The organism is Pseudomonas gozinkensis (assembly GCF_014863585.1).
In the GTDB taxonomy this organism is placed as follows: domain Bacteria; phylum Pseudomonadota; class Gammaproteobacteria; order Pseudomonadales; family Pseudomonadaceae; genus Aquipseudomonas; species Aquipseudomonas gozinkensis.
Window position 1 is genome coordinate 5,096,348 of sequence record NZ_CP062253.1, and the last position, 57,671, is coordinate 5,154,018.

General features: G+C 59.9%; 38 protein-coding genes and 1 pseudogene (2 of these 39 running past the window's edge). 22 read left to right on the top strand and 17 right to left on the bottom strand.

The genetic code is table 11. From position 1 onward, the window contains the following. The 3 genes in view from IHQ43_RS22685 to IHQ43_RS22695 are tightly spaced (at most 45 nt apart) and all read left to right on the top strand, a layout consistent with a single transcriptional unit that may run on beyond the window. Positions 1-39, top strand: the end of a protein-coding gene (locus IHQ43_RS22685; protein ID WP_192562179.1) for a putative 2-dehydropantoate 2-reductase. It extends 879 nt beyond the left edge of the window; the window shows 39 of its 918 coding nt (coding positions 880-918); the start codon falls outside the window, past its left edge; it ends in the stop codon at positions 37-39. Between the two features lie 45 nt (positions 40-84). Further along, positions 85-2,121: a sensor histidine kinase gene (locus IHQ43_RS22690; protein WP_192562180.1), complete on the top strand. Its 2,037-nt coding sequence runs from the start codon at positions 85-87 to the stop codon at positions 2,119-2,121. A gap of 3 nt (positions 2,122-2,124) precedes the next feature. Continuing rightward, complete coding sequence (locus tag IHQ43_RS22695) at positions 2,125-2,709, top strand: cob(I)yrinic acid a,c-diamide adenosyltransferase (RefSeq protein WP_192562181.1); 585 nt, start codon at positions 2,125-2,127, stop codon at positions 2,707-2,709. 130 nt (positions 2,710-2,839) lie between these two features. On the opposite strand, the gene IHQ43_RS22700 is transcribed toward IHQ43_RS22695, so the two are convergent. From IHQ43_RS22700 to secA, 4 genes are all read right to left on the bottom strand, one after another. Beyond that, on the bottom strand, positions 2,840-3,784 hold the full coding sequence (locus tag IHQ43_RS22700; RefSeq protein WP_192562182.1) for a Nudix family hydrolase: 945 nt from the start codon (positions 3,782-3,784) through the stop codon (positions 2,840-2,842). Next, positions 3,781-4,413: a glutathione S-transferase family protein gene (locus IHQ43_RS22705; protein WP_192562183.1), complete on the bottom strand. Its 633-nt coding sequence runs from the start codon at positions 4,411-4,413 to the stop codon at positions 3,781-3,783. Before IHQ43_RS22705 ends, IHQ43_RS22700 begins: the two co-directional genes overlap by 4 nt. Positions 4,414-4,593: 180 nt before the next feature. Continuing rightward, positions 4,594-5,811, bottom strand: a complete 1,218-nt coding sequence (argJ, locus tag IHQ43_RS22710) for a bifunctional glutamate N-acetyltransferase/amino-acid acetyltransferase ArgJ (protein WP_192562184.1) — start codon at positions 5,809-5,811, stop codon at positions 4,594-4,596. Positions 5,812-5,933: 122 nt separating this feature from the next. Continuing rightward, complete coding sequence (secA, locus tag IHQ43_RS22715; protein WP_192562185.1) at positions 5,934-8,672, bottom strand: preprotein translocase subunit SecA; 2,739 nt, start codon at positions 8,670-8,672, stop codon at positions 5,934-5,936. Between the two features lie 309 nt (positions 8,673-8,981). Here secA and IHQ43_RS22720 point away from each other — a divergent pair, with 309 nt between their 5' ends. Next, a complete protein-coding gene (locus tag IHQ43_RS22720) occupies positions 8,982-9,437 on the top strand; it encodes a DUF721 domain-containing protein (protein WP_192562186.1) in 456 nt (151 codons plus the stop codon). Between the two features lie 11 nt (positions 9,438-9,448). On the opposite strand, the gene IHQ43_RS22725 is transcribed toward IHQ43_RS22720, so the two are convergent. Beyond that, positions 9,449-10,936 (bottom strand): helicase HerA-like domain-containing protein, encoded by a 1,488-nt coding sequence (locus IHQ43_RS22725; protein WP_192562187.1) that lies wholly within the window; start codon positions 10,934-10,936, stop codon positions 9,449-9,451. Between the two features lie 188 nt (positions 10,937-11,124). Here IHQ43_RS22725 and IHQ43_RS29880 point away from each other — a divergent pair. The 5 genes and pseudogenes from IHQ43_RS29880 to gpgF form a co-directional block, all read left to right on the top strand. Then, positions 11,125-12,156: pseudogene (locus IHQ43_RS29880) on the top strand (HAMP domain-containing protein); the annotation flags it as partial. A 93-nt stretch (positions 12,157-12,249) separates the two neighbouring features. Then, positions 12,250-13,014, top strand: a complete 765-nt coding sequence (locus tag IHQ43_RS29885; RefSeq protein ID WP_425220312.1) for a methyl-accepting chemotaxis protein — start codon at positions 12,250-12,252, stop codon at positions 13,012-13,014. A gap of 157 nt (positions 13,015-13,171) precedes the next feature. After that, the gene (gpgS, locus tag IHQ43_RS22735) at positions 13,172-14,284 is read left to right on the top strand and encodes an N-acetylglucosaminyl phosphatidylglycerol synthase (protein WP_192562189.1); all 1,113 of its coding nucleotides are present in this window, start codon (positions 13,172-13,174) and stop codon (positions 14,282-14,284) included. Beyond that, positions 14,277-15,053 carry an N-acetylglucosaminyl phosphatidylglycerol deacetylase gene (gene gpgD / locus IHQ43_RS22740; RefSeq protein WP_192562190.1) on the top strand — a complete coding sequence of 259 codons (777 nt, stop codon included), beginning with the start codon at positions 14,277-14,279 and terminating at the stop codon, positions 15,051-15,053. The genes gpgS and gpgD overlap by 8 nt, the downstream gene beginning before the upstream one ends. Then, the gene (gpgF, locus tag IHQ43_RS22745) at positions 15,050-16,048 is read left to right on the top strand and encodes a glucosaminyl phosphatidylglycerol flippase (protein ID WP_192562191.1); all 999 of its coding nucleotides are present in this window, start codon (positions 15,050-15,052) and stop codon (positions 16,046-16,048) included. Before gpgD ends, gpgF begins: the two co-directional genes overlap by 4 nt. On the opposite strand, the gene IHQ43_RS22750 is transcribed toward gpgF, so the two are convergent. Together IHQ43_RS22750 and purU are read right to left on the bottom strand one after the other, a co-directional pair. Then, on the bottom strand, positions 16,032-16,208 hold the full coding sequence (locus IHQ43_RS22750; RefSeq protein ID WP_007951232.1) for a hypothetical protein: 177 nt from the start codon (positions 16,206-16,208) through the stop codon (positions 16,032-16,034). The genes gpgF and IHQ43_RS22750 overlap by 17 nt on opposite strands. Positions 16,209-16,341: 133 nt before the next feature. After that, entirely contained in the window at positions 16,342-17,190 is an 849-nt protein-coding gene (gene purU, locus IHQ43_RS22755; RefSeq protein ID WP_192562192.1) for a formyltetrahydrofolate deformylase, read from the bottom strand. 339 nt (positions 17,191-17,529) lie between these two features. Between purU and mvaT the strand changes: the two genes are divergently transcribed. Then, on the top strand, positions 17,530-17,907 hold the full coding sequence (mvaT, locus tag IHQ43_RS22760; RefSeq protein ID WP_007951234.1) for a histone-like nucleoid-structuring protein MvaT: 378 nt from the start codon (positions 17,530-17,532) through the stop codon (positions 17,905-17,907). A 100-nt stretch (positions 17,908-18,007) separates the two neighbouring features. On the opposite strand, the gene sbcB is transcribed toward mvaT, so the two are convergent. Then, on the bottom strand, positions 18,008-19,438 hold the full coding sequence (sbcB, locus tag IHQ43_RS22765) for an exodeoxyribonuclease I (RefSeq protein WP_192562193.1): 1,431 nt from the start codon (positions 19,436-19,438) through the stop codon (positions 18,008-18,010). A gap of 180 nt (positions 19,439-19,618) precedes the next feature. Here sbcB and IHQ43_RS22770 point away from each other — a divergent pair, with 180 nt between their 5' ends. Genes IHQ43_RS22770 through IHQ43_RS22795 form a run of 6 tightly spaced genes read left to right on the top strand, consistent with a single transcriptional unit; the run spans position 19,619 to position 26,338 of the window. Then, on the top strand, positions 19,619-20,344 hold the full coding sequence (locus IHQ43_RS22770) for an RDD family protein (RefSeq protein ID WP_192562194.1): 726 nt from the start codon (positions 19,619-19,621) through the stop codon (positions 20,342-20,344). Continuing rightward, a complete protein-coding gene (locus tag IHQ43_RS22775) occupies positions 20,341-21,318 on the top strand; it encodes a stage II sporulation protein M (protein WP_192562195.1) in 978 nt (325 codons plus the stop codon). Before IHQ43_RS22770 ends, IHQ43_RS22775 begins: the two co-directional genes overlap by 4 nt. After that, a complete protein-coding gene (locus IHQ43_RS22780; RefSeq protein WP_192562196.1) occupies positions 21,305-22,849 on the top strand; it encodes a DUF4129 domain-containing protein in 1,545 nt (514 codons plus the stop codon). Before IHQ43_RS22775 ends, IHQ43_RS22780 begins: the two co-directional genes overlap by 14 nt. Continuing rightward, on the top strand, positions 22,846-24,009 hold the full coding sequence (locus IHQ43_RS22785; RefSeq protein WP_192562197.1) for a DUF4350 domain-containing protein: 1,164 nt from the start codon (positions 22,846-22,848) through the stop codon (positions 24,007-24,009). Before IHQ43_RS22780 ends, IHQ43_RS22785 begins: the two co-directional genes overlap by 4 nt. Continuing rightward, positions 24,006-25,007, top strand: coding sequence for an AAA family ATPase (locus tag IHQ43_RS22790; protein ID WP_192562198.1), 1,002 nt, complete (start codon positions 24,006-24,008; stop codon positions 25,005-25,007). The genes IHQ43_RS22785 and IHQ43_RS22790 overlap by 4 nt, the downstream gene beginning before the upstream one ends. Continuing rightward, positions 25,004-26,338, top strand: a complete 1,335-nt coding sequence (locus tag IHQ43_RS22795; RefSeq protein ID WP_192562199.1) for a DUF58 domain-containing protein — start codon at positions 25,004-25,006, stop codon at positions 26,336-26,338. Before IHQ43_RS22790 ends, IHQ43_RS22795 begins: the two co-directional genes overlap by 4 nt. A 30-nt stretch (positions 26,339-26,368) precedes the next feature. On the opposite strand, the gene IHQ43_RS22800 is transcribed toward IHQ43_RS22795, so the two are convergent. The 4 genes from IHQ43_RS22800 to IHQ43_RS22815 all read right to left on the bottom strand — a co-directional run bounded on the left by IHQ43_RS22800 (position 26,369) and on the right by IHQ43_RS22815 (position 41,822). Next, entirely contained in the window at positions 26,369-30,664 is a 4,296-nt protein-coding gene (locus IHQ43_RS22800; protein WP_192562200.1) for a hypothetical protein, read from the bottom strand. Next, positions 30,657-34,742, bottom strand: coding sequence for a Tc toxin subunit A-related protein (locus tag IHQ43_RS22805; RefSeq protein WP_192562201.1), 4,086 nt, complete (start codon positions 34,740-34,742; stop codon positions 30,657-30,659). Before IHQ43_RS22805 ends, IHQ43_RS22800 begins: the two co-directional genes overlap by 8 nt. A gap of 53 nt (positions 34,743-34,795) precedes the next feature. Continuing rightward, the gene (locus IHQ43_RS22810; RefSeq protein ID WP_192562202.1) at positions 34,796-38,425 is read right to left on the bottom strand and encodes a Tc toxin subunit A; all 3,630 of its coding nucleotides are present in this window, start codon (positions 38,423-38,425) and stop codon (positions 34,796-34,798) included. Positions 38,426-38,543: 118 nt separating this feature from the next. Then, positions 38,544-41,822, bottom strand: coding sequence for a hypothetical protein (locus IHQ43_RS22815; protein WP_192562203.1), 3,279 nt, complete (start codon positions 41,820-41,822; stop codon positions 38,544-38,546). A gap of 474 nt (positions 41,823-42,296) precedes the next feature. Here IHQ43_RS22815 and IHQ43_RS22820 point away from each other — a divergent pair, with 474 nt between their 5' ends. After that, positions 42,297-42,698 carry a DUF6124 family protein gene (locus IHQ43_RS22820; RefSeq protein WP_192562204.1) on the top strand — a complete coding sequence of 134 codons (402 nt, stop codon included), beginning with the start codon at positions 42,297-42,299 and terminating at the stop codon, positions 42,696-42,698. A gap of 138 nt (positions 42,699-42,836) precedes the next feature. On the opposite strand, the gene IHQ43_RS22825 is transcribed toward IHQ43_RS22820, so the two are convergent. Both IHQ43_RS22825 and IHQ43_RS22830 read right to left on the bottom strand, forming a co-directional pair. After that, on the bottom strand, positions 42,837-43,196 hold the full coding sequence (locus IHQ43_RS22825) for a PilZ domain-containing protein (RefSeq protein WP_192562205.1): 360 nt from the start codon (positions 43,194-43,196) through the stop codon (positions 42,837-42,839). Positions 43,197-43,412: 216 nt separating this feature from the next. After that, positions 43,413-43,799 (bottom strand): tetratricopeptide repeat protein, encoded by a 387-nt coding sequence (locus IHQ43_RS22830; protein ID WP_007951249.1) that lies wholly within the window; start codon positions 43,797-43,799, stop codon positions 43,413-43,415. Positions 43,800-43,972: 173 nt separating this feature from the next. On the opposite strand from IHQ43_RS22830, the gene pyk reads away from it, so the two are divergent. Together pyk and IHQ43_RS22840 are read left to right on the top strand one after the other, a co-directional pair. After that, complete coding sequence (gene pyk / locus IHQ43_RS22835; RefSeq protein ID WP_085697206.1) at positions 43,973-45,424, top strand: pyruvate kinase; 1,452 nt, start codon at positions 43,973-43,975, stop codon at positions 45,422-45,424. 214 nt (positions 45,425-45,638) lie between these two features. Then, a complete protein-coding gene (locus IHQ43_RS22840; RefSeq protein WP_192562206.1) occupies positions 45,639-46,958 on the top strand; it encodes an NHL repeat-containing protein in 1,320 nt (439 codons plus the stop codon). 73 nt (positions 46,959-47,031) lie between these two features. On the opposite strand, the gene IHQ43_RS22845 is transcribed toward IHQ43_RS22840, so the two are convergent. Genes IHQ43_RS22845 through IHQ43_RS22855 form a run of 3 tightly spaced genes read right to left on the bottom strand, consistent with a single transcriptional unit; the run spans position 47,032 to position 49,845 of the window. Next, positions 47,032-47,781 carry an enoyl-CoA hydratase-related protein gene (locus tag IHQ43_RS22845; RefSeq protein WP_192562207.1) on the bottom strand — a complete coding sequence of 250 codons (750 nt, stop codon included), beginning with the start codon at positions 47,779-47,781 and terminating at the stop codon, positions 47,032-47,034. Positions 47,782-47,810: 29 nt separating this feature from the next. Further along, complete coding sequence (locus IHQ43_RS22850; protein WP_192562208.1) at positions 47,811-48,746, bottom strand: iron-sulfur-binding ferredoxin reductase; 936 nt, start codon at positions 48,744-48,746, stop codon at positions 47,811-47,813. Next, positions 48,739-49,845 carry a GGDEF domain-containing protein gene (locus IHQ43_RS22855; protein ID WP_192562209.1) on the bottom strand — a complete coding sequence of 369 codons (1,107 nt, stop codon included), beginning with the start codon at positions 49,843-49,845 and terminating at the stop codon, positions 48,739-48,741. Before IHQ43_RS22855 ends, IHQ43_RS22850 begins: the two co-directional genes overlap by 8 nt. A gap of 311 nt (positions 49,846-50,156) precedes the next feature. Here IHQ43_RS22855 and IHQ43_RS22860 point away from each other — a divergent pair, with 311 nt between their 5' ends. From IHQ43_RS22860 to IHQ43_RS22870, 3 genes are all read left to right on the top strand, one after another. After that, the gene (locus IHQ43_RS22860) at positions 50,157-51,680 is read left to right on the top strand and encodes a fumarate hydratase (RefSeq protein ID WP_007960181.1); all 1,524 of its coding nucleotides are present in this window, start codon (positions 50,157-50,159) and stop codon (positions 51,678-51,680) included. 151 nt (positions 51,681-51,831) lie between these two features. Continuing rightward, the gene (locus tag IHQ43_RS22865; RefSeq protein ID WP_192562210.1) at positions 51,832-56,283 is read left to right on the top strand and encodes a SpvB/TcaC N-terminal domain-containing protein; all 4,452 of its coding nucleotides are present in this window, start codon (positions 51,832-51,834) and stop codon (positions 56,281-56,283) included. Next, on the top strand, positions 56,280-57,671 hold the beginning of the coding sequence (locus IHQ43_RS22870; protein WP_192562211.1) for an RHS repeat-associated core domain-containing protein. It continues 1,401 nt past the right edge of the window; 1,392 of the gene's 2,793 nt are visible here — the first part of the coding sequence; the start codon lies at positions 56,280-56,282; the stop codon falls past the right edge of the window. Before IHQ43_RS22865 ends, IHQ43_RS22870 begins: the two co-directional genes overlap by 4 nt.

Consider the following 57,671-nt stretch of genomic DNA (forward strand, 5'->3'; position numbering starts at 1 on the left):
ATCGCTCATCTGAACAGTCTCGGATTGCCCGTCGACTGAGCAGCGGCTACGCTGGCCACTTGTTCCTTTGCTGCGATAAACCTGATGCCATTGCGCCAGCGCCTCGAAAACCTGCCGGTCGGCCAGAAACTGCTGGCCGCCCTGCTGGTGCTGTTGACCACCGTGTTGCTGGTCGCCAACCTGACCTTTATCAGCGCCGCCTATTACATTTCCCAGGAAAGCATGGCACCCCAGGCGTTGCAGACCATCGGGCGACTGGTGTCGAACCCAAGTCTGGTGGCCGAGGCCTTGCAATCGCCGCAAAGCGCCGAGCGCCTGCTCAAGGAACTCGACAGCTATTCGCCGCTGCGCGCCGCTGCTTTATACGACGGCAAAGGCGAACGTCTGGCGCAGTTGCAACACGGCGACAAACTCAACCTGCCGGAACGTTATCGGCACATCGAAGCCTGGCAACTGACCGAGTTTCGCAGCAACCAGCTGATCACCCTGCCCCGCCCCGGCACTGCGCCGGGCCACCTGTTGCTGGTGGCCAGCAGCGAGCTGCCGGTGGCGTTCTACACCGGCACGCTCACGGCCAGCCTGGGGATTCTGATTTTCAGTGTGCTGCTGTGGCTGGTCATCGCCCGGCAGATCAAGCGCCTGATCACCCGGCCGATCCATCAGCTCGAAGAACTGTCCCGCCAGGTGACCCGCGAGGAGAACTACGCCCTGCGCGCCTCCCGGGGCAACCATGACGAAATCGGCAGCCTCGCCGAGGCGTTCAATACCATGCTCTCGCGCATTGAGGCCCGGGAGCAGCAGCTCAAGCGCGCCCGCGACGATTCGCAAGCCGCCTACGATCAGGCGCAGGGTCTGGCCGAAGAAACCCGCCACACCAACCGCAAGCTGGAACTGGAAGTCCAGGTGCGCAGCAAGATCGAGAAGAAGCTCACCGGGTTCCAGAACTACCTCAACAGCATCATCGACTCCATGCCCTCGGCGCTGATCGCCCTCGACGAACAGCTCTATGTCACGCAGTGGAACCAGGAAGCCAGCGCCCTTTCCGGCACACGGCTGGACGAGGCGCTGAACCAGCCGATCTTCCTCGCTTTCGAACCGCTCAAGCCGTTTCTGCCGCAACTCAAGCAGACCGTCGAACAACACACGGTGGCGAAGATCGAGCGGGTGACCTGGTTCAAGGACGACGAGCCCAAGCACTACGCCCTGACCTTCTACCCGCTGATGGGCGGCGCCGGGCGTGGTGTGGTGATCCGGATCGACGACATCACCCAGCGCCTGTCGCTGGAAGAAATGATGGTGCAGTCGGAAAAAATGCTGTCGGTTGGAGGCCTCGCCGCCGGCATGGCTCACGAAATCAACAACCCGCTGGGGGCGATCCTGCACAACGTGCAGAACATTCGCCGACGTCTATCGCCAGACCTGCCGAAGAACCTCGAGCAGGCCGAGCAACTGGGCATCGAACTCGATACCGTGAACCGCTATCTGCAAGGGCGGGAAGTCCCGCAACTGCTCGACGGCATCCAGCAGGCCGGCGCCCGGGCGGCGAAAATCGTTACCCATATGCTCAGCTTCAGCCGCCGCAGCAACCGCCAGATGGCGCCGTGCGACCTGCCAGCACTGATCGATCAAGCGGTGGAAATCGCCGGCAACGACTTCGACCTGGCCATCGGCTTCGACTTCAAGGGCCAGGCGATCGTTCGCCAGTTCGACCCGGCGCTGGGTCCCGTGCCGGGCACCGCCAACGAGCTCGAACAGGTATTGCTCAACCTGCTGAAGAACGCCGCGCAGGCGATCCACCAGCGCGAAGATGACAGCGAGCCGGGGCGAATCACGTTGCGCACACGGCTTAATCCGCCCTGGGCCGAGATTCAGGTCGAGGACAACGGCATCGGCATGAGCGAGAACGTGCGCAAGCGCACCTTCGAGCCGTTCTTCACCACCAAGGAAATCGGCCAGGGCACGGGCCTCGGGCTGTCGGTGTCGTACTTCATCATCACCAACAACCACAAAGGGCAGATGGAAGTGCAGTCGGCGCCGGGGCAAGGCACCTGCTTCACCCTGCGCCTGCCACTGGCGCAACCGGCGCCCATCGCCGCCGAAACCAATCAACTACCGAGGTAAACCATGGGCTTTCGCTTGTCGAAGATCTACACCCGCACCGGCGACAAGGGCGAAACCGGACTGGGCGACGGCCGCCGGGTGCCCAAGGATCACCCGCGCATCGAGGCCATTGGCGAAGTCGATACGTTGAACAGTCAGGTCGGCGTGCTGCTGGCCGGATTGCTCGCTGAACGCGAAAACTGCCCTGGGCTAAATGAGCTGATCGACGTATTGGCGCCCTGCCAACACCGCTTGTTCGACCTTGGCGGTGAGCTGGCGATGCCGGAGTATCAGGCGCTGAACGCAGCAGAAATCGAACGGCTGGAAGCCGCCATCGATGTGTGGAACGAGGAATTGGGGCCGCTGGAGAATTTCATTCTGCCGGGCGGTTCGATGCTGATCGCCCAGGCCCATGTCTGTCGCAGCCTGGCACGCAGTGCCGAACGGCGTTGTCAGCATTTGAATGCGATCGAACCGTTGGCCGGGGTTGGGCTGGCGTATATCAATCGCTTGTCGGATCTGTTGTTTGTGGCGGCGAGGCTGATCGCCCGGCGCCAGGGCATTGCCGAGATTCTGTGGCAACCGGCGGCGAAACCTTCAGAGGTGTAGCGCCTGGAAGTCAGTCATCGCTGGCAAGCCAGCTCCCACAAGGTTCTTGATCGTTCACAAGTATTCTATGAAGCCTTAAACCTGTGGGAGCTGGCTTGCCAGCGATGAGGCCACTGGCCTCACCGCAAACTCAGGCCTGTGGCCAGAACGCCCGAATCCCCGCCACACCCTGAGCCCCGGCATTCCACGCTTTTTCGCGCTCCGCCGGGCCGACGCCACCCAACAGAAACACCGGTTTGCTGAAGCCTTCGATCAACGTCGAAGCCTGCTCCCAGCCCAACGGCTGAGCGTCCGGATGAGTCAGGGTCGGCTGCACCGGCGACAGGGTGACGAAATCCACGCCCATCTGCTCGGCCAGCGCCAATTCCTCAGCATTGTGGCAAGACGCTGCCAACCAGCGCTCCGCCGGTAACGGACGCCCAGCAGCTGCGTACTTGCGCAGCTGCGCCGAAGTGATGTGCCAACCGGCAGCCGGGAAATCCCCCAGCCACTCGAACGGGCCCTTGATCATCAACTGCGCCTTGCCGGCACACAGGCCGACCGCGTCTACCGCAAGGTCGCGGTACTTCGGGTCATAGCCATTGGGCGCACGCAGCTGGATCAGTTTGACGCCGCCGGCAATCGCCTTCTGGATACCGCGCAGCAAGGCCGGGGTTTCCAGGTCTTCCGGCGTGATCAGGTATTCAGCGGGCAAACGCGCCGCCGCCACAATGGGCTGATTCGCTGCCGGGAACTCGTAATTCGTCAGTTCCCTGGCCGAAACCCAGGCCAATGGCTGGCCTTCGGCGCCATGGGGCTCCCCGGTGAAGCTCGAGACTTCCCAGACATCCAGCAACACCTGCTTGTCCGGGTAATCGTGGCGCACCTTGATCAGCGGCCGAGCGGCACCGACGACAATGCCCAACTCTTCTTGCAGCTCGCGGGCCAGCGCGGCTTGCACCGACTCCTCGGCTTCGACCTTGCCACCGGGAAATTCCCAGAGGCCGCCCTGATGCTGGGTATCGGCACGGCGGGCGATCAGAATCCTGCCGCTGTCGTCACGAATGACGGCGGCGGCGACGTGTACACGTTTCACGACTGCAATTCCTCCAGTCCTGCCTTTTGCCAGGCCTTGAAGGCCGGCCATTGGTAGACGGTTTCAACATAGGCTTCATCGACGGCCGGCAGTTTCACCTGATAAGTGCGCAGACGCACGGCAATCGGCGCGAAAAACGCATCGGCCAACGACACACGACCAAACAGGAACGGCCCCGGTTCGGTGGCAACGGCACGGCATTCAGCCCACAGCGCGAGCATGCGCTCGACATCGACCTTCACTTCCGGCGGCACCGGGTTGAGCGGCGCATCGTGGCTCAGGTTGAACGGCATGTGATTGCGCATCGCAAAAAAGCCGCTGTGCATCTGTGCGCAGGCGGATCGGGCCTGAGCACGGGCGGCGATATCGGTCGGCCACAGTTGCTCGGAAGGAAACTGTTCGGCCAGGTATTCGGCAATCGCCAGAGAGTCGGCGACGGTGCCACGGGCGGTTTTCAGCAGCGGCACCTTGGCAGTCGGCGAATGCGCCAGCAGCCGCTCGCGGGTGTCGGGCTTGCCGAGCTTGATCAGTTCTTCGGTGTAGGGCGCGCCGGTCAGTTCAAGCGCCAGTGCCGCGCGCAGGGACCAGGAGGAAAGCAGTTTGTCGCCGATGATCAGGTGAAGGCTCATGATTGAGGTGCCTTTTCGTCAGAGAATCAATTCCAGACTCGTAGCGTCTGATCTGCCGTCTTCGCGGGCAAGCCCGCTCCCACAGGATTCGGCGGCGTGCACAAGCTTTGTGCCCGACAATAATCACTGTGGGAGCGGGCTTGCCCGCGAAGAGGCCAGTCGCCCACTCCCTGTTTCAGATCAGGTGCGGTATTCGGCGTTGATCTTCACGTACTCGTGGGACAGGTCGGTGGTCCAGATGGTTTCGCTGCAATCGCCGCGACCCAGCTCGATACGGATGGTGATTTCTTCCTGCTGCATCACTGCCGAGCCCTGGGCTTCGGTATAGGTAGCAGCACGAGCGCCACGGCTGGCAATGCACACTTCGCCGAGGAACACGTCGATCTTGCTCACGTCCAGATCCGGCACGCCGGCACGGCCGACGGCGGCGAGGATGCGGCCCCAGTTCGGGTCGGAGGCGAACAGTGCGGTCTTGATCAGCGGCGAGTGAGCCACGGTGTAGCCGACGTCCAGACATTCCTGGTGATTGCCGCCGCCGTTGACTTCAACGGTCACGAACTTGGTCGCGCCTTCGCCGTCACGCACGATGGCCTGGGCCACGTCCATGCACACTTCGAACACGGCCTGTTTCAGCTTGGCGAACAGCTCGCCTTCGGTACGGGTGATTTCCGGCAGCGCAGCCTTGCCGGTGGCGATCAGCATGCAGCAGTCGTTGGTCGAAGTGTCACCGTCGATGGTGATGCGGTTGAACGACTTGTTGGCGCCGTCCAGCATCAGGTTGTGCAGCACGTCGCGGGAGACTTTGGCGTCGGTGGCGATGTAACCGAGCATGGTCGCCATGTTCGGACGGATCATGCCCGCGCCCTTGCTGATGCCGGTGACGGTGATGGTCACGCCGTCATGCTGGAACTGGCGGCTGGCGCCCTTTGGCAGCGTGTCGGTGGTCATGATGCCGGTGGCGGCGGCTTCCCAGTTGTTTTCCGACAGATCGTCCAGCGCAGCCTGCAGAGCGCCTTCGATCTTCTCGACTGGCAGTGGCTCGCCGATCACGCCGGTGGAGTACGGCAGGATCTGGCTGGCATCCACGCCGGTCAGCTCGGCGAGCTTGGCGGTGGTGCGCTCGGCGGCGGCCAGTCCCGGCTCGCCGGTGCCGGCGTTGGCATTGCCGGTGTTGGTCAACAGGTAGCGCACAGCGTTCTGCACGCGTTTCTTGGCCAGGATCACCGGCGCTGCACAGAAAGCGTTCAACGTGAACACGCCCGCCACGGTAGAACCTTCGGCGCAACGCATCACGACGACATCCTTGCGCCCTGGGCGCTTGATGCCGGCCGAAGCGATACCGAGTTCAAAACCGGCAACCGGGTGCAACGTTGGCAAAGGACCAAGACCAACAGCCATGAATGCGCTCCTTACTCAATGATGTCAGCACCGCCAAGCGTAGTGACGGTGGTGTAAATGGCAAAACGCCGCGACGGCTGGTGCCGGTCGCGGCGCGGGTATTTCAGCAATTGAAACGGGGTTTACTGGATCTGCCCGTGGCAATGCTTGAATTTCTTGCCCGAGCCGCAGTAGCACAGTTCGTTGCGGCCCAGCTTCTGCTCGTTGCGAACCGGCGCGGTGGCGAGGGCCACATCGACCTCATCACCGACCAGTGCTTCCGGCTGCTCCAGGCCCGGAGCCTCGGCGTGTTCGAACTGCATGCGAGCGGCCAGGGCTTCGGCTTCCTGACGCAGGCGCTGCTCTTCTTCGGCCGGATCTTCGCGGCGAACCTGAACGTGCGACAGCACACGGATCGAGTCGCGCTTGATCGAATCCAGCAGCTCGGCGAACAGCGTGAAGGACTCGCGCTTGTATTCCTGCTTCGGGTTCTTCTGCGCGTAACCACGCAGGTGGATACCGTGACGCAGGTGATCCATGGTCGACAGGTGGTCTTTCCACAGGTCGTCCAGAACGCGCAGCACGATCTGCTTCTCGAAGGAGCGCAGTGCGTCGGCACCGGCCTGGTCTTCTTTCTCGTTGTACGCGGCGATCAGCTCGTTCATCAGCTTCTCGCGCAGGGTTTCTTCGTACAGGTGATCGTCTTCGTCGAGCCATTGCTGGATCGGCAGCTTCACACCGAAGTCGCTGGCAATCGACGCTTCCAGACCGGCCACGTCCCACTGCTCTGGCAGCGATTGCGGCGGGATGTGCGCGCTGACGGTGGCGTTCAGTACGTCCTGACGGAAGTCGGCAATGGTTTCGCCGATGTTGTCCGCAGCCAGCAACGTGTTGCGCATGTGATAGATCACTTTACGCTGTTCGTTGTTGACGTCGTCGAACTCGAGCAGTTGCTTGCGAATGTCGAAGTTGCGGCCTTCAACCTTGCGCTGCGCCTTCTCGATGGCGTTGGTCACCATGCGGTGCTCGATCGCTTCACCGGACTGCATGCCCAGGGCTTTCATGAAGTTCTTCACCCGGTCAGAGGCAAAGATGCGCATCAGGCTGTCTTCCAGCGACAGGTAGAAGCGGCTCGAACCGGCATCGCCCTGACGGCCGGCACGGCCACGCAACTGGTTGTCGATACGACGGGATTCGTGACGCTCGGACGCGATCACCTGCAGACCGCCGGACTCCAGCACTTGCTGGTGACGCTTCTGCCAGTCGGCCTTGATCTGGGCGATCTGCTCAGGGGTCGGGTTTTCCAGCGACGCGACTTCAACTTCCCAGTTGCCGCCCAACAGGATGTCGGTACCACGACCGGCCATGTTGGTAGCGATGGTCAGTGCGCCCGGACGACCGGCCTGTGCAATGATTTCAGCTTCTTTTTCGTGGAACTTGGCGTTCAGAACCTTGTGTTCGATGCCTTCCTTCACGAGCAATGCGGACATGTGCTCGGAGGTTTCGATGGTCGCAGTACCCACCAGCACCGGACGGCCGGCGGCCATGCTTTCCTTGATGTCATTGACGATCGCCGCATATTTCTCTTCGGCGGTCAGGAACACCAGGTCGTTGTAGTCCTTACGGGCCAACGGCTTGTTGGTCGGGATCACGATGACCGGCAGACCATAGATCTGGTGGAATTCGAACGCTTCGGTGTCGGCCGTACCGGTCATGCCGGACAGCTTGTCGTACAGACGGAAGTAGTTCTGGAACGTGGTCGATGCCAGGGTCTGGCTCTCGGCCTGGATGTTCAGGTTTTCCTTGGCCTCGATGGCCTGGTGCAGGCCTTCGGACAGACGACGGCCCGGCATGGTACGACCGGTGTGCTCGTCGACCAGTACGACCTGACCGTCCTGCACGATGTATTCGACGTTGCGGTTGAACAGTTTGTGCGCACGCAGACCGGCGTAAACGTGAGTCAGCAGGCTCAGGTTGTGCGCCGAGTACAGGCTCTCGCCCTCGGCCAGCAGACCGATGCTGGTCAGTTGGTCTTCGATGAACTGGTGGCCAGCTTCGTTGAGTTCGACCTGACGGGTCTTCTCGTCAACGGTGAAATGGCCTTCCTGGGTGACGACACCCTCGACTTCTTCAACGTGCAGCTTGAGTTTCGGGATCAGCTTGTTGATCTCGATGTACAGCTTGGAGCTGTCCTCGGCCTGACCGGAAATGATCAGCGGAGTACGGGCTTCGTCGATGAGGATGGAGTCGACTTCGTCGATCACGGCAAAGTTGAGTTCGCGCTGGAATTTCTCTTCCATGCTGAACGCCATGTTGTCGCGCAGGTAGTCGAAACCGAATTCGTTGTTGGTGCCGTAGGTGATGTCGGCGGCGTAGGCCAGGCGTTTCTCTTCCGGCGGCTGGAACGGCGTCACGATGCCGACGGTCAGGCCGAGGAATTCATACAGCGGGCGCATCCAGTTGGCGTCACGGCGGGCCAGGTAGTCGTTCACGGTCACAACGTGCACGCCCTTGCCGGACAGCGCGTTGAGGTAAACACCCAGGGTACCCACCAGCGTCTTGCCTTCACCGGTACGCATTTCGGCGATCCGGCCCTCATGCAGGGTCATGCCACCGATCAGCTGGACGTCGAAGTGGCGCATGCCCATGACGCGCTTGCCGGCTTCGCGGGCGACCGCAAAGGCTTCCGGCAACAGCTTGTCGAGGGTCTCCCCCTTGGCAATGCGGTCCTTGAACTCTGCGGTCTTGGCGCGCAGTTGATCGTCCGAGAGGGCGACCATCTTCTCTTCGAAGGCATTGACGAGCTGCACCGTCTTGAGCATGCGTTTGACTTCACGCTCGTTCTTGCTTCCAAAAAGTTTCTTTAACAAAGGCGCAAACATATCGGCAGGATCTTCCACACTAAAGGGATGGAGGGCGGCCCCGTGAGCGTCGCCCGTGCAGCCCTCATGGCCGCATGCGAACGAGCATTCTACCCGGAAACGGAAGTGAGGAAAGTGGGGATATTCCACGATGCTGGCACTGCGCTTTGACGGGGCTCACTTAAAATAGGGGCGTTTTGCTCAACTTCAAGCCACACAGGGCAGAAGTTAGTCGTTGATTTAATGGGCAAAGCGCAGGCAAAAGCAATGGGCGGGTGAATAAGGGGCTTTCTGCTACCATGGCGACTCTGTTTCTTCAGGTGTTCGATCATGGCATTTCGCCCTCTCACAGCCAGAGCGCCCGCCGTTCTGCTACGCGAAGCCAGGCCGCTGAAAGCCATCCTCGGTCATGCCCAGCGCCTGGCCCATCTGCAACGTTTGCTCGAAAGCCAGTTGCAACCCGCCGCCCGTGAACACTGCCACGTAGCCAAGTGGCGCGAAGGCGAATTGTTGCTGGTCGTCACTGACGGTCATTGGGCCACACGCCTGCGCTACCAGCAGAAACGCCTGCAACGGCAACTGCAGATGTTCGACGAGTTCGCCAATCTGACGCGGATCAAGTTCGCCGTGCGGCCACCGACCGTCCAGCGCGCGGCGACCGGGCATACGATCGACCTGTCGACGGATGCAGCGGCGACGATCCAGGCCACCGCCGACGGGATCAGCGATCCGAATCTGCGGGCGGCACTGGAACGACTGGCGGCCCACGCCAGACCCAAAACCTGAGCCTTTTTTGTTCAGCGGCGTTTGCTGCCGCCGAGCAATGAGCCCATCAGGCCGCGCACCAACTGTTTACCCAGCGAGTTCGCCGCCTGACGCATCGCGGACTTGAGCGCCTGCCCCGCCGCCGTACCCAGAAACTCCCCAGCCTTGTCCGCGAGGCTCGGCTCTTCAGCCACCGGTTTACCCGGCGCCGTATCAGCCTCCGGCGCCAGCCCCTTGCGGCCCATCAGGATTTCATAGGCCGATTCCCGGTCGATCGGCTTGTCATAACGGCCCTTGAACGGTGAGCCGGCGATCAGCATTGTGCGCTCGGTCTCGGTCAACGGCCCGATCCGCGATTGCGGCGGCGCCACCAACACCCGCTGAACCATTTCCGGTGTGCCCTTCTCTTGCAAGGTGCCGACCAGGGCTTCGCCAATCCCGAGTTCAGTAAGCACCGACAACGTGTCGAACGCCGGATTCGGCCGGAAGCCGTCCGCCACCGCTCGCAGGGATTTCTGCTCCTTGGCGGTGAACGCGCGCAGGCCGTGCTGGATCCGCAGCCCCAGTTGCGCCAGTACATCGTCCGGCAGGTCGCCCGGTGACTGGGTGACGAAATACACACCTACGCCTTTGGAACGGATCAGCCGTACCACTTGCTCCAGCCGCTCCTGCAATGCCTTGGGCGTGTCGCCGAACAACAAATGCGCCTCATCGAAAAACAGCGCCAGCAGCGGTTTGTCGGCATCGCCGCGCTCCGGCAATTGCTCGAACAGCTCGGCCAGCAGCCACAGCAGGAAGGTCGCGTAGACCTTCGGCGCCTCATGCACCAGACGACTGGCGTCGAGCAGATGGATGCGCCCGCGACCGTCGGCGGTCGGTTGCAGAATATCTTCCAGTTGCAGCGCCGGTTCGCCGAACAACGCTTCCGCGCCCTGCTGTTCCAGCGTCGCCAGACGCCGCAACAGCGCCTGACTGGAACCGGTAGTGAACAGCGCGGCGTCTTCGCCCAGCAGCTGCGGATTGTCCTTGAGGTGATTGAGCAGCGCTTTCAGGTCTTTGAGATCCAGCAGCAACAGGCCTTCGCGATCCGCCACCTTGAAGGCTGCATACAGCGCCGATTGCTGGCTGTCGGTCAGCTCCAGCAGGGCGCCGATCAGCAGCGGACCCATTTCACTCAGCGTGGTGCGTAGCGGATGACCGGACTGTCCGTGAATGTCCCACAAAGTTACGGGATACGCCTGAGGCGTGTGTTTGAGCCACGGCATGCCGGCGATGCGCTCGGCGATCTTGCCCTGGGGGTTGCCGGCGGCACCGAGGCCGCACAAGTCTCCCTTGACGTCGGCGGCGAACACCGCGACCCCGGCATCGCTGAACGCCTCGGCCAGACGCTGCAAAGTCACGGTCTTGCCGGTACCGGTGGCCCCGGCCACCAGCCCGTGACGGTTGGCCAGGCGCATGGCCTGGGCAATCGGTTGCCCGGCGAGGTCGGCGCCGATAACGAGTTGCGAAGATTCAGGCATTTGGTCACCCAATGGTTAATCTTTGATCGAACATGGCCGATAGCTAAAGGTGACAGATGCGACTGACATCCGCATCGGAGATTTCCCTAAGGAGAAGCGGAAATACCTGCTTGTACCCATCAAGCCTACCTGGCGAGTATCAATAGAAGCACGCCCTGAATAATAAGACCTTAGCGGAACCCCAGGCCATGAACAAAAATCTGCGTTTCAGCCATAAAATCCTGTTTGCCGCCGCCCTCATCGTCATTGCCGCCTTTGCCTCGTTCACGCTGTACAACGACTGGCTGCAGCGCAATGCGATCCGCGAGGACCTGGACAATTACCTCAACGAGATGGGCGAGGTCACCGCCGACAACATCCAGACCTGGCTCAGCGGGCGCATCCTGCTGATCGAGAACGCGGCCCAGAATATCGCCATCAATCCCGAGCCTTCCGCTGTTGCCAGCCTACTGGAACAGAAAGCCCTGACGTCGACCTTCATGGCGTCCTACCTCGGCGATGCCACCGGGCACTTCACCATCCGCCCGGATGCGAAGATGCCGGACGGTTTCGATCCGCGGGTTCGCCCTTGGTATAAAGGCGCCGAAGGCAGCAGCACCTCGACCCTGACCGAACCGTACATCGACGCCTCCACCGGCCAGACCATCATTTCCATCGCCACCGCCGCGAAAAAGGCCGGTCAGAGCGTCGGCGTGGTGGGCGGCGACCTGAGCCTGCAAACCCTGATCAACACCCTCAGCGCCCGGGACTTCTCCGGTATGGGTTACGCGTTCCTGGTCAGCGCCGACGGCAAGATCCTGGTGCATCCGGACAAGGCTCTGGTGATGAAATCACTGAAGGAAGCCTATCCGCAGGACACCCCGCGCATCAGCAGCGACTTCAGCGAAGTCACCGTCGACGGCAAGACCCGTATCGTCACCTTCACCCCGATCGAGGGCCTGCCGTCGGTGAACTGGTATATCGGCCTGTCGGTGGACAAGGACAAAGCCTTCTCGATGCTCAGCGAATTCCGCACTTCGGCGGTGATCGCGACCGTGATTGCGGTGGCGATCATCATCGCCCTGCTCGGCATGCTGATCCGCATCCTGATCCAGCCGCTGCACGTGATGACCCGCGCCATGGAAGACATCGCCGACGGCGAAGGCGACCTGACCAAGCGCCTGACCATCCAGAACCAGGACGAATTCGGCGTGCTCGGCACCGCGTTCAACCGTTTCGTCGAACGTATTCACGGCTCGATCCGCGAAGTGTCGTCGGCCACCGGGCAAGTCAACGAAGTCGCCCTGCGGGTGGTCGCGGCCTCGAACTCGTCGATGTACAACTCCGACCAGCAAGCGTCGCGCACCAACAGCGTGGCCGCCGCGATCAACCAGCTCGGCGCCGCCGCCCAGGAAATTGCCCGCAACGCTGCACAAGCCTCGACCCAGGCCAGTGACGCCCGTGGTCTGGCCGAAGATGGTCAGCAAGTGGTGGATCGCAGCATCAAGGCGATGAATCAACTGTCGAGCATGCTCAGCGCATCGAGCACCAATATCGAATCGCTGAACAGCAAGACCGTGAACATCGGCCAGATCCTGGAAGTGATCACCAGCATTTCCCAGCAGACCAATCTGCTGGCGCTCAACGCGGCCATCGAAGCGGCCCGTGCCGGTGAAGCCGGTCGCGGTTTTGCGGTTGTAGCGGACGAGGTGCGCAACCTCGCCCACCGCACCCAGGAATCGGCGCAACAGGTGCAGACCATGATCGAGGAACTGCAAGTCGGGGCCCGTGAATCCGTCAGCACCATGAGCGACAGCCAGCGCCACAGCCAGGACAGTGTGGACATCGCCAACCTCGCCGGCGAACGCCTGAACAGCGTGACCCAGCGCATTGGCGAAATCGACGGAATGAACCAGTCGGTCGCCACCGCCACCGAGGAACAGACCGCCGTGGTCGAGTCGATCAACGTGGATATCACCGAGATCAATACGCTGAACCAGGAAGGTGTCGAGAACCTGCAGGCGACATTGCGTGCCTGTTCCGATCTGGAACAGCAGGCTTCGCGATTGAAGCAACTGGTTGGCAGCTTCCGGATTTAAAGCCGCTCTGCCGGTCGTCTTCGTCGTTCACAACTATCCGACGAAGACGACCGACATCCCTCCGAAACCGGCCTTGCACCCCACCGCGAAACCCCGACCGAACATCTATTCTTGATAAAGGTCAACCAAGGGAGATCAACGCGGAGGGACGTTCACCGTGCATATCGCCGACATCACCATGTTCTACGCCCCGGCCAGCGGCGGCGTGCGCACCTATCTGGATGCCAAGCACCGTCGGCTGGGGGTCAAACCCGGTATCCGCCACAGCCTGCTGATTCCCGGCGCGCATTTCGGCGAACGTGATGGCGTCTACACAGTTCCCGCCCCCGCTCTGCCCTTCGGCAAAGGCTATCGTTTTCCCCTGCGCCTGGCCCCTTGGCGAAACGTCCTGCAGGACCTGCAACCCGATCTGATCGAAGTCGGCGATCCGTACCTCACCGCTTGGGCCGCGCTCGATGCGCGGCGACAACTGGACGTGCCGGTGATCGGTTTCTATCACTCGGACCTGCCGCTGTTGGTCGGCAACCGCATGGGCCACTGGGTCACGCCGAATGTCGACGCGTATGTGCGCAAGTTGTACGGCAATTTCGACCGGGTGCTGGCGCCCAGCCAGGTCATGGCCGACAAGCTCAGCGGACTGGGTGTGCGCAATGTCTTCGTACAGCCGCTGGGCGTAGACCTGCACACCTTCCACCCGAATGCCCGTGACGCCGGATTGCGCAGCGAACTGGGGATCGCCGAGGACACGCGCCTGCTGATCTTTGCCGGCCGCGGCTCCAAGGAGAAAAACCTGCCGGTGCTGCTCGATTGCATGAAACGCCTCGGCCCGCGTTATCACTTGTTGCTGGTTGGCTCGTCGATGCCGGCGTCCGTCCCGGACAACGTCAGCGTGATCGACCGGTTCTGCCCGGCCGCGCAGGTCGCGCGGCTGATGGCCAGTGCCGATGCGCTGATTCACGCCGGCGATCAGGAAACCTTCGGTCTGGTCATCCTGGAGGCCATGGCCTGCGGCATTCCGGTGGTGGCGGTGGCGGCCGGGGCGTTCGAGGAAATCGTCAATGAATCCTGCGGCCTGCTCTGCGCGCCGAACAATTCGCAAGCCATGGCCAATGCCGTGCGCGAGCTGTTCAGTCGCGGGACTGACGTACTCGGTCAACAGGCACGGCAACATGTCGAACGGCATTACGCTTGGGACACCGTGGTCGACAGCCTGCTGGGGCATTACCACGCCGTACTTGGCGATTCGGTTCCCCGGGTGGCCAATGGCTGAATCTCACGAGCGCCCGACGCTGATGCTGGTGCTGCATGACGTGGCGCCCTCCACATGGGCCGATTATCGAGAATTCGTCGAAACCGTCGACCGTTTGGGCAACGTCCCGATGACGTGGCTGGTGGTTCCGGACTTCCATCGACACGACGCACTTGAGGCCCATCCGGGGTTTTGTCGAATGCTCGACGAGCGCGTCGCACGCGGCGATGAACTGGCCCTGCACGGTCAATTTCATGAAGACACCGAGCCCGGTCCGCGCACGGTGCGCGACTGGTTCATGCGGCGGGTCTACACCCATGAAGGCGAGTTTTATCAGTTGTCCCGTGAAGCCGCCCTCGCCCGCCTGCGCCCGGGCATCGATCTGTTTCGGCGCCACGACTGGCCGCTGCACGGTTTCGTCGCCCCGGCCTGGTTGATGAGCGCCGGCACCCGCCAGGCACTGCGCGAATTACCGCTGCGCTACACCAGCGATCCGCAGCATCTTTATCACTTACCGGATTTCTCCGCGGTCGAGGCCCCGGGACTGGTCTGGAGCGCGCGCAGCGCCTGGCGTCGAGGGGTGTCGAGGGTCGTCAGCGAACAACGGGAGCAGCGCTGGCGTCAGGCGCCGGTGATTCGTCTAGGCTTGCATCCGGTGGACATGCGCCACCGGTTTTCCCGGGATTACTGGTGGCGCACCCTTGAACGACTGCTGGCGGACGGACGCGTGCCCATGACCAAAATCGACTGGCTGACACGCCAGCGCACTCAAGCCGAGCGTGCCGCTTGAGCCGCGGCATTCTGTTGCTGATCGGCCTGCTGGTGGCCGTGGCGGTCCCTGTCCTGCTCGGGGGCGGCGAGACCTGGGGACGCCTGCAGGCGTTTCCGCTGCGCTGGCTGTTGATCATGTTCGCCATGGTTCTGCTGTGCTGGGGCATCAACACCTTGCGCCTGCGGCTGTTGCTCGGCGATCAACGAGACCGGGTCACGCCCGTCAAAAGCCTTGGGGTGGTGATGGCCGCCGAATTTGCCTGGTGCGCCACGCCCGGTGGCAGCGGAGGGCCGTTGACCATCATGGCCCTGCTGGCCCGCAGCGGCGTGCGCCCGGCCCGGGGCAGCGCCGTGTTTGCTATGGATCAGTTGAGTGATCTGCTGTTTTTTCTCTGCGCCCTGAGCGGGATCCTGATCTACGCGCTGTTCCAGCATCTCAGCGACCGTATGGAATGGCTGCTGATCGTCAGCGCCCTGTCGCTGACCGGCGGCCTGTTCAGTTGCGTGCTGGTCGCGCGCTATCACCGTCGACTGATCTGCCTGAGCGGACGCCTGTTGGCCAGGATGAATGTCGAACCCCGCACCCGACGGCGCTGGGCGCGGCAGTTGCTGCACTTTCTGGCCGCTTTCACCGATGCGCTGAAATTGCCGTGGCAGACATTGATCAAGGTGTTCGTCCTGACCTGCGTGCATTGGTCGTTGCGTTACAGCGTGCTGTATCTGGCGTTGCGTGGGCTGGGGGCGGATGTGCAATGGGCCTGGACGTTTCTGATCCAGATGCTTTCGCTGGGTGCTGGGCAATTCAGCCTGTTGCCGGGCGGTGCCGGTGCGGCGGAATTGACCTCGGCGGCGCTGCTGGCGCCGATGGTCGGCAAATCGACCGCGGCGGCGGCGATCCTGATCTGGCGGGTGGTGACGTATTACTTCTATCTGCTGGTGGGTGGCCCGGTGTTTCTATTGATGCTGGGCCGGCCGCTGCTGAAAAAACTGCTGAGCGTCAGACAGGCTTCTTGAGGTCATCCTCTTCGTCCTTGAGTTGTTCCCACAGTTCGGCAGCGCCGGGAAACTCCGTGCCGTCCTCCGGGCTCAAGTCATCCGGGTCATAGCGGCTCAGGCAGCCCTCGCCCAGGGTGGCGGGTGCTTTGGAAGTGGCTTTGTCCAGTGGATCGCTCATCGGAATTTCCTCAAGGTCCGTGGAACGTTCCCATGCTCTGCGGGGGAACGCAGCCCGGGACGCTGCGCGTCCCAAAGCAGACGCGCAGCGCCTGAAGAGGCGTTCCCACGCGGAGCGTGGGAACGATCCTGAATCAGAACACCACGGTCTTGTTGCCGTGCACCAGCACGCGATCTTCCAGGTGATAGCGCAGGCCACGGGCCAGCACCATCTTCTCGACATCACGGCCGAAACGCACCATGTCTTCGATGCTGTCGCTGTGGCTGACGCGTACCACGTCCTGCTCGATGATCGGGCCGGCATCCAGCTCTTCGGTCACGTAGTGGCAGGTCGCGCCGATCAGCTTCACGCCGCGCATCGAAGCCTGGTGATACGGCTTGGCACCGACGAACGACGGCAGGAAGCTGTGGTGAATATTGATGACCTTGTGCGCGTATTCGCGGCACATGTCCGGCGGCAGGATCTGCATGTAACGCGCCAGCACCACCACTTCGGCGTCGTGCTGCTTGACCAGCCGCGACACTTCATCGAAGGCCGGTTGTTTGTCCTGCGGATTGACCGGCACGTGGTAATAAGGAATGCCGTGCCACTCGACCATGCTGCGCAGGTCGTCGTGGTTGGAAATCACGCAGGAGATCTCGCAATCGAGTTCATCGCTGTGCCAGCGGTGCAGCAAGTCAGCCAGGCAGTGGGATTCACGACTGGCCATCAGCACCACGCGTTTTTTCTGCTCGGTGTCGGTGATGCGCCAGTCCATCGAGAACTCTTCGGCGATCGGTGCAAACTTCTCGCGCAACACCTCGATACCGAAAGGCAGGGAATCGGCACGGATTTCGTGACGCATGAAGAACCAGCCGATCTGGTTATCCGAGTGGTGGCTCGCTTCGGTGATCCAGCCATTGTGGGCCGCCAGAAAGTTACTGACTTTGGCAACGATGCCAACGCGGTCCGGGCAAGAAATCACCAGCCGAAAAGTGCGCATGAGGGGGAAACTCCAGAACTTCGCAAAGGCGGCCATTCTAGCGACTGCGCAGGAAAACTGCAGTATTGATGAGCCTCAAGGCCTTACGGCAGCTCATCGAAGATTTTTTGACGCCCACAAACGCCAGAATGATGGCGCTGTAATGGCCATGATTGAACAGCCCTGTGTGAATATCTGTGAAGACTCCATCACATTATTTAACGGGACATTCAATTCAGGGCTTTTCGACGTAACTAATTCAAATAAAAACCCCGGTTAAATGTTTACTTGATGAAACAGCCTGACTATTATTGCCGCACTGTCCCCTGCCATCGCGCACTCCCACATAAGGTAGTAATCATGTCCTTGATCAACGAATATCGTGCCACCGAAGAAGCTATCAAAGAGCTGCAAGCCCGTTTGAAGAACCTGTCGCAAGACGACAAACTGCAAGCCGAGCTGGAATTCGAAGGCAAACTGCGCACACTGATGGGCGAATATTCCAAATCCCTGCGCGACATCATCGCGCTGCTGGATCCAGAGTCCAAAACCAAAGCACCACGTGGCGGCGCAGCCAAAACTACTGGCACCAAGCGTGCTCGCAAAGTTAAACAATACAAAAACCCGCACAATGGCGAAGTCATCGAAACCAAAGGTGGCAACCACAAAACTCTGAAAGAGTGGAAAGCCAAGTGGGGCGGTGACGTGGTTGAAGGCTGGGCTACCCTGCTGGGCTAAGCCGCAACCCTTGTCGCAGAGCGCTTCTGTGACACAAAAAACGCCAGCGAATGCTGGCGTTTTTTTATGCCCGGCGTTCAAGTGCCGGACATGTTCGATTTCAAAGATTCAAACGTTTGCGTAATGCCTGGACATAGTTCCGCCATTCAACCAGCACCTCGGCCTGCATTGGCGCAGCACTAAGCATCCATTGGTCCATCGCCTCTGAAAAAGATTTCAAGGTATTAGGGGCACCCCGCTCCGGCTCGGACAAGCGTTGACGGCAAAAGATTTTCCAGCGTTCTTGCTCTTCGAAATTCAACGTATCGGGAAAGTTACGTGCTCGATATCGAAACAATAATTCAGGTAGACGTTCGTCATCGAACGGCCATTGCTCTCGCGCCAATTGATCAGGATCGGTTGTCCTCACTTGCTCACATAAACGACGATCACGATCACCGATAAATCCGTCGTACAACTGCTGTTCGGGATCTTCACTCGGGGTGAAATCTTCGCTGGCATAAATCGCCGAGACTTTATCTTTCCAAACTTGTTGTGCGTCACTTAGTCGCAAGGCGCGCGCCTGATACAACGCCATGTCCAGACCCAGACGCTGCTGATCGTCAGCGCGCAGCACCGACAATGGCGCCACCACCGGGCACTTGTTGATGTGGATGAGTTTGAGCGGCACCGGCAACTCGCCTTCGGCCAGGTCGTCACGACGGGTATACAGGCGCTGACGCAAGGTCTCGGCATCCAGGTCGAGCAGGCCCTGCGGATCCAGGTGCAGATCGCAGACGATCAACGCGTTCTTGTTGCGCGGGTGCCAGGCCAGCGGCAGCACCACACCGACATAACTGCGCGCAGCGGAGAAACGGCCGGAAATGTGCACCATCGGCTGCAACAGTCGAATCTGGTCCATGACCTTCTGTTTGCTGCGCAGCTGGAACAGCCAGTCAAACAGCTTCGGCTGCTTCTCGCGGATCAACCGGGCCAGGGCAATGGTGGCGCGCACGTCCGACAAGGCTTCATGGGCATTGCCGTGATCGATATTGTTGGCGGCGGTCAGGCGTTCGAGCTTGAGCGTCACCTTGCCTTCGTCATCGGTCGGCCAGACAAGGCCATCCGGACGTAATGCGTAGGCGGCGCGCACCACATCGATCAGGTCCCAACGACTGTTGCCGCCCTGCCATTCACGGGCATAGGGATCGAAAAAGTTGCGGTACAGGCTGTAGCGGGTCATCTCGTCGTCGAAGCGCAAGGTGTTGTAACCCGCGCCGCAGGTGCCGGGGGCCGCGAGCTGGGCGTGAACACGGGTCATGAAGTCGGCTTCGCTCAACCCTTGCTCGGCGAGGCGACTCGGAGTGATACCGGTGATCGCGCACGCCGCCGGGTGCGGCAGGATGTCTTCGCTGGGCTGGCAGTAGAGATTGACCGGCGCGTCGATTTCGTTGAGTTCGTGATCGGTGCGGATCCCGGCCACCTGCAGCGGGCGGTCGCATCGGGGATTGATGCCGGTGGTTTCGTAGTCGTACCAGAAGATGGAAGTCACGGGCGGTTCCTGAACTGAAGATCGACAAAGTCTAGGCGTTCGACCGACGTCGCGGCCAGCACCGCATCATTCAGTCACCTTTGGTTGAAGGATGTGTATGACATTGTTATGTCGTTTCCCCCCGAGAGACTGCTAGCATCGGACTCACTTGCATCCCGATCCGGCAACATCAGGTAGCCCATGCTCGAGACCACAGCACCGCCAAGGAAAGCACCGCTGGCCCCGCCACTGGACACCCGGCATCAGGTCGAGACGCCGGAAGGCATCGACCTGCCGCTGCGCCCCGCCGGCCTGATGGTGCGTGCCGTGGCGTTCACAATCGATCTGGGATTGCGCGGGCTGATCCTGGGTCTGCTGATCATGTTGCTGGCGCTGCTCGGCAAACTCGGCATCGGCCTGGGCTCACTGCTGCTGTTCGTGGTGAGCTGGTGGTACATGGTGCTGTTCGAAGTACTGCGTCAGGGCCGCTCGCCGGGCAAGCAATGGATGGGCCTGCGAGTGGTGCATGACGATGGCACGCCGGTCGGCTGGTCGGCCTCGCTGCTGCGCAACCTGCTGCGCTTTGTCGACCTGATGCCGTTCGGCTATTTCCTCGGCGCCATCAGTTGCCTGCAACACCCGACCTTCAAACGCCTCGGCGACGTCGCTGCCGGCACCCTGGTGATCTACAGCGAACGCCCGCTAAAGCGCCCGCAATTGCCCGATGCGGAACCACGCCGCTCACCGATACCGCTGACCCAGAATGAACAACGCGCCCTGCTCGCTTTCGCCGAACGTCAGGGCGAACTGTCAACGGCACGGGTCAATGAACTCGCGGCGCTGCTCGCTCAGCCGCTGCACATCAGCGCACCGAAAGCCGTCGGTGAACTCAACGGCATCGCCCGCGGCCTGTTGGGTCCGACATGAAGCAAAGTCTTTTCGAAACCCGCCACAAGGCCGAATGGGAGCGCTTCACCCTCGCCCTCGAACGTCTGGAACGAGGCAAGGACACCTCGCAAGTGACGGATTTTCCCAAGGCTTATCGCCGACTCTGCCAGCATCTGGCCTTGGCGCAGGAGCGCGGCTACAGCAGTTTTCTCGTCGATTCGCTACAACAGCAAGTATTGCGCGGCCATCAACAGCTTTACCGTCACCGCAGCCAGCTCGGCGCGAACGTGCTGGGTTTCATCCTGGCGGGTTTTCCACGACTGGTGCGCGCCGAATGGCGCTTCGTGCTGGCCGCCGCCCTGCTGTTCTTCGGCAGCCTGGCCGGTTTCGGCTTGCTGGTTTTCCTGTTTCCGGAGCTGGTCTACAACCTGATTCCCGCCGATCAGGTCCGCGAGATGCAGAGCATGTACGACCCGGCCGCCGGCCATCTCGGGCGTTCGGCCGAGCGCGCGGCGAGCGAAGACTGGGTGATGTTCGGCTACTACATCATGCACAACATCGGCATCGCCTTTCAGACCTTCGCCAGCGGTTTGCTGCTGGGGGTGGGCAGTGCGTTTTTCCTGCTCTACAACGGGCTGATCATCGGCGCGGTGGCCGGGCATCTCAGCGAGATCGGCTTCGGCCAGACCTTCTGGTCGTTCGTGATCGGGCACGGTGCGTTCGAGCTCAGCGCCATCGCCCTGGCCGGTGCGGCAGGATTGAAACTGGGTTGGGCATTGATCGCACCGGGACGCCTGACGCGAATCGAGGCCCTGCAGATTGCGGCGCGCCAGAGCATCCTGCTGATCTGTGGCGTGATGCTGTTTCTGTTGATCGCAGCATTTATAGAAGCCTACTGGTCGTCGCGCACCGGGGTCACGCCTCAGACCAAATACCTGGTCGGTGCCGGGCTCTGGCTCTGCGTTGCGATCTATCTGCTGTTCGCCGGAAGGACCCGCCATGCGCCTGAGTGATGCCACCGTGGCAATTCGTCCGCGCACCACCTGGGAAGCCATGGACCTGGGCGTGCTCATGAGCCAGCAGCACCGCCGCCTGCTGATGACCAGTTGGGCCATCGTCACCCTGCCGCTGTTCGCCGTGCTCAGCCTGTTGTTGTGGGATTCGCCGTCACTCGCCGTGTTCATCTTCTGGTGGCTGAAACCGGCCTACGAACGCTTGCCGTTGTACATCCTGTCCAAAGCACTGTTCGGCGAAACACCCACCTTGAAACAGGCCTTGTGCCAATGGCCGCGCCTGCTCAAGCCGCAACTGCTCGCCAGCCTGACCTGGCGCCGCCTCAGCCTGAGCCGCAGCTTCCTGTTGCCAGTGCAGCAACTCGAAGGCCTCGACGGCACGGCCCGCCAGCAGCGCTTGCAGGTACTGCTGCAACGCAATGCCGGCGCCGCACAGTGGCTGACCATCATCGGCGTGCATCTGGAAACGGCGCTGTGGATCGGCCTGCTGGTGTTGTTCTACCTGCTTCTGCCGCAACAGGTCGAAACCGACTGGGACTGGCAGAGCCTTATCTTCGCGGCCGATCACGAATGGCGCTGGCTGGAGCATCTGACCAATGCGTTCTACGCGCTCATCCTGGTGATCTGGGAACCGGTGTATGTCGCCTGCGGATTCAGCCTGTATCTGAACCGCCGCACCGTCCTCGAAGCCTGGGACATCGAACTGGTGTTCCGCCGCTTGCGCCAGCGTTTGAACAGCAGCGCGATCGGCCTGCTGCTGGTGGTGTGTCTGCTGTTGCCGGGCGTGCCCTCAGCCTGGGCTGCCGACCCCGCCACTGCTCCGGAGGCACCGCGCCTCTTGAACCAGCCGCTGACCAGCGAGGCGTCCCGCAACAGCATCAAGGCCTTGCTTGAACAAGCGCCGTTCAAGAACAAGGAAACCGTCACCCGTTATCGCTTCGGTGAAGATCCCGCGGCTACCGAAAAACCCAAGGAAGGCGAAGCACCGCAATGGTTGAAAACCCTGCTCGACTGGCTGGACGGCCGACATCTCGACGGCCTCGCCAAGGCGATCGAAGTCGTGCTGTGGGGCGCAGTGATCGCCGGCCTCGGCTACCTGCTCTGGCGTTATCGGGACTTTCTGCAAACGTTCGTCGGCCGCCGTCCGCACTTGCCCGAACGGATCAAAAGGCCCTTGCCGCAACAGGCCTTCGGTCTGGATCTGCAAAAGGAGAGCCTGCCCGATGACATCGCCAGCCACGCGGAACAGCTCTGGCAAACCGAACCGCGCGCGGCACTGGGTCTGCTGTATCGGGCGCTGCTCAGTCATCTGCTGCACGACTTCAACCTGACCCTGAAACCCGCCGACACCGAAAGCGAAGTACTGGCCCGGATCGAACACCTGAAGCGTCCCGACCTGCTCGCCTACAGCCGTCATCTCACCGGCCACTGGCAGAACATGGCCTACGGGCACCGGATACCGGCAGCCCATCTGCAACAGGAATTGTGCGATGGCTGGCGCACCCTGTTCGGCCACGGAGCCGCCCGTTGAACCGGCGCACCTTGTGGCTGGCCGGCGCGCTGATCATCGCCCTGCTCGGTGCGCCGAGCATTTATCTGTACCTCAAGGCCACGCCTTACCAGGCCGAGATCGATCACGGTCCGTCCCCCGCTGCACAAGCCAATCCCTATCTGGCGGCTGAGATGTTTCTGCGCGAGCGCGGGATCGAAGTCACTCATGCCGAGAGCCTCGCCGTGTTGCCCGACATCGATCCTCGCCAGCACACGCTGCTGCTGTTCAACGACCGCTCGAAAATGACTCCGCGTCAGGTCGATCAGGTATTGAACTGGGCCCGGGCCGGCGGACGACTGGTGTTCGTCGCCGAATCGATCTGGGATGAGAAGACCGGCCAGAGCAACGACCTGCTGCTCGACCGCGTGCAACTGCATCAATCTTTCAGCAAGGATCTCAAGGATCCGCCGCCAGATGCCGACGCAGATCCCTGGCCCAATCTGACCAAGCTCTATCTGGAAGACGAAGACGCCCCCGCCTACGCCGGGTTCGACACCGCGTTCCATCTCGACGACCCGAAAAACCTCGCCCAGGCCTGGGCCAACAGCGCCAAAGCCACGCACATGATGCAACTGGCTTTCGGCCTCGGCACGATCACCGTGGTCACCGATGCCGATCTGTGGAAAACCCCGGCCATTGCGCAGCACGACAATGCCTGGCTGCTGTGGTACCTCAGCGCCGACACCGCCGTGACCTTGCTGTACAACACCGAGCACGACGGTCTGCCAACCCTGCTATGGCGCTACTTCCCGCAAGCCATCATCGCCCTGCTCGCATTGATTGGTTTGTGGCTGTGGCATATCGGCGTGCGTCACGGCCCGGTACAGGCTCCGGCACCGAGTGGTCGTCGACAGTTGATGGAACACCTGCGCGCCAGCGCCGATTTCATCCTGCGTCACAACGGCCAGCAGACCTTGCTGCAAGCGTTGCAGCAGGACGTCCTGCGCCGCGCCCGTCACCGTCATCCCGGTTTCGACCAACTGAACGTCGCCGAACAATGGCTGGTGCTGTCGCGCCTGACCCGCCAACCGACCCGTGCCATCAGCCAGGCCCTGAGCCCGGCACCGAAGCGGCGGATGTCCAGCGCCGAATTCTGCCGTCAGGTCGCCCACCTGCAAGCCTTGAGGAACACGCTATGACTGAACACATCGAACCCGGCTCGCCCAGCCACGCGGCCCAGCAACGCCAGCGCGCCAGCCAGTTGGCCCAAGCGGTGCGCGGCGAATTGCAGAAGGCGCTGATCGGCCAGAACCCGGTGATCGACGACGTGCTGACCGCGCTGATCGCTGGCGGTCACGTGCTGCTCGAAGGCGTTCCCGGCCTCGGCAAAACCTTGCTGGTACGTGCCCTGGCCAAATGCTTTGGCGGCGAGTTCGCGCGCATTCAGTTCACCCCGGACCTGATGCCCAGCGACGTCACCGGCCACGCGGTCTACGACCTGCAGACCGAGCAGTTCAAACTGCGCAAAGGCCCGTTGTTCACCAATCTGTTGCTGGCCGACGAGATCAACCGCGCCCCGGCCAAGACTCAAGCTGCGTTGCTCGAAGCGATGCAGGAACGTCAGGTCACCCTGGAAGGCCGGGCCCTGCCGATTGCCCAGCCGTTCATGGTGCTCGCCACCCAGAACCCGATCGAACAGGAAGGCACTTATCCGCTGCCCGAGGCCGAACTCGATCGCTTCATGCTCAAGGTGCGCATGGATTACCCCGACGCCGATCAGGAGCTGGACATGGTGCGTCAGGTCAGCCGCTCGACCCGCGCCGACATGCTCGACGTACAACCGCTGCGCACGGTGTTGCAGGCCAAGGACGTGCAAGCCCTGCAACGCATCGCCAGCGATCTGCCGCTGGACGATCAGGTGCTCGACTACGCCGTACGCCTTGCCCGCAGCACCCGCACCTGGCCCGGTCTGACCCTCGGCGCCGGGCCACGCGCCTCCATCGCACTGGTCCGTTGCGCCCGCGCCCGGGCCTTGTTGCGCGGCGGCGAATTCGTGATCCCGGACGACATCAAGGGCTGCGCCCTGGCGGTGCTGCGCCATCGCGTGCGCCTTGCACCGGAGCTGGACATCGAAGGGCTGCAAGTCGATCAAGTCCTTCAGCAACTGCTCGACCAAATACCGGCGCCGCGCCTTTGAAGCCCTCGCGCCTGCTGTTGGGCTGGCTGGCGACTCTGCTGGTGCTCGCCATTGTGCTCGGCACTTTGCAGGCGCTGGACCTCGAAGTACCCGCCAGCCTGCTCTCGATCAACTGGGGATTGTTGCTGGCGCTGTTTGCGCTGAGTCTGCTGGACGCCTTGCGTCTCAAGCGCCTGCCCTCGCCGCGCGTACACCGGCAGATGCCCGGTAGTCTTGCCCTCGGCCGCTGGCACGAAGTACGGCTGGAGGTCGAACACGACTTTGCGCAACCGTTGACCCTACAGCTCTTCGACCATGTACCCGACGGCCTGAACTTCGAAAACCTGCCGCTAGCCGTCGAACTGCACCCCGACCAACGCAGCCAGATCGGCTATCGCCTGCGCCCGCTCAAGCGCGGTCACTTCACCTTCAATGTCTGCGAGCTCAACCTGCCAAGCCCCTTCGGTTTGTGGACCGGCAAACGCCTGCTGGGCATCACCGACCACACCCGCGTCTACCCTGACTTCGCCCGTCTCTACGGCGGCCAGTTGCTGGCAGTGGACAACTGGCTCAGCCAGCTCGGCGTACGCCAGCGCCAGCGTCGTGGCCAGGGGATGGAGTTTCATCAGCTCAGGGAATTTCGCGAAGGCGACAGCCTGCGCCAGATCGACTGGAAAGCCACTGCCCGCCATCGCACGCCGATTGCCCGGGAATACGAAGACGAACGTGATCAGCAGATTGTTTTCATGCTCGATTGCGGGCGGCAGATGCGCAGTCAGGATGGGGAGCTGTCGCATTTTGATCATGCGTTGAATGCGTGTCTGCTGTTGAGTTATGTGGCGTTGCGGCAGGGGGATGCGGTGGGGCTGAGTACGTTTGCCGGTGATCAACCGCGTTACCTTGCGCCGGGCAAAGGAGCCGGGCAGTTGAATGTGCTGCTCAACGGCGTCTACGACCTCGACTGTACGCAACGGCCTGCGGATTATCCGGCGGCGGTGAATCAGTTGCTGGCGCGGCAGAAGCGTCGGGCGTTGGTGGTATTGGTGACCAATGCAAGGGATGAGGATGAAGATGAGTTGGTCATTGCCCTCAAGCGCTTGAGTCAACACCATCAAGTGCTCATGGCCAATCTGCGCGAAAATGCCTCTGACCTTCTTCGCCATTCACCCGTGCAAACCTTGCAAGAGGCACTGAGCTACTGCGCCATGGTGAACTACCTCAATGCCAGAGCCGTAACCCATGAGCACTTGAGCGCTCATGGGTTTGCTGTATTGGATGCGCGCACGGGGGAACTGGGCCCGGAGCTTGTGTCACGTTATCTGAACTGGAAAAGAGCAGGTGTTCTGTTGTGATCTCGTCCGCTATCAAAAAGCCCTCCTTGCTCAGCTCGAAGCCGGTGTGACGGTCACAAGCACCGAAGCCACTTCCGTGTTGCTCTGGTTGAACACATAGGCCCAAATCGTTACGGCTCCGGATAGATCAGCGACCCAGGGCGTTTGGGCTTTGCCCGATTGATCTGTATAGGTAACGGCAAACTCTTTGCCATTGACTTCCCAGTGAACCTTTCGCCCCTCCAACGGCTGCTGGGTAATCACATGCCGCATTGTTACAGTTAGTTCCGAAGCCTCCCCGATACGCAAGGTGCCCGGGTAAGCGGACATTGCGTAAAGCCTTGCAGGCTGCAGTGCCTTGACCTCGATTGGTTGAGTCTTTGACCCTGGAACGCCTGATGCCAGAGTAACCACCAGATCGTGCGTTCCCACATCCTGGACAATGAAGTTCGACCTGGCGATCCCGTTGCTCTGCGAGGTGGAGTCGGGCAGTGCCTGTTGCGCATAGCGCCAATGGAGCGTGACGTCAGGCAAGGGCTGATCGGTCGAGGCATCCATGACCAATGCCTGGGCATTGACTTCATATCCGGTATAGGTCGAAGGTCGATCACACATCAGCGAATGGATGGTTGGATTTTTCCCGTCAGAAATGACCTTGAACTCAAGGTATTTCTGGTCCCAACCCGCAAGTCCACCACTCACGGTCGCTTCAAGAAGCGCCCGGCTCATGTCAGGCAGGTTGAACTTCACCTGCGCTGTTCCGTACGCATCGGTTGTCGAGGGGGGAAGGACAAGATCCAGGAACTTCCATTGGACCTCGACATTCTGCAGAGGCTGGCCGGTCAGCGATGACACCACCAGGATATCCGCTGAAACCTGCGTTCCCACCGGGCCCGAAGTATTAGGGCTGGTCAGCGAGGCAATTTTCCGAGGCGGGAGCAATTCATACGGCAACCTGACCGACTGCGAAATCGCATTTGTTCCCACAGTGGCCTTCACCGCCGACGCGCCTGTGATTTTCGGCACGAACCGCAACTGCGCAATCCCGTAGTAGTCGGTCTTTCCGGTTACGGTCTGTCCGTTTTCTACCGACCAATTGACCTCCACACCGACCATCGCCTTGCCGCTTATGGACGACAGAACCTTCACCACGCCACTGAACGCCTCTCCCCAATGCAGGATCGGATCAGCACGACTGACTGCCCTGATTGCCATCACCTGTTCACCCGCCCCCACCGACATTGGCATCGGTGGCGATAATCGCGCCAGCCGCTCCGCCGCCAGCCGCAGCAAGCAACTGCCGTCCTTCAAATCCCCGACGCTGAACGGGTAAAGTAACTTCCCCGAAAAAAGCTGTGGCAATCCAAGTGTATTGGTCGGATTGAATTTGATGCCGAGGCCCGCACGCCCGGTTCCGGACATGCCCAGTCTCAAAGTCTGACCGTTCAAAGGACTGCCAGCGTCCGCCGAAATCATCAGTTCATGATTGCCTTTACGGCGCGGAAAGTAGGTTTTCGATCCTGCAAGATGAAGGGCGCGACCATCGAAGCTGGCCGATAGCGTATCCCATGGATCACTCCCCAACGCCGTGGCTGTTGTCGAGTACGACGTCCTGTAGCCGTCGTAAGGGCTGACGACTTGTGCGCTCACCTGATGAGTGCCTTCTGTCCTTGGGTCAAAACCGAAAGCGCTTTGGCCATCTGCATCGGTTTTGACTTCCGTGACGCTCCCCTCGGCTGCCCATGTCACCGGCACATCGGCAACAGGCCTCGCGGTGTAATAGGAAACCAGAAAAGCCCGGATCCACACCTTGTCCACCCCAACGACCGGGTCTATCTTCGGAGCACGCAGTGGCTGCAACGTGAGCCTGTTATTGTCCAGCGTCATGGGTGTCCCGAGAGCAACTGCATCGAGCTGAGGCAGTTCCACTGTCAGCGTAAACTGGCCGGGCCGTTGACTGTCAGTACAATTGAGCATCCATTCTGCACCACCTGCGCTCAGCGCCTGAGGCTGACCCGATGGAGGCTGCAGCGTCGCGTCCAATTGATCGCCGGGAGTCCCCGACCACGTCAACAATACCCGCAGGCCCACCAGTGGACTGAGTGCTCCAGGGACTACCTTGAGGGTATGGAGTGCACCCAGGCAGGGATACAACCCTTGACCATCGAGCGACGTGTGAACCTGATCGAGCAGCAGACTCAGCTCCTGCGACAGATTCGCGGACATCAACCGGCCGGGCAGCTCATGAACAATTGACTCACCCGCCACACGCAGTTCCAGCTCAAAAGGACTGCTTCTGCTGGAAGACGCCACGGAAGACAACCGCCATTGCACACCTGCTGCCGTCAGAGTCTTCGGCACTCCCGCATCGCTGAGCGTCAGGCCGATCTGCGGATCTGCATTGCGCCAGTGCGCGCTGATGTCTTTGCCAATCCACGAGCTGCCGGCAAGCGGCACGACCTTCAATGTATGTGCCTCCCCAAGGAGACAAGCCACGCCCAGTGACTGGCGATCAACCTCCTTGTCATCGAGCAGGATTCTGGCCTGGCGATACCAGGGACTGCTCGCTATCGCTTCCACGGAAAAGGTTCGCTCAATCGGCACTGCGTCTGGATGGGCCTTGATGCGGGCCGTGACAAGGTGATTTCCGGCGCTGGCGGGCTGACACCGGAAACTGGCCCATCCCCCTTTACCTGTGAAGGCTTGAGTATTGGTGCCGACTGGAAACTCAAAGTCGACCAAGGCGCCGATGACGGGATCACCTGTGCCGCTTGCAACCCGATGCAAGACTTGCACCCAGACCCACGCCCCGTCCTGCTGATCCACAATGCAAGTCCGGTCGGCTTCACGCACTTCACCCAGCACGACTTCGTTGCGGGCCAGCCGCATGGCTTTTTCAGGCGACGGCTTGAGCAGTTTCGAACAACTCAGCCACAGGCTGAAGGTGCCATCCAGGACGTCAGCGTTTATCAGATCCCAAAGCACCTCCAGAGAACCCGACACCGCAACCGGGTCTTCAAGCGCCGGATGAACCTCGACGCCCAACTGTTCAGGTGAATCGCCTTTCCAGTGAAGCGATACGTCTGCTCCGTCAAAAACCTGTGGAAACCGTACCCACAGGGGATACGTCGAGCCCCGATTGGGCCACCCTGTCCGCTCTGCCCAAGGCGTTGCCTGACCGGCGACAACCGCCAGGACGTCCTTCCAAGGCGACGTCGCCAATACCTCCACCGAAAACGTCCGGGCAACGAAGCCTTCAACGTAATAAAGACTGACGACGGATGCCTTGAGGGTAAACCTTCCCGGAGCGACCGGTTCGAATTCGAAATAATCCCAGCCATTGGCATCAGTGGTACCGGACTGGATAGCTCGCCCATCGACCGTCCAGTTGACAGCCTGCCCTTCGAGCGCCTGTCCGGTGTAGAACGATCCGACCTGCACGCCTACCCGGACCGATTCTTTTTCATCAAGTACTGGAAAGAAGCGAGGTTCCTCCACGTTGAGAAACTCCAACCGGTGATGCCACAACGACGCTTCGATCGGATACGACGCGGCGTTGTACTGGTTCGATACTGTGATCGTCAGTGGGTGTGGTGCCGCAAGGTCAAGTGCCGGGCAACTGAGCTGCCAGCACTGATCAAGCGGATGATCAACTTGCCAGTCCGGCTGGGCGACAATCGCACCCTGCGGGTTATCTCCAATCGCCAGGGAACCCTGTGTGCCCTCCCAGATATTGCCCGGCACGATATTGAATCCAAGCTGGTGCTCAGCCCCCAGGCATAAATATAGCGGCTGGCTCGGTGGGTACGTTTCCTCATCGATCAACAAAGTCTGCAATGCCAGCGCTGCCAGCTGCAATTCGATAACGATATGGGTGAAATACAGCAAATGATCGTAGTCATCCGCTCCACTCGACGCGCTTTGGAACGTGATAGTCAGCTCAGACTGGCTTGCAAAATCCGTCTTCAGCGGGACGACATACTCCTGCGGCTCGAAATTCAGTGGATCTGCTGTAGCACGCGAAGAAACGGGAGGGATCTCGACTTCCTGCAGGAGCACATCCTCGCTGTATATGCGCACCCACCCTGTTGCGGGATGGCGTGATTCACCCAAGAACTTCAAGACATAGACTGCGTCCGGGCCAGGGTTCACGGGGGCCTTGAAGCTCTGGCTGATTGATGCCGCATTACCGATTGACACCGCTCTGATCGGCAAGCCGTTCATGCTCAACCCCACCACACGAACCCAGGTGGAACCTCGGGGGATCACTTCCCAATCCGTCAGGTTTTTGCTGAAGTCACCATTGCTCATCAGGCTCTGATTGGCCCGAACACTCTGGTTACCCATGATTGCCAGCTCCCTTGCGCTTTGTGGTTTTTTCGGGGGACTCGGCGAGGGTCACCAGATCCACGACTTGACGTATGAAGGTCGGGTCACCAGGCCTGGCGGTATAACAGATCTCCAGAATGATGTCCGTCAGCGATCCCAGCACCGCTGCCTGCGGTTGTTTAAGCGGCCACGGAAACTTCAACTGCCAACAGGAAACCGCCCCGGAATTTTCGAACGGGTTGAGCAAACCTTCGTCAGGTTTCTGCGCGGTCAAGCCGTTGTCCGACACGCCAGTCGACAGGACAATCGACTGCCCGGCGAGCAAGTTGAACTGTATGTCGGAAGGGGCCACGTCCCTCTGATCGCCGTGCAGGTACGCCACCGATTGCCCGGTTGGTTTCGTCGCGATCACGCTGCCGATCTGGGTCAGGGTTGCATGCACATCTTGATAGGCAGATTTCACCACTGGCAGATGGACTGCGACCGTACTGATCTGCCGGCAGTAATGTCCCGGATGATCCTGATCAAACAGCAACTGGTGCAGACAGAACTCCAGTGTTCCTGTTGCCTTCAACTGCGCCAATGCCTCCGGCCAGCTATAGATGCCGGACTGAGGCTTGACTGTGTCATCGAACAACTTTCGCAACGAGATGGTCTTGCGCAATTCCAGCCGTCGCTGATAACGCTGGATATAGTTGCGCTCCAGGTGTAACAGCCAGAGTCGCAGATGCTCACTCGATGTCTGCCCCAAGCGGTTATCCAGCCAGGCCTGAGGCAGTGGGTTTGGCGAATCGAACTCGCCCAGTTCGGCATCTAACGAAGCCCGGGCATTGAGGCACAGACTGCAAACCGCATCGTTTGCCTGACGTTGCAAAGCTTTGAGCTGACCCACCATCCATCTGAAGAGCTCAGCATTGGTGGCGCGCTTTTTGAGGAAGTTATACATCACCTGCGCCTGGCTGCTGGCCAGTGCAGCTTGCTCCAGGCCTGTCTGTGCCGCCACCAGTGCCTGTGACTGCGCGTTGATCTGGGCGGTGATTGCGCTGACTTCTGCCAGAGCCTGATCACGCTGCATACCCCAATCATGACGCCGGCGGCGATAGGCCTCGGTCGTCGCTTGTTTTTCGGCGTCCATGTGCAGGATCGAAGCGCCCGTGTTCAATCCGAATACGACCGCATCGGTGATTTGCTCGGCGCGATGCCCGCCATTGGCCAGACCGAAAATGTTGGGCAGCGAAGCCAATATCGCGCCAGCCGGTTTGATAGAGGCCGCTGCGAGCATGGCTATTTGCGACAACAGGATCTTCTGCATGACCTGGTATTCTGCCGCCGATACGTCGTTCTCATAGAGTTCCGCGAATGCATCCGCCCGCTGCTGTGCCATGGCCATGCTCTGCTCCAGCGCAGTGACCTGCAGGCGCAATTGCTCGACTGTCTGCTCCTGCATCGCGTGGGCCAGGCGTCCCAGCTCCAGCAGATCCCCTTGCTGCCTTTCTTCCTGCTCGGCGCGGTCTGCGCTGCTTTGCAGATTCAGGACCTTTTCGCTGATCTCCGAAAGCAACTGCGATGCACGCAATGCCGTCTCGTATGCCACCCTCCAGCGAAACGGGAAGGGATTGAGACTTCCCCCCATTATTCTTGGTGCACCGCTGTTTCCGGCGGCCAGAGCACTCAACAACTCGCTCGGTTTGGTACGCGGACTGAACAACGGTATTTGCAGGGGTGCGCCGTCGATGTTGCGATTGTTACGCAAGTTGTCCAGACGCTGTCCAGGCAGAGCAAACAGTTCTAGCAGCCGCTCATTGATCGGGATCAGGAATGATTTCGAGCCCAGCAATTCAAGATCGACACGGGCATTGGTGCCGATGGGAAAATCCCCGGGCTTGAACACGAGTGACTTTTCGAACGCTTCAAGTCCGGGTCGCGAACGATTAGCGGCCAGGAGATCGCCAAGCCTTATCGCTTGCCAGCGGTTCACAGCGCGAACCGTGGGTGCCTTCCCCATCAGCGACGAGGCACGGGCGTAGCACAGTTTGGCGGCGACCAGACTGTCGCGTGTCAACTGTCGATAGTAGCGATCACCCATGGCCATCAGGGTTTTGACGTATTCACAGAACACCAGGATCCGGTAATGCCTGGGCTTTGCATAGCAAATGGCATCGGGATCGTGAGAGTTCCTCGCCTCAAAACCCGGATTGCCTGGACCGACCAATGGCCGACACCGCCAGTAGGCCTCCCGGGGATTTTCCAGCGATAACGTGTCCGAGTCCGCTGGCGCGGCCGGATCAAACAGATAGGCAAACCAGTCTAGCGCCTCCTGAAAACGGTCCTCATCGCGCAGACGAGTGGCGACCAGGTGCGGCAGATGGAAAAACAGCTCCCAGAAATTGATGCCATTGGCGCTGTCGAATGCACCGTTGGGATCTTCGAAGGAGGGATCCGCAGAAGGCGGCTTCTCTGGCAGAAACTGGGTGAGCCAGTCCAGCAAGGCATCAACGGAAATCGTGGCGAGCCGCGCCAGCTCTGGACCGTTCAACGTGTTGAGCCGGATGAACCTCAGCTTGAAGCCCGGCTGATTGAACGAAAGAAATTGAGCTGCGTCCAGGCTGTTTTTGTGCAGGGACGGGACAGGGAATGCCGTCAGGTCCGTGACCCGCACCTCGAATTTCTTTTTGCCGTTCGCATCACTGCCAAGAGTAATGACAGGTAGCGTCCAGGAACCCTCGGTTCGGGTAAACGTCAGCGAGTCGGTGCTCCAGCCACCGGCCAGTGGAAAGTCGCCGACAAGCTCGGAGGGGTTGTCTTCACCGCCCGGATCTTGCAATGCCAGTGTCAGCTTGACGTCGCTGCCCGACAGTCCTGTCTCCCTGCAATATCCCCGAACAACCAGCACATCTTTATTGTCGACACGATAGGCCGTGGCATGCAGCCCCAGGTAAGCCGTCAAATCACCCGAGATCAGATCCTTGTCCACCACGTCCGGCTGATTCATCAGCGGATGCTGAATCAGGTCGGCGCTCTTGAAGCGATGTTTCGCCGCTTCTTCCAGCCAGGCACCGTTGTCATGAGGCAAAGAACGCAGAAACAGATCACGGACAACGGACTCTCTGATCGCACCGCTACCCGTTTTGTCGTTGGTCAGCAGCACCCCCAACTTGCCCTTGGGGTTTGTGTGGTCGGACCAGACCGTTGCAATCAAGCGAATACCGGCCGCGGAGGTTCCCTGTTCATAATTGCGGGAAAGCAAAAGCGTCGGAGCCGACCACTGATCGTCCTGACGCTTGAACGCCAGAAAAATATCCAGTTTTTCCGGGAGAGAGTCTTCCTCTCGCACCACCCCCTCGCGCCAGACGGCCCACACAATGCACAATTGCCCATTCCAGATGACCGGGCGCAAATCCAGTACATTCGCATCCGAAGGAATATCTACAGGTCGCCACTCCTTCCATGCCGCAGGATTCGTGGCGACGTCTTGCTCGTCCAGTTCAACATCAGCCTCACGCCAGAAATATTGGCGCGGGTCACTGCGTGTGCGACCGATGAAGTAATAAACCGCCTTTTGCGGCGAAACACCGGACATGAAGGCACTGATCACGTCCAGATTACAGATCTTCACGAACGCCTCGAGATAGGTCTGCAGCGCGGTTCGCACGCTCTCGCTCGTCAATCGTGTCTGATTCAGGTCGTTCTCAAGATTCTGGAACAGGCTGGTCTTGCCAATCCGGATGAAGGGGTTGACGACGTTTTCCGGATAGATTTTAAGTTCCTGCATCCCCGCCCAGTCCGGGAAGTTTCCAGAGAATTTCCATTCCTCCAGATGCGCCTCGTCAAAGAGGCAGCCCAGAAAACCGAGTTCCTGCCCCCCATACACCGCACTGATATATTGCTGCGCGCAACTGACAGCTTCGGCAACCGGAGAGCTTTGCACCTCGTGGCTGTCCTCCGGGTCCAGGCGCAGCAGTTCCATCAGGTCTTGCCTGGTTCGTACAAACTGATATTTCTTGACGCCACCTGAGCGAATCTGCCCGATGGCGTAAGCAACCAATGCCTCGCGATGCTTCTCCTCCAGCCCGCCAATATTGTCGATCGTTGCCATGATCCTTGCTCCTGTGCCTGAACCGGGACTGAACACTCAGCGAGTGATCTCGCTCACGTGGCAGGCTCGAAAATGATGGGGCCGAAGTAAATGCTTTTGTCATTGGAATGGTTGCGGACCTCGAACGTGCACGTTCCGCCTTCAGGTGCGCTGACAAATACTTTTGTCTGTCCTTGTTGATCGGTGTACGTCTGGGCGGATGGGCGGATGACAAACGGTTTGTCTTCACTCCCTTCAGCAGGAATGGCAGACCACTCCACGAGCCGGTTTGGCCCGGGATTCTTGTATTTATCCGTCAGCCCGGAGTACAGCTGCGCTTCCTCGCCCTGCGGCACAGGTCCCAGTGGATCTACGGACGTCAACGGACCGCGGAATTCCAGTGTTTCAGCGTCGGAGCCGACATGAATGGTCGGGGCATTGACCGGTTTGAACAGATCCAGCCAGAAATACGGTGTATCGATGCCCAGCTGTGTACCGGGAATAAACTCGGCCTCGACCACACCGTCCACATCGGTGGTTTTCGTAGCAATGGTGCCCAGAGTGGCTTTCCAGAAAACCCTGACGCCCTTCAATGGCGCACCATTGGCATCCTTCAGTGTCACTGTGTAGGTAATTTTCGCGCCAGGCTTGTTGGCCACGACTTCGGTGTTGTCCACGGTGCATGTCATGGTGAGCAACTGCTCCACTTCACCGGCAAGCTGCAAGTCAGGCACTCGATCTTCGGTCTGGCTCAGCAACGCTCGCTCGGCAGCGGCAGCGTAGGCTTGCCGGTCAGTATTTTCCGGCAACGTGCCCACTTGAAATATCGTCCGAGCATCCATGCCGCTGTGTTTCGCCAACGTGTGGACACGCATCAACAGATCCAGCTGGCGCAAGTCCTTCAGAATTTTGAGATCGGCCCCCATATGGCTGATGCACTCGCGTACGTCCTCAACGCTCCAGCTGAAAAAACTGGCCAGAATGATATGACCGGCTTCCTGGGCCAGCCTCAGCGAATCACCGTTGATATCGGGTTTCAAATCGTTGATGGCATGCAAGTAATCGAGCAGCACCTTGGGCGACTGATCACTCATGTCGAACGCACGGGTGAGCGTGGCCAGGTAATAAAGCGTACTGATACTGAACTCGTATTTGTTGTTCTGACCCAACCAGGCCTCGGAACCGTAATCCAGAAACTCGCGCAGCACGTCGGCACTGAGCCCGAGCGTTTTCACCACAGAACCAAGGCGTTGCACATTGGCCAGAATCTTGAGCAACGGGTCAGACTCAATGTTGCGTGCCTGTCGAACATTTTGCGGGGCGTTGCCAAGGCGTCCGCTGATCTTGCTCAAGAGTTGATAGACCGAGGCATCGGCCCAGAAGAGGACCTGCAGCACCAGCTCGGATTCCAGGCCCGTCAACACGGCCAGCGCCTCCCGGACCACCGAGACCTGGGCGTCCCGGGCCTGCAGCAGAACAAGCAGCATTTTTTCGACAATGGCCGCTCGTGCCGGGTCATCCATGGCCGGAAGACCATCCTTTACGGCGTTACCGAGAAGAAAGCGCGTTGTTTCCAGGTACTCAGCCTCGGAGCCGGAAATATCTTTGATCAAACCATTGGCATCAGCCAGTGCAGTCAAATGATTAAGCCAGTTGCCATCGACTGCAGACGGCACCCCTCCCCTCTGGAATCCGGCATCGGTCAGCAAGGTTGCCGACAGCAAACTGTCCACCTTCTCGATCAATTGCAGTTCTGGTTCAGAGGCTGTGCCGCCGGGCTGCGGCCCCACCAGCATCTGCAGCACCCAGCTCACCTGCAGATTCCGCTCCTTGCACCAACTGGCGAAGGAGTGCACGGCATAGATGAGGTTCAAGGCATCCGGTACACCGTCAACCTGTGGGTTGATGACCGGCAACCCGGCCAGCCCATCGAGCCACTTGTCGCCACCCAACAACGTCAGCATCAATACCAGTTCAACCGGGGTGATGCTCACTAGACGCGCCAGCTTCACCAATCTGTAAAAAGCGGAAACGACCGCAGCATCACGGCGAAGGCTGTCCCCCAGGTTTTGGGCCTTGGCGATGACGAGTGCCAGGTAGACATACGTCATCAGATCAATCTGCAGAGCGCTGCACAGCTGGTTGACGGTCAGGTCAGTGCTGCCTGTTGCGGGAATGGCTGGAAAGCTCTCGCCATCGAGCACGAATGGCTGGCCATAGCCACCTCGACGGTTGAAGATTTGATCAAACAGTGAAAGCTCGTTTTCGATCCCGTAAACCGGCATTAAATGCAGCATCGCTGCAAAATCCAGCGCCGTGCATCCATAGCGTTCGCGCAATAACTGGAACAGTCCCAGTGCATGCACGACGTGGTCAGTGATCCAACACTTCTCCAGCTCTGCACCGCCGAGCACTTCTGCGTTGATGGCAGCCACCAGTAGCGCGTCGGTTTCATGGCTGGGCAGGTTCAACCACTTGTCGAGGCGTACCTTGCGGTTGAGCCGGTCCAAGTGATCGAAGCCCCTCTTTTCATCAGGATCCAGCGTCATCGTCTGACGCAAGGAATCACCTTCGGTAATGTTGATGGGCGGCGAGGTTGCAGCATTGATATAGACCGCCCCGAATCGCTCGCTTTCCGCTGCGACTGGCGACGCAGTATCGAACTTCACATTGGGGGAGCGCACCGGTGCGCGGGTGCGAATTGCCAAAACGGATTCCAGCCCCAGCAAGGAGAGGATTGTCTGCTGAGCAAAAAACTGGACCTCAATAATACTTCCATGTTTGTCGGTATTATCGGTGCCGTAGTTACGATCGTAGAACTCCGCCCGCTCCTCGAAAGGAGGAGCCGGCTCGGTCAACAGTGTTCGCTGGTAAGGCCCCATGCGTGATGCATGGGCCAAGGCACGAGCGGCATGGGCAGACGAGGCATCGGGTTCGAGAAAGTACGGAAACCGGTGATCCACCTTGTGCACAAAATTACCCACTGACATTTCCAGATTCCGGGCAATCGTATCCAGGGCGACCCAATGCTTGTAATACGGCAGGTCATTGAGGTAACGCGCCTGAATCAAGGCCCCCACCAGTTCTTCATCCGACCCATGCTCGGCGATGAACTGTTCCAGAACTCGATTGATGATTTCGACCGCTGAAACCGACCTGTAAACCGCGTTGTTGTCGATCATCAGTTGCCTAAGATCGACGCGCCGTTTGTGCAGGAGAAAATCTGCCGGTATGTCGCCAACAGGTTCGATACGTTTGCTGATCCACTCAAACAGCGCAACCAGATAGGCAACCGGTGACCACAGGCTTTCCAGGGCCCTGGGGGGGCACAGACTGCCGAAGTCGGTCTGGAACAATTTCTCGTAACTGGGGCCGTCAACCATTGACCGCATGCTGCCGGACGAACCTTTGTTTTTTGGCGTTCGCGCGGTTTTCTTGTGTACATCGCCGGTCAGGATGGCTTCGATGTACTGACGCTTGATATAGATGGCCATGCTGTTGGCGGCGCGCATGAATGCCTTGGCGTCCTCGGCGGTCATCCGATATTGCTTCACCAACCCGGACTCCCCCATATCGACCAGAGGAAAAATCGATCCACCCTTGTTCAGATAGGTGTGCAGGCCGGGGTATTTTTTACGGCGCGTGGTTGTAGCGAACAGCCGTTCATACATTTGCTCGGCAGGGCGTTTCTGGATTTTGGCCATGGTGGGGTTCCTTTCGGCAAAAGCAGCCCGATGGCCCGGTCGTCTTGTTCTGGCCATCTGTTCGATTGATTCGATTTGGCCTCCGTTACCGGCGCCCGTCTACTGTCAGAAATGACAGTCATCTCGACCGTTTATCGGGCTTTTCGAGTGGGTCGTTATTTGCCGGCCCGGAGCCGACCTCGAAACGTTGGCTTGTAACGGCTTCGGAAATCGTCGCGCCGCCTGCATCGTCAGTAATGGACTGCTGGATCACGCACCACTGACCGCCAGGCGATAACGACTCCGTGGCAGTACCTTCCCAGACTCCGCTGGAGACGGGGACAGTCAACAATCCGAGGTCCGGATCGAACCAGCTGCAGACCCGCATGAGGCCCGCTCGACCTCGCCCGTTGAAAGCAACCGGATTTTCCACAGGCTGCCCTTCGCCAGGTCCATCAACATCAGGCTCGAATGTTCCAAGAACCGCAGACCGCCTGGCAGTCGGATCAGATACAAAACTACCGCTTGAGGCCGTCGCCGTCGGTTCATACTTTCGAGAGGGCTGCGTTGTGCTTATGCGGGCTGACCAGGTGAGATCCTCCTGCACTGTGGTTTCCGCTATACGGGTTGCTCCGGGCCCCCCTATCCAGACGATGACCGTGTCCCCCGCACGCTCCGCGAACCCTGAAGCGTAAGAGTTATTGCCAAACGCTTCGCCGTCCGCAGGTGTCTCGAACCTGGGGGTGGCGGGAACAACTACGTAGTTCACCTGCGGACTGTCTTTGGAGGTCTGGCCTTCGAAGTACTGTCTGGCCTGGATGGTTTTTTCCCCCACCTCCTGTGTCACTTCGCCTTCCCAGACACCGTTCGAATCCACTTTGGCACTCAACAAAGCCTTCGAGTCGCCCACCGGGAAAACCTCGACCTGCGCGTTCGGTTCTCCCTTGCCTTTCATCATGGCGGTACGGGTCAGCCTGCCGTCTTCCGACGGCGACGTGATGACCGGTGGCAACAGCCCCACCTTCAATCGGTGCTGTTCACTGAACTCCGATTTGCGACCATTGATCTCCTGCATCGCCCGGATGACGAGGGGGCCGAACGGCAGATCCTTCAGACGCATGCTCCACAAACCATCAGCCTGCAGCACTGTGCAGCCCAGCTCATGGCCATGCACAAAATCGTACACGTGCAACGTAGCGCCACTCATGCCGCCCGTTCCCCCGACATCCGTCTCGCGACCGACCTCGGTGTTTTCCGGGGGATCCGTAATGACCGGTGCAATCATTGGCCTGGAGAGCTGAAACGTGACCGTTTCCTCAGGTGAGGGTTGCTGAGCGGCGATCTGGATAGCGGTGACCGTATGGGGAACATCCGCTGCAAACGGATCAGGCCGTAGGTACGACCAGGTAATGCCTGTCACGACGGCCGGAAATCGCGTAGTGCCGCTGTCACTGAAGACCAGCTCGACCACGGCATTCAGCCAGCAAGTGCCCGAGAACACCGGCGACAGGCCGTCCGTGGGCACCGGATAAATGACCGGTTTGCGCGGTGCGATGTTGACGCTGTACGCAACCCAGTCCGAAGTCTGGCCAGCCAGTTTCTGGATGATCTGAACCCCGCGCTCAAACGTCGGCCCCCACTCCACGTGGACCTTGCTCGACCACTGGCCATTGAAGCCCACAGGAGCATCGGGAGCGATCGGCGTCACTTTGTCGCCGTCGAACAGAGACACTGTGGCATTGGGGACACCTCGGCCGGACAGGGTCGGTTGATAGTCATCCGTTGCCTCAATGTCATGGGGGGCCGGAAACCTGTAATCGACGCTGATCTCGAGGTTTTTTGATTCGATCCAGCCGCCAGCGTTGTTCGAAACCATCTGTATGACCTGCAAGACATAGTGTCCGAAGGGCCAGTTGAGCGCGACGATTTCCCAGACGCCATCCCGCACAGGACCGGTCAACGGCCCAGGCGCGGGGCCAGGGCTGGCAACCACGTTGATTTCCACAGTGGCCCCATCAAAACCTGGGCCTGCAAAATTTATCGAAATGGCGGATAGGAAAGTGACTTCGACTTTGGTCAATTGGGGAGGACGGATGTCGAAGGATCGGGGCGCGCTGACGTCTGACGGAATATTTTTATCGGTCTGCCGGGCGACCAGCGAACGTCGCCCCGGTTTAACCTGCACATTCACATCCCAGCTGTCGCCAGTGACCTTCGCCTCACCCACTACGAGGTTATGGTCGAAGTCATGGAGTACCTGCATTGTGGCTCCGGCCACCCCGCCTGAGCCACCCACTTGAAACTCACTGTTCTGTAGTGAATTGAGGTCAGGTCTTGTGATGACAGGAGCGCTCACTACATAGAAGGCCACAGGCAACGTATACAGGCTGTTCGTGCCGGCGTAAGCAACCAAAGCACTGACCGACACGGGACCGCTGGGCAAACTTTCAATCAGAGGCGCTTGCCAGCTTCCTTGGTCATCAATGTCGGTTGGCTCGCTCAGTACTACACCGTGATTGGGCGGTGACTTGACGACCAGCACAGTCGATCCGGGAGCCCCGATGCCGTGGAAAATCAGGCCTTTAGCTGGCACAGTTGCGTTAGCTTGAGGAGAGGTCAAGGCTGCCCGGTAGATCTGCATGGCCGCAGTTCGATCGGAGTCCCGACCGTTGACGCGTTGAAATGCCTGGATGCTGGTTGTGTTTACGTTGACAGGAAAACTGAGCTGCGTCTGCCATGTGCCGGAGCTACCATCGGCAACGCCTATAGTCGTGTCCGTATTGGCCACGACAATAATGATCTGGCCTCCGGAGACACCTCCGGTACCCGCAACTTCGTAAGGTGAGCCGGCGACGTTCCTGATCGGGTTAATACGTGGGACGGGGGGGACGTAAGGGACGTAGTGGACTATCTCGTGCCCGCTTAACAAAACATCCCCTGTACCCGCCCTGTCGTACATAAATCTAAAGCCTATTACCACTGGTTGTGAGTCGGCCACGACAGTGCTTTGTCCACGGATTGGATGCCATTGCCCATTCTGTTTAGCGTCGTCGTTTGTCAACTCGTCCGGGTGCCAGGGCTTCCCCACTCGTGCCGTACTCAGATATACGTTGCCGCTATCCCGTCCATTATCCGAGGCTAGATATTCCGTCGCGTTACAAGTGAAGGATCGACCATCTTGGGTGTAGCTCCCGGACACTCTCAACCGGGCGATGTAAAGTGGATGGTCGTCACTCCTGGCGGTAATTATCACCTCGACCAACGTTCCACTTTCTGTTTGTTCCAGAGCAACAACGGATCCTTCGACAGCCCTCTCACCCCCACTGGATGCACCTTCGATTTCCCCAGTCGCCCTTAACGCGTGCGATGATTCGTCGAAAGTTTCTTTGTCTTTGTCGACATCATTATCCGGATTCATGGCTGGCTCCGTGACGGTTCAGGCTGCGGCCACCGCAAATGCCTTTCGAACCATTGAAAGTCAAAGCCCGTCGTTTCCACACCTGACAATTCTGACAGTCCCGACAAACGGTAACTTTTCCCACCACCCCTTCGGCACCGTCCGTCATCCACTTTGCGGCAGCCACGAAACCTTGCGCCGTAGCCTACAAAACCCTCAGAATCCGCCGGCTTGTGCGCTTTGGCGTTGCCCCGTAACTTGATCCCCGTCGCTGCCAATCAGCGATCGGGTTTAGTCGCCCGGCTTCAGTACGTTGCGCATAAGCGTCATCAAGTCGGGTACTCCCTATCCCCGCACTCGATGGTGGCTGTTCGCAGGGCGCTCTAGGGCGCGCCGGTTCACGTACTCGCCGGTCGACTAACCTGCTTACAGCCGCCACCCTTTTCTCGTTTAGTCGCGAGTCAGATGGTGGCCCTAACGACGAGTACGAAATACATGAAAAAGCCAGTTCCAAATCCTCCTTCGGACACCGATCCAAAGGACCCGACCGATCAAACCGATCCGGTCTCCCCCTACACCTCCAACGATTCAAAAAAACTCCACGACGCGGCCCACAAGGCCCTCGACTTCTACCTCAATCCCAAACCGGAAAAGCCGCGCAACTCCGTGGATCGCGGCATGCAGATGTTCAAGGTCGATCCCGACATCAACCCCGAAGCGATTGCCATCCAGACTTACGAGACCTTTTCCTCGGTCAGCATTCTGCTGCTGGATCTGGCCGACAGCCTGGACGACAAGCCGCGACATCTGGCGATGGCGATCTATCAGTTGAGCGAGATGGGGTTGTTGCTGGCGGAGCGGACGCTGGATAACGAGCGGGCGATTGCTATCGGCTAGCCGTTAAATAGAAGGCGTCAGTACTGACGTCTTCGCGGGCAAGCCCGCTCCCACAAGTTCTGCGGCGATCACAACTGTTGTGAACGACGTGCCCCCTGTGGGAGCTGGCTTGCCAGCGATGCTTTTGGCGGATGTAAATCAGGCCGAAGCCGGCAACGGCTGAAAACTGAAGTACTGCTTCAGCGCCTCGACCAGTTGCCCATACTCCGGCGGCGTCCGGAACAGGCTGAAACCGGCGTCGTAATGCTGGGGAGTGGCGTCTTCATGGCACCACAGGCAGCAGCCGCAGAGGTCGATGACCTGCTGGCAACCGTCACCCACAGGGATTTTCAGACGCAGATTGAATTCCGCCCCGATCATCATCGGCAACTGACTGATGAGCATCAAACCGTCTTCGGAGACGTTGCCCAGAAAGCCGATGGGTTTATCGGTGACGCTGTTGAACACACGCAGAAAATACGGCAATTGATGCCGTTCGATTCGACGATCGGTAAACATGAGCATATCGCCATGCAAGGCCCGATGTCCGGGCCGCACTGTGCTTCGGAACGAACCTGTCCGTCAGGCCCGCTCTCCCCGCTCCCGGTGTGGCGTTTGCCACGTCCATCTCATGCCAGTCGCAGGTGTTGCTCCGATACAGAGCGCATCTGTATCGGTGTCATTCGACTATAGCTCACCCTATACAAGCAGCCAGCTTTTGTATGATAACTACCATCAGAAGCGGGTTGGACGCACCACGGCCGCTGCGCTGCGAGTCGGGTAATGACCCAGGCTCTGCAGGGTTTCCAGACGCGCGCGGGCGCGGTAGGCGTATTCGCTGTTGGGGTACGAGGCGATGATGAACTGATAGGTCTGCGCCGCATCGACGAACATTTTTTGCCGTTCCAGGCACTGGCCGCGCATCATCGACACTTCCGGCCACACATAAGGGCGGGCCCGACTGGCGCGTTCGACCTTGGACAACTCGAGCATCACCTGCTCGCAATTGCCGCGGTCGTAGGCGCTGTAGGCGTTGTTCAAATGATGGTTCATCGACCAACGGGTGCAGCCCGTGACGGCGAGGACACTGAGGGCAAGGGCGGCAATGGGCACGAATCGCATGGGGGTTCTCCTGTCTTGTGCTCTGTATCGACCCGTGGTCGGAAATCTTCAGGCGCGTTTGTCCCAAAGTTGCCGTGTTCAATAAAGAAAGTATTAAGTAGTGCAAACGAACAATGACTACACCCTTCGAGCATAGTAGCCTTCGCTGGCGCTTGAACCTGAGGAGTCTTTGCATGTCCGTCCGTCGTACCAAAATCGTCGCTACCCTTGGCCCGGCCAGTAACTCGCCGGAAGTTCTCGAACAGCTGATTCTGGCTGGCCTGGACGTCGCCCGTCTGAACTTCTCCCACGGCACCCCCGACGAGCACAAGGCTCGCGCGAAGCTGGTGCGTGACCTCGCTGCCAAGCACGGCCGCTTCGTCGCCCTGCTGGGTGACCTGCAAGGCCCGAAAATCCGTATCGCCAAATTCGCCAACAAGCGCATCGAGCTGAAGATCGGTGACAAGTTCACCTTCTCCACCAGCCATCCGCTGACCGAAGGCAACCAGCAAGTGGTCGGCATCGACTACCCGGACCTGGTCAAGGACTGCGGCGTGGGCGACGAGCTGCTGCTCGACGACGGCCGCGTGGTCATGCGTGTTGAAACCGCGACCGCCACCGAACTGAACTGCGTGGTGACCATCGGCGGCCCGCTGTCCGACCACAAAGGCATCAACCGCCGTGGTGGCGGCCTGACCGCGCCGGCCCTGACTGAAAAAGACAAGGCCGACATCAAGCTCGCCGCAGAAATGGAAGTCGACTACCTCGCTGTGTCCTTCCCGCGTGACGCTGCCGACATGAACTACGCCCGTCAACTGCGCGACGAAGCCGGCGGCACCGCGTGGCTGGTAGCGAAGATCGAACGCGCCGAAGCCGTGGCCGACGACGAAACCCTCGACGGCCTGATCAAGGCGTCCGACGCTGTGATGGTTGCCCGTGGTGACCTGGGCGTGGAAATCGGCGACGCCGAGCTGGTCGGCATCCAGAAGAAAATCATTCTGCACGCACGCCGCCACAACAAGGCTGTGATCGTGGCGACCCAGATGATGGAGTCGATGATCCAGAACCCGATGCCGACCCGCGCCGAAGTGTCCGACGTGGCCAACGCCGTGCTCGACTACACCGACGCCGTGATGTTGTCTGCCGAATCCGCTGCCGGCGCTTATCCGCTGGAAGCCGTACAAGCCATGGCGCGCATCTGCGTCGGCGCTGAAAAGCACCCGACCAGCAAGACTTCCAGCCACCGCATCGGCAAGGAATTCGAGCGCTGCGACGAAAGCATCGCACTGGCGACCATGTACACCGCCAACCACTTCCCGGGCGTCAAGGCGATCATCGCGCTGACCGAAAGCGGTTACACCCCGCTGATCATGTCGCGTATCCGTTCGTCGGTGCCGATCTACTGCTTCACCCCGCACCGCGAAGCCCAGGCTCGCGCGGCGATGTTCCGTGGCGTGTACACCGTGCCGTTCGACCCGGCTTCGCTGGCTCCGAACGAAGTCAGCCAGAAAGCCATCGACGAGCTGGTCAAGCGCGGCGTGGTGGAAAAAGGCGACTGGGTCATCCTGACCAAGGGCGACAGCTACCACACCACCGGCGGCACCAACGGCATGAAGATCCTGCACGTGGGCGACCCGCAGGTCTGAGTGACCGAAAAATAAAAAACCTGCCGCTGATAACGGCAGGTTTTTTTATGCCTGAAAGAAAGGCAAGTCACTTGCCTGTCAACCCTTGGTTGCAATGAACTGCGGTACTCCGCTCGTCGCCACTGTCAGATCTGACAGTGGGCGGTGCAATCCCAAGCTGCTTGTATGACCTGTCAGTGTTGTTCTCTTATCTCCAGACACAGGTACAGCGAAAATGAACTCCAAGAGTTTTCAAGCACCTGCCGGCGCAGGCCAGATTGATCCGACCTTTGGCACCAACGGTTTGTTTATACCCAACGTTCCGCATCCGACGGATCAGCACATCAGTGTCAGAGCAATGACTCTTGATGAAGATGGAAGCGTTTATTGTGTCGGTACAGTACTCCTTGCCGGAGGTCGATCGGAGTATGTGTGCTTTCACCTTTCCCGGGGGGGTGTCATGGATCCGCTCTTTGGCACCGATGGATATGTCAGAGGCAGCTTTGACACATCGGGAGACAATGTGACTCACTCTGGCGGAGAACACGTACTGATTCAGAACGTTAATGGTGTTCAGAAGATCCTGCTGGTGGGGACACTCATCAGCGGATCAAAATTCAAGCGAGCCCTGGTCAGACTGGAAAAAGATGGTGGTATTGACCTTAGCTACGGAAAGGACGGTGTGGCGGTGATTGATCTACCCACACTTGAAAAAGGGGCAGACATACCGCCTCTACCGGACGCCAAAAGGACCGGTAACCAGAACGGAGCGCCGGTAATTCTGTTGCCCGACAATAAAGTGCTTCTGGTGAAAGATGCCATGACAGGCTGGGGGATAAAACAGCCCAGTTATATTGTGAGGCTCAATGCCGATGGTTCCCTGGATACAACCTTCAATGAAACGGGATATATCTCCTTCTTCATTGAGGACGCCAATGAGATATTCCTGACATCTGTCGCATTGACCGATGACGGCAATTACATTGCCGTCGGATATGCGCTCTATTCTCACATCCCCGGGGAAGCGTTGTTTGTCCAGGTAGATGAAAACGGGCAGCTTGATCACTCATTCAACGGCAGCGGATATCTGACCATTGGCGAGCTTCCCGCTACACAGTTCTATCTGGATCAACTAACGCTACAACCCAACAAACGCATTTTGGGAATGGGCGTCGCCACCGATGAAAAAAATGCAGGTCTGTTGATCAGCCGTGAACAGGATGGGTCGCCGAATATTCAGTTCAATCACGCCAGACCGCTTCTCACCCCCCTTGAAAACAATGGCATCGGATGGCTCTTTGGCAAGACGCAACCTGACGGCCACGTGCTTGTTGCCGGTGCAGCCTTTGCCAACAACGTCGTCATTGCACGAGTCTTGAATGAAGGAAAACTCGACACTTCCCTGGGCCAGGGGACTGGGTATCTTCGCTTTGCCGAGGCCAGAACAAATGGAACTCTAGCGGTTGCGTTCGAAGACAAGAGTTTTCTGTTTACCGCCTGGTTCACCACGCCAACTGGAGAAAAGTTCGGCATTGCCCGAGGCCTGCTCATTTGAGAGCGATAATGCTGAACGTTTGAGGCAAAGAAGCGCCGGCATGTGAATGGCGGGGCTTCTTTGAATCAAACTTTCAATGCCGTTTGATGAACCCGGTCAACGCCGCCAACGCCTCCGGCGACCGCAGCCGCTGGGTGAACAGCGCGCCCTCCTCCTCGATCACCTTGCGAATCAACTCGCGATCCGGTGCGCGCATCAACTGTTTGCTGATGCGCACCGCCTCGGCCGGCAACTCGTCAAAGCGCAACGCCATCTCCCGCGCTTTGGCCAACGCGGCTTCGCCACTGCCCAGCGCCTCGGTCGCAATCCCCCACTGCGCCGCCTGCTCGCCGGTGAAGCCTTCACCGAGCAACAACAATTCCGATGCTTTGGCCTGCCCGAGCAGACGCGGCAGGATCAGACTGGAACCGAACTCCGGGCACAATCCGAGATTGACGAACGGCATGCGCAACCGCGCATCCCGCGCCACGTACACCAGATCGCAATGCAGCAACAACGTGGTGCCAATCCCCACTGCCGCGCCTGCCACGGCGGCGATCACCGGTTTGCGGCACTCGAGCAGATTGAGCATGAAGTGGAACACCGGGCTGTCGAGGTCGCTCGGCGGTTGCTGGATGAAGTCGGCGATGTCGTTGCCGGCGGTGAAGCACTCGGCGCTGCCGGTAATCAGCACGGCGTTGATTTCGGAGTCGCTGTCGGCCTGTTTCAGCGCCTCGGCCAACTGGCTGTACATGGCGCGGGTCAGGGCGTTTTTCTTGTCCGGGCGGTTGAGGCGCAGGGTCAGCAAACCGCGTTCGCGTTGCAGCAGGATGGCTTCGGGCATGGCGTGTCTCGCATCTGAGAATTCAGCGCTCAACCACGGCTCAGGAAGACATCGGCCAGCAGTTGATTGCGCGGCAGTCCGGCCAGGAACAGACGCTTGGCAAACGCGTCGACGCTGGCCGTCGAGCCGCAGACTAAGGCCAGGGTTTGCCGGGAAACAAGGCGCAGTTGCGCCAAAGCGGCCGGCAACTCGGCCGCCGTCCACCGCTCGACGCTGAGGTTGTCCCGCTGCGCGGCCAGTGCTTCAAGGGGTTTGGCCAGATAATGCCCGTCGGCGTCATGGGCCAGGTGAATGACGCGGATGGCGCCTCGATGATCGTGACGCAAAGCCTCACGCAACACGCCGAACAACGGGCCGAGCCCCGTACCGGCGGCGAGCAGCCACAGCGGCCGGTCGTGCCAGTCCGGGTCGTAATGCAGCGCGCCGCCGCGCAGTTCGCCGAGGCGGATCGGGTCGCCGATCTGCAAGCGGCGCGCGGCATCGCTGAATTCGCCGGGCTCGCGGCAATCGAGGTGGAATTCGAGAAAACGGTCTTCTTCCGGCAGGCTCGCCAGCGAATACGGCCGCGCAACGTGGCCAGCCCACAGCACCAGATGCTGACCGGCGCTGTAGCGCAACGGTCGCTGGGGTGTCAGGCGCAGACGCAATACGCTGTCGCCGAGCCAGTCCAGTGCTTCGACCACCGCCGGACGGCCGTCGGTGACCGGATCGAAGGTGTGTACCTGCAAGTCTTCGATGACCTGACACTGGCAGGCCAGCCGCCAGCCCTGCTCACGCTGCTCGGCGCTCAGGGCATCCGGACGACTGTCGGCGGGCAAGCCTTGTACGCATTGCACCAGGCACGCGTGACAACTGCCGGCGCGGCAACTGTAAGGCACCGCCACACCGTTCTGATTGAGGGCATCGAGCAGGTTGCTGCCCGCCGCCACCGGCCACTGTCGTTCACCGACCCGCAGTTCAGGCATCGACGTTCTCCCACGCCGCCGCGCAACGGTTGCGCCCGTCGCGCTTGGCCCGGTACAGCGCCTGATCGGCGCGCTGCAAGGCGTCGTCCAGATCATCGCCCAGTTCCAGCAGGGTCATGCCGGCGGACAGGCTCAGGTTTTTCACATTCAGGCCCACCAGTTCAACGTCGGTGAAGGCGATGCGCAGCCGTTCGCAACAGGCAGTCAGGCGCTCGGCGTTGCAATCGGGCAGCAGCACCACGAATTCTTCACCACCATAACGCGCCAGCACGTCGCCGTCGCGCAGACAGACCCCGGCCACTGCGGCGAACGCCTGCAACACCTGATCGCCGGCCGCATGGCCGTGAATATCGTTGATGCGTTTGAAGTGGTCGAGGTCGATCAGCGCCAGACCGTGTACCACGTCGGCCTCCATCGCATTCAACTCGCGGGTGGCCAGGCGCAGGAAATGTCGGCGGTTGAACAGCCCGGTCAGTTCGTCGGTGGCCACCAGGTCTTCGAGCTGGCGCATCATCCCGCGCAGGGTGTCCTGATGCGCCTGCAAGGCGAACCGGCGCTGGCGCATGCGTTGGCGAGAGGTCTGGACAAAACTTGCGTAAATCACCAGCCAGGCCAGCACGATCAGCAGGATGCAAGCCTGCAACGCGGACAGCGCCGGATCGTGCAGACGGAAGTGGTAGCCGTCCCACAGCGTGATGGCGCAAAAACTGAAAAAAACCAGCATCGCGCAGCGTACAAACGCCCGCCGCGACAGGTGAAACAGGCCGAACAGCAGGATCAGCACATAGAAGACCAGGAACTCGCCACGGGCCTCTTCCAGATGCGCGATCAGCCACGTCTGCCAACCGAGGCCGAGCAGCACTTGCGCCTCGGTCAGGCTCGGGTCGGAAAAGCGCAGGTTGCAGCCTGAAAAGAATATGGCGAACAGGGTCGCCTGGCTGATGACCACCAGGGCGCTGCCGACCGCGACGCCGGTCAGCGAATCTTCGTAGTGTCCGGTGAAATACGCCAGCCACAGCAGCAGCAAGGCCAATCCATAGGTGGCTGCGGCGAGGGCGAAGCGTTTAAGCAAAAGACGTTGAATGGCGTTATGGGTCAATCGTTGACTCACCGTGCGATAAGAGGCTGACCGAGTGTCCTACTCTACAGACCGGCTGCCACTTTAGTGGCCCAGTCGATAAATGACCATTGATTTTCGGGCCGGGTATTTGGCGTCAAAAACCTGCAGCCATGCGACCAACGAATGACTCCCGGCAGATGTGCCCGCCACCGAGGCGCGGTATACTGCCGCGCCTTTTTAGCGTCGCGCCAGCAGCCCCGGCGTGCCTTGAAAGGTGTCTGCGACCGACCGATGCACCCAAGCCGCAGGCACCTTATTGAATGTTCCCGTCTTTTAGAGGAGCGCGACTCATGACAGTGATCAAGCAAGACGACCTGATTCAGAGCGTTGCCGACGCCCTGCAGTTCATTTCCTACTACCACCCCGTGGACTTCATCCAGGCGATGCACGAAGCCTACCTGCGCGAAGAATCGCCAGCGGCCCGTGACTCGATGGCGCAGATTCTGATCAACTCGCGCATGTGCGCCACCGGCCACCGGCCGATCTGCCAGGACACCGGCATCGTGACCGTGTTCGTGCGTGTGGGCATGGACGTGCGTTGGGATGGCGCGACCATGAGCCTGGACGACATGATCAACGAAGGCGTGCGCCGCGCCTACAACCTGCCGGAAAACGTCCTGCGTGCTTCCATCCTGGCCGACCCGGCGGGCGCTCGTAAAAACACCAAGGACAACACCCCGGCGGTCATCCACTACTCCATCGTTCCGGGCAACACCGTGGAAGTGGACGTGGCGGCCAAGGGCGGCGGTTCCGAGAACAAGTCGAAAATGGCCATGCTCAACCCGTCCGACTCGATCGTCGACTGGGTGCTGAAGACCGTTCCGACCATGGGCGCCGGCTGGTGCCCACCGGGCATGCTGGGCATCGGCATCGGCGGCACCGCCGAGAAAGCCGCCGTCATGGCAAAAGAAGTGTTGATGGAATCCATCGACATTCACGAGCTCAAGGCCCGTGGCCCGCAGAACCGCATCGAAGAAATGCGTCTGGAACTGTTCGAGAAGGTCAACCAGCTGGGCATCGGCGCCCAGGGCCTCGGTGGCCTGACCACCGTGCTCGACGTGAAGATCATGGACTACCCGACCCACGCCGCATCCTTGCCGGTGTGCATGATCCCGAACTGCGCCGCTACCCGTCACGCACACTTCGTGCTCGACGGTTCCGGCCCGGCCTCGCTGGAAGCGCCACCGCTGGACGCCTACCCGGAAATCGTCTGGGAAGCCGGCCCGTCGGCCCGTCGCGTCAACCTCGATACCCTGACTCCGGAAGACGTGCAGAGCTGGAAGCCGGGCGAAACCGTCCTGCTCAACGGCAAGATGCTCACCGGTCGCGACGCCGCGCACAAGCGCATGGTCGAGATGCTGAACAAGGGCGAAACCCTGCCGGTTGATCTGAAAGGCCGCTTCATCTACTACGTCGGCCCGGTTGATCCGGTTGGTGACGAAGTGGTTGGCCCGGCTGGCCCGACCACCGCCACGCGGATGGACAAGTTCACCCGTCAGATCCTTGAGCAGACCGGCCTGTTGGGCATGATCGGCAAGTCCGAGCGCGGCCCTACCGCCATCGACGCGATCAAGGACAACAAGGCCGTGTACCTGATGGCCGTCGGCGGTGCCGCTTACCTGGTGGCGCAAGCGATCAAGAAATCCAAGGTCCTGGCGTTTGCCGAACTGGGCATGGAAGCGATCTACGAGTTCGAGGTCAAGGACATGCCGGTCACCGTCGCGGTGGACAGCAAAGGTGAATCGGTGCACATCACCGGTCCTGCGATCTGGCAACAGAAGATCAGCGAAAGCCTGGCAGTAGAAGTGCAGTAAGCGCTTCATCTGCCTGTAAAAACCGGGCGGTCAGCAATGACCGCCCGGTTTTTTTTCGCCTGCCGCCAGTCGGCACCTGTCAGATCTGACAGGTGTCGCGCCCAATGCCCTCTGCTAGCGTGGAACCTCGGCGTTCACAGGTTGCGTTGCCATGGTTCCTGATGCAGATGCGCTCGTCACCCCTCCGTCCATCGCCAAGACCGCGTCCATTGCCACGGGTGGTCGCACCTGGGGGGAAATGGGTGGAACCGGCCAACCGTCTTATTCATTGCCGGTGCCGTTTCTGAACGCACGCACGCTCAATCCCGAGTTGAATCTGGTCTACGCCGCCAATTCGGGCAACGGCAAATGTGGCCTCGGCTGGGATTTCCATACGGGCGCGATCTCGCGCAAGACCAGCCAGGGTGTCCCCAAATACACAAACGCCGATGTCATGCAGGCCGGTAACACTGACTTGCGGCCGGAACAGACGACCCGCGGCAAGATCAAGGTCACCCGGCGTACACGGGGCAAAGGCCGGCGAGCCAAAAAGTTTTCGGTCGTGCGCTACATCCCTCGTCTCGAAAGCACGTTCGACCGCTACGAACTCTGGACACCTGCCGTCGGCAACCCTTTCTGGATCGTATTGCGCGCCGACGGCTCGCAACATTGCTACGGCAATAGCCCGGACTCATGCATCTACGACCCGGCAAACCCGACCCACATTGCCGTGTGGCTATTGGTGGAAATCAGGAACCCTGCGGGCGAAAACATCTTTTACGAGTACAAGGCCGATGACAACGTCGCCGACGCACGTTTTGATTACCGGGCGCAGCGTTATCTGCGTCAGGTCTGTTATTGCAACAAGACCGCCAGTACTGATCTGTATTGCCTTGATCATGCTCAACCCGAACGGCTGGAATGGCTGTTCCGACTGATCGTCGACTACGGGGAACGCGTCACCCGGCGCGAGGCTGTTCCCCCCTATCTGGCCCCGGACGAAAACAAATGGCTGCTGCGCAGCGACCCGTTTCGTGATCATCGCTCGGGTTTCCAGGTAGGCACCCGACGCCTTTGCAAACAATTCTTGCTGTACAACAACGTCGGAACCGAGAAGGTGCTGGTCAATCGACTTTTGCTGGAGTACGGCACCACGGCACAGTCTTACAGCCAGATGAAAGCGGCGCACTACATGAGTTATGACGCTTCGGGCGGCGTCAAACACTCGCCGCCGCTTGAGTACGACTATCAGGATTTGGTGCTGAACACTCAGCCCCGGGCTTTCTTGCCTCTCGATCACATGCCCGGCCTGAACGACAGTCAGCTCTATTACTTTGTCGATCTCTTTGGCGAGGGCCTGCCCGGTATCCTCTGTCAGTACGACAACGCCTGGTATTACCGAGAGCCCATGCGCGGCACGCCCGACACGGACGAAATCATCTATGGTCCCTGGACCTTGCTGCCACTGATCCCGAACGCCGACAGCAGCAAACCGGTGGTACAGATGCTTACCGACCTCACAGGCGACGGGCGTCTGGACTGGATCGTGGCAAAACCCGATGGCAGCGGTTATTACACGCTCGATCCGGATGGCAACTGGTCGACGTTCAAACCGTTCAAACAGTTTCCCGTGGAGTTCTTCCATCAGTTGGCTCGACTGGGGGACCTGAGCGGTGACGGCCTGGACTCCGTGGCCCTGATCGGCCCGAACAGCGTGCGGGTGTATGCCAACTTGCGGGAAAAAGGCTTTGCTCCCGGCCAGGATGTGCCCCATACACCGGACAGATTGCCGCTGTTCGGTGACGACCGTAGCGAATTGGTGTCGTTCAGCGGCATGGGCGCCAGTGGCATGGAACTGTGCCGGATCCGCCACGATGAAATCCGCTGCTGGATCAGCCTGGGTCATGGTCGGTTTACAGAGGGTTTCATGCTGAGCGACTTGCCGTTCAACCATGGCGAGTTCGATGCCGACCGGGTGCGTATCGCTGACCTGGACGGCTCCGGCGCACCGGCCTTCATTTACCTGTCCTCTGATTACTTCGAGATCTGGTTCAACCACGGGGGCAATGGTCTGGCACCGACGCCGTTATGTGTGCCATGGCCCAAAGGCGTGCGATACGACAATCACTGTCAAGTGACCTTCGCCGACCTGCAAGGCATTGGCTGCGCCAGCCTGCTGCTGACCGTGCCACACATGAAACCGCAGCACTTTGTCTATAACTTCTTCAGCGCGCGGCCATACCTGCTTACCCATTGCAATAACAATATGGGCTACAGCGCCACGCTGAGTTATCGCAGCAGCGCGCAGTACTGGCTGGATGAAAAACATAAGGAGCTGATGGCAGGCAGGCGCCCGGTCTGTCACCTGCCTTTCCCGCAGATGGTGCTCGAATGGTTGCGTCAGGATGATGAAATTACCGGCAATTACCTGATGCAGCTCTATCAGTATTTCGAGGGTTACTTCGACGGTATCGAACGTGAGCATCGCGGCTTCGGCCGGATCTGTCAGATCGACAGCGAAATGGAACCCGGCAAAGCCAAAAGCGGCCAAACGGCGCCGATGCTCATGACACGGTGGTTTCATACCGGCAGAAGCATCGATCTCGTCTTGAAGGATATCAACGAACTCGACAATCAAATCACGCCACTGGGGCGCACGCTTGTGACAGAGTTCGATGCAAAACACCGTAAAGAACGACCTCACAAGCGGCGCAATGCCAACGACTCCGAAATCGCCTATGCCCTTGCCGGTCAGCTACTTCGCACCGAGGTATACCAAGCGGACGACCACGCCCCGGCGCGCCTGTTCACCCTGAACGAATTTCGCCACCAGGTTCGGGTGGTCAACAAAACCACCTCCAGCCTGCTGGTGCTTGAACTGGAAAACCGCAGCCATCAATACGAACGCCACATGAATGACCCACAGTGTCAGCACACGGTCAATCTGGCGTGGGATGAGTACGGCTGTCTGATTCACAGTTTCACGACTGCCTGCGCACGCCGCCTTACCGCGGACGATGAACCGCCCTACGATCGAGACGATCAAGTGCGAGCCTGGAAGGACAGCCACGACGAACAACAGCAGCGTTTTTATCTGACGGAATTCCTTGCCGAATTCATTCACCTGATCACGGACGGCCATTGGCTGCTCGGCTTGCCCTGGCGCCAACGCAGCAATGCGTTCACGTTGCCCAAAGGCGCACTGCCGGGCGGGCTGCTCGCGAAAGACATCAGTTTCGAAAAACTCAGCCTTTATCAAGCCAGTACCGAATGGACTACCCAGCGCGAACTGATATCACTCTCGCAAAACACGTATCTGAAGGACACCGACGACAAGATCCTGTACCCACCGTTGGCGGGGCCGACAAAGCAGGCTGTGTTCGACAAAAAAGCGTTGGCGGCGTACGACGATGTCCCGATTGTCATTCGTGACGAGCTGGCCAGCATCGGCTACCAGTCGATGGATCTGTTCCTGCCACCCGATCCGATTGAAGATGCACTGAAAAACCTGTGGTCGGCCGAAAGCGGTTTTTTCACCTACGCCAATGCCAACGGTTTCTACCACGTCACCGATGTGCAACAGACCGCCAGCCATGGCGTAACGCACCTCACCTGGGATGCAAACCACCTGTTGGTCATTGCCATCACCCTGCCAGATGGCTGCACGACGACGGTCACCCATGACCTCCACACGCTCCAGCCACTGAGAGTCGAGGACGCCAACGGCAACATCCAGGAAGTTCTCTACGAACCTGGCGGCCAGCCCTGCGCGCTCAGTTCTTATGGCACCGAAAACGGGCAGCCGGCCGGTTTCGAACCGCTGGCCCTGTACCCCAGCCAGCCGGACCTGAGCGTCGAGTACGCCCTCGCCAATCCAGAACAAGTGCTTGCACACACCGCCAGCGTGGTGCGCACCGAGCTGCGCAGCTGGATGCCATTGCTCCCGCCCAGAACGCTGCCGCGCAAAAGAAAGGAATGGATCGCCCAGGGGCTGATCCTGCCCGACGGCCACATCCGCGCCTCGGCCCTGCGCTGGCTGAACCCGCGAAAAAAACGCACGGCCAGCGAACAGACCCTGCTCAGGATTATCCGCACGGCCCCGCGGCAACCGGTGCACAGTCTCAGCCTGGTTGCCGATCGCTACCACACCGACCTGCTGCAACAGGTTCAGATGATCATCGCTTACGTCGACGGCTTCGGCCGCCCGTTGCAAAGCAAACAGCTCGTCCCGCCGGGCGATGCCTTTGTCGCCACGCCCGAAGACGACCTCGAAACGGATGTCGACGGCAAGCCGATCGAAAGACCGGCCGATCCGCGCTGGCGAGTTCAAGGTCGTGTCGAATACAACCACAAGGGCGAGACCATCCGGGTCTACCGGGACTATTTCCTCGATACCCATCGCTGCATCAACGACAGCGCCATGCGCAAGCACGGTTACCACGACCAGAAGTTCTACGATGCCTTGGGGCGACCAGTTCAGACGATCAACGCGCTCGGGCATCTGGCGTTCGACATCCTGCACGCGTGGTTCAGGCTCAGCTACGACTTCAACGACACCGACGACACGCCACCGACCCGGCCTGCCAGACAGCCCGCCAGACCGGCGAAGAAGGTCAAGTCATGAATGCCAGCGTGCATTGGCAAACACCGTCGCTGGCCGTCAGCGGCCCGCGTGGCGATGCCATCCGAACGGTCGATTACTTGCGCAAGGTCGCGGGCGGTGCCGTGCAGGCGCTGGTTACTCGCCAACAGCATGACGTTGCCGGACGCCCGGTGGCGCAATTCGACCCGCGCCTGGCCATACCCAGTACCCAGACCGTGTTTGCACTGAACGGCCAGCCGCTCAAAACGGCCAATGTCGATGCCGGCGTGAATGTCACACTGCCGGGACTGACCGGGGAATCCCGAAAGACCTGGAACGCAAACGGCAATCACCGACACATCACGTACGACAATCAGATGCGCCCGATAGCCGTTGCAGAGAACGGTACACCCGACATCGAGACGTTCACCTACGCCGGCGGCTCGGCCGCCCCCGATTACAACCTGCGTGGGCAACTGACCAGGCTGACGGATGCATCGGGCTCGGTCGAATTCAAAAGCTACGCGCTGACCGGCCAGCCACTGAGTGAAACCCGCACCTTCACAGACGCCCAGACGTACACCAGCCAGCAAGTCTTCAGCCCGCTCGGTGCGATGCTCGAGAGCACCGATGCGGGTGGGCACCAGCAACAATGGATTTACGACGTGGCCGGACAGCTCATCCTGGCGCACCTGCAAATCAACGGGGAAGCCTGGCAGCCAATATTGAAGGGCATGCGATACAACGCCGAAGGAAAAGTCATCGAGCAACAAAGCGCAAACGACGTCACCAGCAGTTGGGTTTACGACAAAGCCAACGGACGGCTACGCCGACAGTCTGCGCACAAAGCTTCGGGAACGGTGCTGAAGGATGACGAATATGAAGACGATCCGATGGGCAACATTATCGGCATACATGACCTCACCTACCGGCCGACCTACTTTCGCAATCAGCGGGTCGACGGCGTTCGCAAGTTCGAATATGACTCCCTGTCGCGCCTGACCCGAGCCACCGGCCACGACGACGCGCCACCCAAGGACAACCCGGGCCGACCACAGCCGACCGATCCCAACGACCGATGCAATTTCGTCCAGACCTATGAAATGGACGACAACGGGAATCTGACCTGTCTGACCCATGTTCGCGACGGCAACACCTACCATTACGAGATGTTCGTCGACCCGCACAGCAATCGTGCAGTGCGATGGAAAAAGGGCAATCCGACCCCAGACTTCAACGTCGAGTTCGATGCTGCCGGTAACCTCCTGGCCCTGCAGCGTGGCCAGCCGATCCAGTGGAACAACCGCAATCAAGTGCAATCGGTGACGTTGGTCGAACACGCTGGCGGCCCCCCTGATGCCGAGCAATATCGATACAGCCAGGGCGTGCGCGTACACAAACGGCTGGAAACCCACAGCGGGGCCGTCAGC

Coding starts and splice junctions, on each gene's coding strand:
- IHQ43_RS22690 (WP_192562180.1), top strand. CDS start 85: ATGCCATTGCGCCAGCGCCTCGAAAACCTGCCGGTCGGCCAGAAACTG.
- IHQ43_RS22695 (WP_192562181.1), top strand. CDS start 2,125: ATGGGCTTTCGCTTGTCGAAGATCTACACCCGCACCGGCGACAAGGGC.
- IHQ43_RS22705 (WP_192562183.1), bottom strand. CDS start 4,413: ATGAGCCTTCACCTGATCATCGGCGACAAACTGCTTTCCTCCTGGTCC.
- argJ (WP_192562184.1), bottom strand. CDS start 5,811: ATGGCTGTTGGTCTTGGTCCTTTGCCAACGTTGCACCCGGTTGCCGGT.
- secA (WP_192562185.1), bottom strand. CDS start 8,672: ATGTTTGCGCCTTTGTTAAAGAAACTTTTTGGAAGCAAGAACGAGCGT.
- IHQ43_RS22720 (WP_192562186.1), top strand. CDS start 8,982: ATGGCATTTCGCCCTCTCACAGCCAGAGCGCCCGCCGTTCTGCTACGC.
- IHQ43_RS22725 (WP_192562187.1), bottom strand. CDS start 10,936: ATGCCTGAATCTTCGCAACTCGTTATCGGCGCCGACCTCGCCGGGCAA.
- IHQ43_RS29885 (WP_425220312.1), top strand. CDS start 12,250: ATGTACAACTCCGACCAGCAAGCGTCGCGCACCAACAGCGTGGCCGCC.
- gpgD (WP_192562190.1), top strand. CDS start 14,277: ATGGCTGAATCTCACGAGCGCCCGACGCTGATGCTGGTGCTGCATGAC.
- IHQ43_RS22750 (WP_007951232.1), bottom strand. CDS start 16,208: ATGAGCGATCCACTGGACAAAGCCACTTCCAAAGCACCCGCCACCCTG.
- purU (WP_192562192.1), bottom strand. CDS start 17,190: ATGCGCACTTTTCGGCTGGTGATTTCTTGCCCGGACCGCGTTGGCATC.
- mvaT (WP_007951234.1), top strand. CDS start 17,530: ATGTCCTTGATCAACGAATATCGTGCCACCGAAGAAGCTATCAAAGAG.
- IHQ43_RS22770 (WP_192562194.1), top strand. CDS start 19,619: ATGCTCGAGACCACAGCACCGCCAAGGAAAGCACCGCTGGCCCCGCCA.
- IHQ43_RS22775 (WP_192562195.1), top strand. CDS start 20,341: ATGAAGCAAAGTCTTTTCGAAACCCGCCACAAGGCCGAATGGGAGCGC.
- IHQ43_RS22780 (WP_192562196.1), top strand. CDS start 21,305: ATGCGCCTGAGTGATGCCACCGTGGCAATTCGTCCGCGCACCACCTGG.
- IHQ43_RS22790 (WP_192562198.1), top strand. CDS start 24,006: ATGACTGAACACATCGAACCCGGCTCGCCCAGCCACGCGGCCCAGCAA.
- IHQ43_RS22800 (WP_192562200.1), bottom strand. CDS start 30,664: ATGGGTAACCAGAGTGTTCGGGCCAATCAGAGCCTGATGAGCAATGGT.
- IHQ43_RS22805 (WP_192562201.1), bottom strand. CDS start 34,742: ATGGCAACGATCGACAATATTGGCGGGCTGGAGGAGAAGCATCGCGAG.
- IHQ43_RS22810 (WP_192562202.1), bottom strand. CDS start 38,425: ATGGCCAAAATCCAGAAACGCCCTGCCGAGCAAATGTATGAACGGCTG.
- IHQ43_RS22815 (WP_192562203.1), bottom strand. CDS start 41,822: ATGAATCCGGATAATGATGTCGACAAAGACAAAGAAACTTTCGACGAA.
- IHQ43_RS22820 (WP_192562204.1), top strand. CDS start 42,297: ATGAAAAAGCCAGTTCCAAATCCTCCTTCGGACACCGATCCAAAGGAC.
- IHQ43_RS22825 (WP_192562205.1), bottom strand. CDS start 43,196: ATGTTTACCGATCGTCGAATCGAACGGCATCAATTGCCGTATTTTCTG.
- IHQ43_RS22830 (WP_007951249.1), bottom strand. CDS start 43,799: ATGCGATTCGTGCCCATTGCCGCCCTTGCCCTCAGTGTCCTCGCCGTC.
- pyk (WP_085697206.1), top strand. CDS start 43,973: ATGTCCGTCCGTCGTACCAAAATCGTCGCTACCCTTGGCCCGGCCAGT.
- IHQ43_RS22840 (WP_192562206.1), top strand. CDS start 45,639: ATGAACTCCAAGAGTTTTCAAGCACCTGCCGGCGCAGGCCAGATTGAT.
- IHQ43_RS22845 (WP_192562207.1), bottom strand. CDS start 47,781: ATGCCCGAAGCCATCCTGCTGCAACGCGAACGCGGTTTGCTGACCCTG.
- IHQ43_RS22850 (WP_192562208.1), bottom strand. CDS start 48,746: ATGCCTGAACTGCGGGTCGGTGAACGACAGTGGCCGGTGGCGGCGGGC.
- IHQ43_RS22860 (WP_007960181.1), top strand. CDS start 50,157: ATGACAGTGATCAAGCAAGACGACCTGATTCAGAGCGTTGCCGACGCC.
- IHQ43_RS22865 (WP_192562210.1), top strand. CDS start 51,832: ATGGTTCCTGATGCAGATGCGCTCGTCACCCCTCCGTCCATCGCCAAG.